63 protein-coding genes (1 of these 63 running past the window's edge) are annotated in these 57,671 nt (G+C 39.6%); 44 read left to right on the forward strand and 19 right to left on the reverse strand.

Translation table 11 applies throughout. From position 1 onward, the window contains the following. Positions 1 to 13: 13 nt before the first annotated feature. The 15 genes from ACVBDU_RS01480 to ACVBDU_RS01550 all read left to right on the forward strand — a co-directional run bounded on the left by ACVBDU_RS01480 (position 14) and on the right by ACVBDU_RS01550 (position 11,055). A complete protein-coding gene (locus ACVBDU_RS01480) occupies positions 14 to 847 on the forward strand; it encodes an IS5 family transposase (RefSeq protein ID WP_447177729.1) in 834 nt (277 codons plus the stop codon). A 9-nt stretch (positions 848 to 856) separates the two neighbouring features. Then, positions 857 to 1,705, forward strand: a complete 849-nt coding sequence (locus ACVBDU_RS01485) for a hypothetical protein (RefSeq protein ID WP_447178009.1) — start codon at positions 857 to 859, stop codon at positions 1,703 to 1,705. Between the two features lie 81 nt (positions 1,706 to 1,786). Beyond that, positions 1,787 to 2,185: a hypothetical protein gene (locus ACVBDU_RS01490; protein ID WP_447178010.1), complete on the forward strand. Its 399-nt coding sequence runs from the start codon at positions 1,787 to 1,789 to the stop codon at positions 2,183 to 2,185. A gap of 36 nt (positions 2,186 to 2,221) precedes the next feature. Next, entirely contained in the window at positions 2,222 to 3,160 is a 939-nt protein-coding gene (locus ACVBDU_RS01495) for a hypothetical protein (protein WP_447178011.1), read from the forward strand. A gap of 1 nt (position 3,161) precedes the next feature. After that, a complete protein-coding gene (locus ACVBDU_RS01500; RefSeq protein ID WP_447178012.1) occupies positions 3,162 to 3,722 on the forward strand; it encodes a hypothetical protein in 561 nt (186 codons plus the stop codon). 10 nt (positions 3,723 to 3,732) lie between these two features. Next, complete coding sequence (locus ACVBDU_RS01505) at positions 3,733 to 4,575, forward strand: hypothetical protein (protein WP_447178013.1); 843 nt, start codon at positions 3,733 to 3,735, stop codon at positions 4,573 to 4,575. Between the two features lie 106 nt (positions 4,576 to 4,681). After that, positions 4,682 to 4,915, forward strand: a complete 234-nt coding sequence (locus ACVBDU_RS01510; RefSeq protein ID WP_447178014.1) for a hypothetical protein — start codon at positions 4,682 to 4,684, stop codon at positions 4,913 to 4,915. A gap of 4 nt (positions 4,916 to 4,919) precedes the next feature. After that, the gene (locus ACVBDU_RS01515) at positions 4,920 to 5,990 is read left to right on the forward strand and encodes a hypothetical protein (protein WP_447178015.1); all 1,071 of its coding nucleotides are present in this window, start codon (positions 4,920 to 4,922) and stop codon (positions 5,988 to 5,990) included. A 92-nt stretch (positions 5,991 to 6,082) separates the two neighbouring features. Further along, positions 6,083 to 6,967 (forward strand): hypothetical protein, encoded by an 885-nt coding sequence (locus ACVBDU_RS01520; protein WP_447178016.1) that lies wholly within the window; start codon positions 6,083 to 6,085, stop codon positions 6,965 to 6,967. A gap of 12 nt (positions 6,968 to 6,979) precedes the next feature. Beyond that, entirely contained in the window at positions 6,980 to 7,687 is a 708-nt protein-coding gene (locus ACVBDU_RS01525) for a hypothetical protein (RefSeq protein WP_447178017.1), read from the forward strand. Between the two features lie 192 nt (positions 7,688 to 7,879). Further along, positions 7,880 to 8,503, forward strand: a complete 624-nt coding sequence (locus ACVBDU_RS01530) for a hypothetical protein (RefSeq protein ID WP_447178018.1) — start codon at positions 7,880 to 7,882, stop codon at positions 8,501 to 8,503. A 134-nt stretch (positions 8,504 to 8,637) separates the two neighbouring features. Further along, positions 8,638 to 9,477, forward strand: coding sequence for a SecDF P1 head subdomain-containing protein (locus tag ACVBDU_RS01535; protein WP_447178019.1), 840 nt, complete (start codon positions 8,638 to 8,640; stop codon positions 9,475 to 9,477). Between the two features lie 81 nt (positions 9,478 to 9,558). Further along, positions 9,559 to 10,452 (forward strand): DUF6892 domain-containing protein, encoded by an 894-nt coding sequence (locus ACVBDU_RS01540; RefSeq protein ID WP_447178020.1) that lies wholly within the window; start codon positions 9,559 to 9,561, stop codon positions 10,450 to 10,452. Positions 10,453 to 10,471: 19 nt separating this feature from the next. After that, positions 10,472 to 10,645, forward strand: coding sequence for a DUF7738 domain-containing protein (locus ACVBDU_RS01545; protein ID WP_447178021.1), 174 nt, complete (start codon positions 10,472 to 10,474; stop codon positions 10,643 to 10,645). Positions 10,646 to 10,887: 242 nt separating this feature from the next. Further along, positions 10,888 to 11,055 (forward strand): hypothetical protein, encoded by a 168-nt coding sequence (locus tag ACVBDU_RS01550; RefSeq protein ID WP_447178022.1) that lies wholly within the window; start codon positions 10,888 to 10,890, stop codon positions 11,053 to 11,055. A 13-nt stretch (positions 11,056 to 11,068) separates the two neighbouring features. Here the strand turns inward: ACVBDU_RS01550 and ACVBDU_RS01555 are convergent, their stop codons facing one another. After that, a complete protein-coding gene (locus ACVBDU_RS01555; RefSeq protein ID WP_447178023.1) occupies positions 11,069 to 11,827 on the reverse strand; it encodes a phospholipase D family protein in 759 nt (252 codons plus the stop codon). A gap of 91 nt (positions 11,828 to 11,918) precedes the next feature. On the opposite strand from ACVBDU_RS01555, the gene ACVBDU_RS01560 reads away from it, so the two are divergent. Further along, positions 11,919 to 12,095 carry a hypothetical protein gene (locus tag ACVBDU_RS01560; protein WP_447178024.1) on the forward strand — a complete coding sequence of 59 codons (177 nt, stop codon included), beginning with the start codon at positions 11,919 to 11,921 and terminating at the stop codon, positions 12,093 to 12,095. Positions 12,096 to 12,469: 374 nt separating this feature from the next. Beyond that, positions 12,470 to 13,678, forward strand: coding sequence for a tyrosine-type recombinase/integrase (locus ACVBDU_RS01565; protein ID WP_447178025.1), 1,209 nt, complete (start codon positions 12,470 to 12,472; stop codon positions 13,676 to 13,678). 210 nt (positions 13,679 to 13,888) lie between these two features. Here ACVBDU_RS01565 and ACVBDU_RS01570 read toward each other — a convergent pair whose 3' ends face one another. The 3 genes from ACVBDU_RS01570 to ACVBDU_RS01580 all read right to left on the reverse strand — a co-directional run bounded on the left by ACVBDU_RS01570 (position 13,889) and on the right by ACVBDU_RS01580 (position 18,045). Beyond that, positions 13,889 to 16,081, reverse strand: a complete 2,193-nt coding sequence (locus ACVBDU_RS01570; RefSeq protein ID WP_447178026.1) for a prolyl oligopeptidase family serine peptidase — start codon at positions 16,079 to 16,081, stop codon at positions 13,889 to 13,891. 108 nt (positions 16,082 to 16,189) lie between these two features. Continuing rightward, on the reverse strand, positions 16,190 to 16,324 hold the full coding sequence (locus ACVBDU_RS01575) for a hypothetical protein (protein WP_447178027.1): 135 nt from the start codon (positions 16,322 to 16,324) through the stop codon (positions 16,190 to 16,192). A gap of 206 nt (positions 16,325 to 16,530) precedes the next feature. Next, positions 16,531 to 18,045: a helix-turn-helix domain-containing protein gene (locus ACVBDU_RS01580; protein WP_447178028.1), complete on the reverse strand. Its 1,515-nt coding sequence runs from the start codon at positions 18,043 to 18,045 to the stop codon at positions 16,531 to 16,533. Positions 18,046 to 18,563: 518 nt separating this feature from the next. Here ACVBDU_RS01580 and ACVBDU_RS01585 point away from each other — a divergent pair. The 15 genes from ACVBDU_RS01585 (at position 18,564) to ACVBDU_RS01655 (ending at position 34,463) form a co-directional block, all read left to right on the forward strand. After that, positions 18,564 to 18,770 (forward strand): hypothetical protein, encoded by a 207-nt coding sequence (locus ACVBDU_RS01585; protein ID WP_447178029.1) that lies wholly within the window; start codon positions 18,564 to 18,566, stop codon positions 18,768 to 18,770. A gap of 120 nt (positions 18,771 to 18,890) precedes the next feature. After that, complete coding sequence (locus tag ACVBDU_RS01590; RefSeq protein WP_447178030.1) at positions 18,891 to 19,742, forward strand: GLPGLI family protein; 852 nt, start codon at positions 18,891 to 18,893, stop codon at positions 19,740 to 19,742. 77 nt (positions 19,743 to 19,819) lie between these two features. After that, on the forward strand, positions 19,820 to 22,438 hold the full coding sequence (locus ACVBDU_RS01595) for a carboxypeptidase-like regulatory domain-containing protein (RefSeq protein ID WP_447178031.1): 2,619 nt from the start codon (positions 19,820 to 19,822) through the stop codon (positions 22,436 to 22,438). Positions 22,439 to 23,273: 835 nt separating this feature from the next. Further along, positions 23,274 to 23,660: a type VI secretion system tube protein TssD gene (gene tssD, locus ACVBDU_RS01600; RefSeq protein ID WP_447178032.1), complete on the forward strand. Its 387-nt coding sequence runs from the start codon at positions 23,274 to 23,276 to the stop codon at positions 23,658 to 23,660. A 199-nt stretch (positions 23,661 to 23,859) separates the two neighbouring features. Beyond that, entirely contained in the window at positions 23,860 to 24,453 is a 594-nt protein-coding gene (locus tag ACVBDU_RS01605; protein ID WP_447178033.1) for a hypothetical protein, read from the forward strand. A 103-nt stretch (positions 24,454 to 24,556) separates the two neighbouring features. Next, the gene (gene tssD / locus ACVBDU_RS01610) at positions 24,557 to 24,952 is read left to right on the forward strand and encodes a type VI secretion system tube protein TssD (RefSeq protein ID WP_447178034.1); all 396 of its coding nucleotides are present in this window, start codon (positions 24,557 to 24,559) and stop codon (positions 24,950 to 24,952) included. A 6-nt stretch (positions 24,953 to 24,958) separates the two neighbouring features. Then, complete coding sequence (locus tag ACVBDU_RS01615; RefSeq protein ID WP_447178035.1) at positions 24,959 to 25,795, forward strand: hypothetical protein; 837 nt, start codon at positions 24,959 to 24,961, stop codon at positions 25,793 to 25,795. 135 nt (positions 25,796 to 25,930) lie between these two features. Beyond that, positions 25,931 to 26,284, forward strand: a complete 354-nt coding sequence (locus ACVBDU_RS01620) for a hypothetical protein (RefSeq protein WP_447178036.1) — start codon at positions 25,931 to 25,933, stop codon at positions 26,282 to 26,284. Between the two features lie 63 nt (positions 26,285 to 26,347). Continuing rightward, the gene (locus ACVBDU_RS01625; RefSeq protein ID WP_447178037.1) at positions 26,348 to 28,144 is read left to right on the forward strand and encodes a type VI secretion system Vgr family protein; all 1,797 of its coding nucleotides are present in this window, start codon (positions 26,348 to 26,350) and stop codon (positions 28,142 to 28,144) included. A gap of 9 nt (positions 28,145 to 28,153) precedes the next feature. Continuing rightward, positions 28,154 to 29,599, forward strand: coding sequence for a T6SS phospholipase effector Tle1-like catalytic domain-containing protein (locus tag ACVBDU_RS01630; protein ID WP_447178038.1), 1,446 nt, complete (start codon positions 28,154 to 28,156; stop codon positions 29,597 to 29,599). A gap of 62 nt (positions 29,600 to 29,661) precedes the next feature. Continuing rightward, entirely contained in the window at positions 29,662 to 30,612 is a 951-nt protein-coding gene (locus ACVBDU_RS01635; protein ID WP_447178039.1) for a DUF2931 family protein, read from the forward strand. Positions 30,613 to 30,621: 9 nt separating this feature from the next. Continuing rightward, entirely contained in the window at positions 30,622 to 31,518 is an 897-nt protein-coding gene (locus ACVBDU_RS01640; RefSeq protein ID WP_447178040.1) for a hypothetical protein, read from the forward strand. Then, complete coding sequence (locus ACVBDU_RS01645; RefSeq protein ID WP_447178041.1) at positions 31,511 to 32,197, forward strand: DUF4280 domain-containing protein; 687 nt, start codon at positions 31,511 to 31,513, stop codon at positions 32,195 to 32,197. The genes ACVBDU_RS01640 and ACVBDU_RS01645 overlap by 8 nt, the downstream gene beginning before the upstream one ends. A 2-nt stretch (positions 32,198 to 32,199) precedes the next feature. After that, a complete protein-coding gene (locus ACVBDU_RS01650; protein WP_447178042.1) occupies positions 32,200 to 33,780 on the forward strand; it encodes a hypothetical protein in 1,581 nt (526 codons plus the stop codon). Next, complete coding sequence (locus ACVBDU_RS01655; protein ID WP_447178043.1) at positions 33,732 to 34,463, forward strand: toxin-antitoxin system YwqK family antitoxin; 732 nt, start codon at positions 33,732 to 33,734, stop codon at positions 34,461 to 34,463. Before ACVBDU_RS01650 ends, ACVBDU_RS01655 begins: the two co-directional genes overlap by 49 nt. 28 nt (positions 34,464 to 34,491) lie before the next feature. Here ACVBDU_RS01655 and ACVBDU_RS01660 read toward each other — a convergent pair whose 3' ends face one another. From ACVBDU_RS01660 to ACVBDU_RS01670, 3 genes are read right to left on the reverse strand one after another with little or no spacing between them, the layout of a single operon-like run. Beyond that, complete coding sequence (locus tag ACVBDU_RS01660; protein WP_447178044.1) at positions 34,492 to 35,172, reverse strand: response regulator; 681 nt, start codon at positions 35,170 to 35,172, stop codon at positions 34,492 to 34,494. 11 nt (positions 35,173 to 35,183) lie between these two features. After that, positions 35,184 to 36,689 carry a sensor histidine kinase gene (locus ACVBDU_RS01665; protein ID WP_447178045.1) on the reverse strand — a complete coding sequence of 502 codons (1,506 nt, stop codon included), beginning with the start codon at positions 36,687 to 36,689 and terminating at the stop codon, positions 35,184 to 35,186. Positions 36,690 to 36,702: 13 nt separating this feature from the next. Beyond that, the gene (locus ACVBDU_RS01670; protein ID WP_447178046.1) at positions 36,703 to 36,897 is read right to left on the reverse strand and encodes a hypothetical protein; all 195 of its coding nucleotides are present in this window, start codon (positions 36,895 to 36,897) and stop codon (positions 36,703 to 36,705) included. 940 nt (positions 36,898 to 37,837) lie between these two features. On the opposite strand from ACVBDU_RS01670, the gene ACVBDU_RS01675 reads away from it, so the two are divergent. Then, the gene (locus tag ACVBDU_RS01675) at positions 37,838 to 38,152 is read left to right on the forward strand and encodes a hypothetical protein (RefSeq protein WP_447178047.1); all 315 of its coding nucleotides are present in this window, start codon (positions 37,838 to 37,840) and stop codon (positions 38,150 to 38,152) included. Then, on the forward strand, positions 38,139 to 38,555 hold the full coding sequence (locus ACVBDU_RS01680; RefSeq protein ID WP_447178048.1) for a hypothetical protein: 417 nt from the start codon (positions 38,139 to 38,141) through the stop codon (positions 38,553 to 38,555). Before ACVBDU_RS01675 ends, ACVBDU_RS01680 begins: the two co-directional genes overlap by 14 nt. Here ACVBDU_RS01680 and ACVBDU_RS01685 read toward each other — a convergent pair. After that, positions 38,547 to 39,167, reverse strand: coding sequence for a response regulator (locus tag ACVBDU_RS01685; RefSeq protein WP_447178049.1), 621 nt, complete (start codon positions 39,165 to 39,167; stop codon positions 38,547 to 38,549). The genes ACVBDU_RS01680 and ACVBDU_RS01685 overlap by 9 nt on opposite strands. 186 nt (positions 39,168 to 39,353) lie before the next feature. On the opposite strand from ACVBDU_RS01685, the gene ACVBDU_RS01690 reads away from it, so the two are divergent. Next, on the forward strand, positions 39,354 to 41,201 hold the full coding sequence (locus tag ACVBDU_RS01690; RefSeq protein WP_447178050.1) for a tetratricopeptide repeat-containing sensor histidine kinase: 1,848 nt from the start codon (positions 39,354 to 39,356) through the stop codon (positions 41,199 to 41,201). A gap of 606 nt (positions 41,202 to 41,807) precedes the next feature. Here ACVBDU_RS01690 and ACVBDU_RS01695 read toward each other — a convergent pair. The 4 genes from ACVBDU_RS01695 to ACVBDU_RS01710 all read right to left on the reverse strand — a co-directional run bounded on the left by ACVBDU_RS01695 (position 41,808) and on the right by ACVBDU_RS01710 (position 45,337). Continuing rightward, complete coding sequence (locus tag ACVBDU_RS01695; protein ID WP_447178051.1) at positions 41,808 to 42,911, reverse strand: SH3 domain-containing protein; 1,104 nt, start codon at positions 42,909 to 42,911, stop codon at positions 41,808 to 41,810. 210 nt (positions 42,912 to 43,121) lie between these two features. After that, a complete protein-coding gene (locus ACVBDU_RS01700) occupies positions 43,122 to 43,646 on the reverse strand; it encodes a hypothetical protein (RefSeq protein ID WP_447178052.1) in 525 nt (174 codons plus the stop codon). Then, a complete protein-coding gene (locus ACVBDU_RS01705; RefSeq protein ID WP_447178053.1) occupies positions 43,636 to 44,100 on the reverse strand; it encodes a hypothetical protein in 465 nt (154 codons plus the stop codon). Before ACVBDU_RS01705 ends, ACVBDU_RS01700 begins: the two co-directional genes overlap by 11 nt. Before the next feature lie 316 nt (positions 44,101 to 44,416). Further along, on the reverse strand, positions 44,417 to 45,337 hold the full coding sequence (locus ACVBDU_RS01710; RefSeq protein WP_447178054.1) for a hypothetical protein: 921 nt from the start codon (positions 45,335 to 45,337) through the stop codon (positions 44,417 to 44,419). Positions 45,338 to 45,401: 64 nt separating this feature from the next. On the opposite strand from ACVBDU_RS01710, the gene ACVBDU_RS01715 reads away from it, so the two are divergent. Further along, the gene (locus ACVBDU_RS01715) at positions 45,402 to 45,872 is read left to right on the forward strand and encodes a hypothetical protein (protein WP_447178055.1); all 471 of its coding nucleotides are present in this window, start codon (positions 45,402 to 45,404) and stop codon (positions 45,870 to 45,872) included. A gap of 177 nt (positions 45,873 to 46,049) precedes the next feature. Continuing rightward, positions 46,050 to 46,697, forward strand: a complete 648-nt coding sequence (locus ACVBDU_RS01720; protein WP_447178056.1) for a hypothetical protein — start codon at positions 46,050 to 46,052, stop codon at positions 46,695 to 46,697. 36 nt (positions 46,698 to 46,733) lie between these two features. Here ACVBDU_RS01720 and ACVBDU_RS01725 read toward each other — a convergent pair whose 3' ends face one another. From ACVBDU_RS01725 to ACVBDU_RS01735, 3 genes are all read right to left on the reverse strand, one after another. Further along, on the reverse strand, positions 46,734 to 47,387 hold the full coding sequence (locus tag ACVBDU_RS01725; RefSeq protein WP_447178057.1) for a hypothetical protein: 654 nt from the start codon (positions 47,385 to 47,387) through the stop codon (positions 46,734 to 46,736). A gap of 132 nt (positions 47,388 to 47,519) precedes the next feature. Beyond that, complete coding sequence (locus ACVBDU_RS01730) at positions 47,520 to 48,095, reverse strand: hypothetical protein (protein WP_447178058.1); 576 nt, start codon at positions 48,093 to 48,095, stop codon at positions 47,520 to 47,522. Between the two features lie 66 nt (positions 48,096 to 48,161). After that, positions 48,162 to 48,701 (reverse strand): hypothetical protein, encoded by a 540-nt coding sequence (locus ACVBDU_RS01735; RefSeq protein WP_447178059.1) that lies wholly within the window; start codon positions 48,699 to 48,701, stop codon positions 48,162 to 48,164. A gap of 140 nt (positions 48,702 to 48,841) precedes the next feature. Here ACVBDU_RS01735 and ACVBDU_RS01740 point away from each other — a divergent pair, with 140 nt between their 5' ends. The 3 genes from ACVBDU_RS01740 to ACVBDU_RS01750 all read left to right on the forward strand — a co-directional run bounded on the left by ACVBDU_RS01740 (position 48,842) and on the right by ACVBDU_RS01750 (position 50,556). Continuing rightward, positions 48,842 to 49,072: a hypothetical protein gene (locus ACVBDU_RS01740; RefSeq protein WP_447178060.1), complete on the forward strand. Its 231-nt coding sequence runs from the start codon at positions 48,842 to 48,844 to the stop codon at positions 49,070 to 49,072. 251 nt (positions 49,073 to 49,323) lie between these two features. Next, a complete protein-coding gene (locus ACVBDU_RS01745) occupies positions 49,324 to 49,881 on the forward strand; it encodes a hypothetical protein (protein ID WP_447178061.1) in 558 nt (185 codons plus the stop codon). A 249-nt stretch (positions 49,882 to 50,130) separates the two neighbouring features. Then, positions 50,131 to 50,556, forward strand: coding sequence for a DUF4348 domain-containing protein (locus tag ACVBDU_RS01750; RefSeq protein ID WP_447178062.1), 426 nt, complete (start codon positions 50,131 to 50,133; stop codon positions 50,554 to 50,556). A gap of 231 nt (positions 50,557 to 50,787) precedes the next feature. Here the strand turns inward: ACVBDU_RS01750 and ACVBDU_RS01755 are convergent, their stop codons facing one another. The 4 genes from ACVBDU_RS01755 to ACVBDU_RS01770 form a co-directional block, all read right to left on the reverse strand. Then, positions 50,788 to 51,765 carry a hypothetical protein gene (locus ACVBDU_RS01755; RefSeq protein ID WP_447178063.1) on the reverse strand — a complete coding sequence of 326 codons (978 nt, stop codon included), beginning with the start codon at positions 51,763 to 51,765 and terminating at the stop codon, positions 50,788 to 50,790. Positions 51,766 to 51,911: 146 nt separating this feature from the next. Then, complete coding sequence (locus tag ACVBDU_RS01760; protein ID WP_447178064.1) at positions 51,912 to 52,727, reverse strand: hypothetical protein; 816 nt, start codon at positions 52,725 to 52,727, stop codon at positions 51,912 to 51,914. A 33-nt stretch (positions 52,728 to 52,760) separates the two neighbouring features. After that, on the reverse strand, positions 52,761 to 53,141 hold the full coding sequence (locus ACVBDU_RS01765) for a hypothetical protein (RefSeq protein ID WP_447178065.1): 381 nt from the start codon (positions 53,139 to 53,141) through the stop codon (positions 52,761 to 52,763). After that, positions 53,134 to 53,793, reverse strand: coding sequence for a M949_RS01915 family surface polysaccharide biosynthesis protein (locus ACVBDU_RS01770; RefSeq protein WP_447178066.1), 660 nt, complete (start codon positions 53,791 to 53,793; stop codon positions 53,134 to 53,136). Before ACVBDU_RS01770 ends, ACVBDU_RS01765 begins: the two co-directional genes overlap by 8 nt. A gap of 164 nt (positions 53,794 to 53,957) precedes the next feature. Here ACVBDU_RS01770 and ACVBDU_RS01775 point away from each other — a divergent pair, with 164 nt between their 5' ends. The 4 genes in view from ACVBDU_RS01775 to ACVBDU_RS01790 are tightly spaced (at most 21 nt apart) and all read left to right on the forward strand, a layout consistent with a single transcriptional unit that may run on beyond the window. Then, positions 53,958 to 55,904 carry a tetratricopeptide repeat-containing sensor histidine kinase gene (locus tag ACVBDU_RS01775; protein ID WP_447178067.1) on the forward strand — a complete coding sequence of 649 codons (1,947 nt, stop codon included), beginning with the start codon at positions 53,958 to 53,960 and terminating at the stop codon, positions 55,902 to 55,904. Between the two features lie 20 nt (positions 55,905 to 55,924). After that, entirely contained in the window at positions 55,925 to 56,548 is a 624-nt protein-coding gene (locus tag ACVBDU_RS01780; RefSeq protein ID WP_447178068.1) for a response regulator, read from the forward strand. 5 nt (positions 56,549 to 56,553) lie between these two features. After that, a complete protein-coding gene (locus ACVBDU_RS01785) occupies positions 56,554 to 57,552 on the forward strand; it encodes a hypothetical protein (RefSeq protein ID WP_447178069.1) in 999 nt (332 codons plus the stop codon). 21 nt (positions 57,553 to 57,573) lie between these two features. Beyond that, a protein-coding gene (locus ACVBDU_RS01790) for a hypothetical protein (RefSeq protein ID WP_447178070.1) crosses the window boundary here: on the forward strand, positions 57,574 to 57,671 show its 5' end (the start). 238 nt of this gene lie beyond the right edge of the window; only the first 98 of its 336 coding nucleotides appear in the window; its start codon is at positions 57,574 to 57,576; its stop codon lies off the right edge, out of view.

Here is a 57,671-nt window from a genome sequence, read left to right on the forward strand (position 1 = left end):
AAACCAACCCTTTATGTACTCTGTACTTGACAAAGATACGATAGAATTGGAAATAGTTCCTTACATACCTAAAACTCATCGAGGATTTGCCCCGACCGTTCCATTGGTTGAGATTGTTAACGCCATCCTCTACAAGCTCAAGACCGGTGTGCAGTGGCATCAAGTGCCTGTAAAAGCCCTTTTTGACAGTAAAGTGCTAAGTTGGCAATCGGTTTACTACCATTACCGGAAATGGTGCTTGTGCGGTTTTTGGAAAGACTGTTGGGTGAGCTTCCTCAACCGCCATAAATCAAAACTTGACCTTTCCAGTGTGGACCTGGATGGCAGTCACACCTCGGCCATCAGGGGCGGGGAACAAGTGGAATACCAAGGCCGTAAGAAGCGCAAAACCACCAATGCCCTATACCTTAGCGAAAGGCAGGGACTACCTTTAGCTATGTCTGAACCTGTTGCCGGCAATCATAACGACCTGTATAACATTGAGGTGCAGTTCGAAGTAGTCACTGGTACTCTGGAAGATGCTGACCTCCGTGTGGATGGGTTGTTCCTCAATGCTGATGCGGGCTTTGATTCCAAGGATTTCCGACAGGCTTGTGCCCAAAAGGAAATCAATGCCAATATCTGTTTCAACAGGCGTAACAGTGACAAGGACAGAGATGACTATTTTGACAAAGAACTTTATGACCAGCGATATGCCATCGAGCGAACCAATGCCTGGATGGACAGTTTCCGGTCATTACTAAACAGGTTTGACACCACCGTGGCAAGCTGGACAGGGTTTAACTATCTTGCTTTTATTGTGTTAGCTTTGAAAAAGTTCAAACCCATCAAAAAGAAAAAAGTTTAAACGAATTCAATGGGAATTTTATCTTTTTTGGAAGCAAATAGTCAGAATAATAATGAAAAACTGACCGCTGAATTAAAAGCTACATTTCGGGAAGAACTCAAAAGCGATTCTGAAAAAGAGTTTAATTCAGAATTTATCCGAACGACAAACTTGGAAAATAAAATTATAAATAAATACGGCTTTGAAGGCGTGAAACTTGTTTTTGAATCCAGAAATAGTTCAAACTTTTATCAACTTGGAGCATTCCCAAAAGACTGCCCTTGGTTCAATCGAAACAATAAAACAATAGCGGAATTTATAACGGAAAACTTTCAGCCAATTTCTAAAAAAAATCCAAATTTAATGTCAGCATTAAAAAACAGATGCAAGTTTATTTATGCCGAAAAGCGGGAAAACGATTGGTATTTACACTATTTACTGGAGATGAAACTTTATGATGGTAGAGATTATTTTACAGTATTTACCGGTGGCGCTCCGCTATTAAACCCAGTGCCTAACAGAAACCTGAAAACATATTACTGGGGTGTTCCCAAAGACTTAAAAGCACTCTATGCCATACATAACGGATTTGGCGCAAGCCATTACGGTAACTATTATGTTATGGAAAATCAGCACCTAAAAGTGATGGCAGAACTAATGGACCCGATATGCGAGGGAGAAAATATTGCACCGCCGCAAGGCTACACCTTCAGCGATTTACTTGAATTTTGCCCCGATGGTGCCGGCAATGCCCAATGTTTCTATAAAAACAATAGCAATGTAACTGTTGATTGGGACCACGAAACTTGGGAAATTTTAGGAGAAATCGGTTTTTTCGAATTTATAGACGAAATACTAAGCGAAATTGATGAACAGTAAAAATAGAACAAACGCAGTTGTGAGTCATAAGTTTTAAGTCACTTAAAACTAAAAACAGCGTTCCAACAAAAACAGACAAAAATGAATCAACCGCAAATCACAGACCTACAATTTATTCCGAAAGTAAATAAAGAAGACTTTGAAGTTTTTCTTAAAGAATATGAACACTATTTAAAAGGACATTGGTGGGTACGCATTCCTGTTATTTTAATGATTATCGTTATTGCAGGCTATAACTTTTTTGTTGCAGGAAAAAGCTATACCATCGCCGAATCCAATAACATAAAAAATACGATGGTTGTTATACTCAGCTTTATTGTACTCGGCTTGCTTATCGCCGGAGTGATGATGTTTAAACGTCAGCGTGCTCTCAGGAAAAAGGTGAAGGAAATGGCACAAAGCCACAATTTTTCGTACAAAGAATTCAAAAAAGAGGTCAACCTCGTACTAAAATCATTTTACGGCGGACGCGGAATTTAAAGATGATACAATGATGAATGCAAAAACAATTGATCTATGGAACAACAAAGCAACTTAACATTCTTATCAAAAATCAACAAAGAGAAAATGAAAACAACAACATTTATTTCAGGGCTTTTTACGGCTTCTATCTTATTTGTTTCTTGTGAATTCAACAAGTCGTCAAGCAAAGATTTTATCACCGGAGCTGTTTCTAAAGGCGATGGTATCAACTGTGATAAAGTAACGATAGAAACTGGCGGGCAGCCAACCAAAAACAACCAATTCGTGTATGGCGAGAAAGTAAATTTTGTATTTGAGAATCTTACCGGTTTCACTAAAATAAATGACAAAACCTATCCCGCATTATCATTAGACATTGTAAAAAACGAAAAAGACACGGTACTTTCTTATGCCAATCTACTTGCCGATATATATGAAGGAACAAGCTTATCACCACTACAATTACAGGCCAATTTTACCGCTGCTCTACCTTATAAAAACAACGAAAAATATAAAGCACACATCCATATATGGGATGCAAAAGGCAAAGGAAATTTCACCTATAAAATGCCTTTTACCGTAAAAGATGCCGGATTGCTCACTATTGAATCCACCGGCATTGCGTATTCCACTATTTATCTGTGGAATGAAAGCCAAAAACGACCGGTGGTAACTTCTGAAATAAACCAAAACGAAAAATTTATGTTGCTGTTAGAAGGCATAAAAGGATTAACGACTGAAAATGATATGGTATTTCCCACGCTTTCGCTGGAATTAAAGGACCGAGAAGGCACTAAAATCCTTGACAACCCGAATCTGTTCAGCACCTTTACAGAGACAGGAATTAACGTCGACAATGTTGCCAAACAATTGAGTGCCGTCATCACTTTTACACAGGGCGAAGTGAAAAATCCTTGCCAATTGATCGCAATTTTAAATGACCAAAAATCAGATAAACGATTGAAAATAACCACTGAACTGAAAATTAAATAAAATGTCAGAGCCTAGTTCACTATACGTTAGCATAGAAATAAAAAAAGAAAAGCTGGAAGCGTTTTTAAAAGCGCAATCAAAACCATTGGCGGTCAATATTGACGTACTCGCCTGGTGGAAAAGCAGGGAGATGCACTCCCCGACAGATATTGCCACCGTTCCGCAAAATCATTTGCATTATCCTTATGCTACCAATGGGACGCTGATAAAGAATTTTGTGACCGACCAACGTTTTGGAGCTTCACAGCAATATCATGATGCAGCGCAAATATGGACTTTTATCCTATTGCAGTTCAGTGAAAACTTTTTGGAAATCCTCCCGATGATTTCGTTCTTTAAGCAACTCGCTACCTATCAAAGTCAAGCAGAAAAAGGCACCGCAATAATCTATGACTTTCTTTGGGGCGACGGTACGGTGATGGCGCATCTCGATTTTTCAGGTCGGCAGGCAACATTGACCAAGGTTTCAAAAACAGCAGCTATAGATTCTGAAATTGCAGAAAAAGCAAATAAAAGCTTGCAACACGTGTTAGATAAATTGAACGAACAATATGAAGGTTAATAACAACCCAATGAAAACAACATTTCTAATAGCTATTGTATACTGCTTTATTCCGCAAGTATTACTTGCCCAACAAGAAGAATTGGTCTTGAGAGGCACCGAAGAAAAAAGAAACATCGGTTTTTGGCCCAGCAAACTGGAATTGACCACCGAGCTTACCGGCATTGAAGTAGATGAAAAACATCAAGTTAGTGTTTCAAAAATCAATGCAGTAGATAATTTAGGGAACACTTTAAAACCGATTGCCGGATATCCTTACCCCACAAACTATTTCACAAAAGACAACGAAATAGTAATCGGCATTGAGCCGCCGATAAGGAAAGCAAAAAGCGTTTCCATAGAAGGAACGATAGAATATTTTACCATTTCAGAAGCGCTTAAATCGAAGCTGAATATTACCAGTTTACAACAGCATTACCATAAAAACCTGCTGACAGGAATAAGTGGTTGTAAATTGGTATTGATAGATATAAAAGGCTTGAGCAAGCTAAAAGAAGACGAAGCCGCATATATTAAAAAAGTAAAAGAAATTCATAAAAATGCTGGTGTAGGTTATGATGTTGATGTCGCAAAACGTTACCTGGATAAGGCAGTGAATGATTATAGTTACTGGGACGGCGACTTTTCAAAACTATTGCATTTTTACAGAGAAGACCCAAACGATGCGATTGTTGAAATAAAAGTATATAAAAACGGAGAAAATTTATTTAACGGAACGTCAACTTATAGTGATACGTATACTTACAGCCTAAAAGAAAGTCTTGTTCCTGAAACAGAATTAAGGATTAAAGTGAAAAGTGAAAATGCCGTAAAAGAAATTCCGTTTCAATTGAAAAACATCACTTTACCTTAAAAAAACAGGGCATAAATAGAACATTGATGACGCACATAATCACAGATAAAAACAGAGCAAATCAGCACAATCAACGTTATCAGCATTCCAAAAAAGCAATTAAAAGATGAAATTAAACGGAAACACTTCTTTTTATGGCGGAATATTGCTTCTTCTGGTAGGTGGAATAGAAATATTCACCACCTATTTAAAATCAGAAGTAGTAGGCTGGATGGTTATTGTAATCGGGCTAATCTTGATTTTGTCTTCCCCAAAAAGCCGGAAGCAGAAGGTAACGGTAATCGGGCTATTTATGGCTACATTAATTATTCTAGTATTTATCACCTTGCCCAAAAAGTAAAAAGATGAAAATTCACATTCAAATAATAGTTATGCTAGTGGTTTCTTTTTCTCTTTTTACTGCTTGTAATTCTAACCAATCAATAGATGCATTGTTAGAAGACGTAGACTTTTCAAATGGGAAGTATGCGCTTTACATCAAACATAAAGAATTGGGCGAGTTTATGGTACTTGATGAAAAAGCGCTAAAGGATAATCGGGATAAATTAAAAATAAAAGTAAGTATGGCTAACTATTTACCCGGAGAGGGCGATAGAAGCTTTGGGGTAAAGCTTTTTAAGAATAACACATTGGTCAACCAAAAATTAGGGGGCGTATTTACACGTTTTGAAACAGGTGATTTAATTGACTATGCAGTTCCTGTAAAGTCTAAAAGAATAGACGGTGTTAAAAAAAGAATTCAGGAAAAGCGAGATTCCATATCCAGCTACGACAATATTTTTATCACCCATCAATCAACTTTTGTACCCGACAACAGAGCCTTTCGTTTTCGGGTTTATTTTTCCAGTATTGCCTTATCGGTTACCCGGGAAAAAGACAGTTCCGGATATGAACGTATAACGACGGTAAATGGAATAGACCACAATACGTGGATAATGAAAAACGAGTCGCTTTTTGAAAAACAATGGGTAGAAAAAATAAAACGTTGTATTCGAAACAAGGCAAAGCAAATAACCGATTTTGAAGTTTCCGTATCTAAAGGCAGCTCGTCGGGTGCTTATTTATTGGATAAAGCCGGGAATGACCTTAGAACACCAACTAATAAAATAATGTACATAGAAGATTATATGTACTACAACTTTACGGCATATATTATGGCCAACAAAAGCAATGCAGAAAAATTGTTAGCATTAAATTATGCCGATTGTATGAGTGAAGAAGAAAGAAATCGCTCGCAATTGATTGCCAAAATGAAAGCGAAGGTAAAGCAAAGTTCACAGCCCAATTTAAATGTAGATGAAGGTGAAGTAGGGCTTGAAGGCTACAAAGACAATGTACATACATATGAAACAGTTTATGAGCAAGAATACACTTTAACTTGGTTAGAAACTGAAAAACAGAGTGTAGTAAAGTAGAACACAGAATACGCAGATTATTAGGCAAGATGTTCGCAGATAAAAAATAGCTTAATCAATACAATCAGCATTCCATAAAAAACAAAACAATAATGAAACCAAAACTAATTTTAATCTTCGTCTTTTGTATATCAAGTATTACTTCTTATTCGCAGGAGTTAAACTTGTTTTTGCAGGATATTAAAGAAGAAAGACTTAACGGACAAACACAACGCAGCACATCAGATTCCATTAACAACATTACATTCACTACTGCAGTAAATGGTATTGCGTTAGATGATTACCATTTTGTAAAGTTGGGCAAGTTGAAAGTGGTAGATGAAACCGGCAAATCGCTAAAAGAAATTAAGGGGCCCTTTTACAAAAACGATACGTACAAAAATAATAAACGAATGGAATTTACCGTAGAAGCACCCATTCGCCAAGTCACCAAAATAAAAACCTTTGAAGGCAGCCTACTTTATTTTACCCCAACCGAAGCCAATGGAGGAAAAATAATTATCCGCGATTTTTTACAGCGTAAAGACGAAAATCTGTTAGCCGATAGTTATCCTGAAATAGATTTACAATTAATGGACACCGATAAGCTTCTCGATGTGCAAGAGGAAATGCAAAAAATGATTGATGCCAGAGTAGAAAAACGAAAAAAAGAAAGCCCAATAAGCGATAAAGAACAAGAAGAAATAAACCAGGCGCGCCAATTACTCGATAGAATTATGGGGCTAACCAACAGAAGCTCGGTATATAAGACGCTAACGTTTCAACTCAATCAAAAATTAAACGAAGCATTTTACCGAATGGACATCTACAATGAAAACGATAAGAAAGTAAGCAGTGGGTATTCTTCAGTAGACAACATCTACCAATTTCACTTAACCGAACAACCAACAAAAGGTTGCTATATCGAGATTCTTATTGAAAATAAGAATGCCGTAAAAGAGCTTCCGTTTCAGTTTAACAATACCGTTTTACCATAAAAGCAACAAATTATGTGGATTAGAATATCAAACATCAGCATTAAAGAAGTAGATGCGGCACATCTTAAAAATCCGAAAAATCCGGGTAAACCAATGGTGCTCAATTTATTTCAACGAGAGGGAAGAACAATCCTTTATGTGTTAAAAAACAAAAAAGTTCTCCTAGAATATAGAGATAACACGTTTACTACGTTTACAGGAACACGCATTCCAAAACGAAAATGGACGGAGGAGATGAAAGCATTTGCCCAGCAGGAAGTTGAGAAAGTTCCTCCACAAAAAGGAGGTTTTAAAGTAACCGTTTTAGGCTGGCTCTTTCTTTTGGCAGTTGTTGGTATGCTGGGCTATATTGCCTATGACGGATTGATTGGCCAACCGCAACGGATGGAAAATTTTGAGCAAAGAGAGGCGGAAATGGCCAGTGTAAATAGAGGTGATGTTTTCTTGGGCCGTATCGAAGTGTATAAAGAAAAGGGAAGTCCTTTAGGTATGAATCTGGAATTTGGCTGCTTTAAGGTAGTTAAAATAGAAGGAGACGTTTACCATATTGCCAAAAGTATTGAAATGAGTAAAACTGCTAAACCTCTCGACCAAATGAACAGTACTGATTTTGAACAGGAAGCCCTTGTGGTAAAGGCAGAGGAACTGGGAGCACACCATAAAACATTTGCCTCGGATGATGACTTAATTGAGATTTCTTTTCGGGAAAGAAAAGAGTGATTAGTAAAAAATAGAATACAGATGACGCAGATTAGGTAGATAATTGCAGATGAAACCAGTGTAAATCATCCCAATAGCTTGTAATCAGCTTTATCCCTACCTTACGGCAGGCAAGAGCAGTTCAAAAATGAATAATTAATATATTATAATTAGCATTAATGATTGACCAACCGAAATCAGACAAAAGATAAGATGAAAAAGGGAATTTTAGAAAAAATAAAAAAACTTGGAGGAAACATAGACAATGTTAAAGGTAATTCATTGGCAGACGATATACTCTCTATTACTTTTAACAAAGTTCTTTACCCAAAAACAATCGAAGACACACCTTGGCAAACAGCAGATAATGTAGAACCAATTTATGGAATTGGAGAATTTATTAACGAAGAACGCTTCAAAACCAACAAACAAATGCTTTATGACAAAATAATTGACAAATATTTTCGCATAACTGACGAAGGTTATGGACAAGTATTTTGGCAACCAAGGCTTTTCACACCTTTCAAAGAAGGAACAGAAGATTTTGAAGAATGGAACTCATATTTTACAGACGAAGGCACAGATTTGAGTGAGGTAATAAAAGTAACTAACGATAAAATGCCTGACTTTGTTGAAGTATTTTATAGTTATGGTTATCCTGATAGCTATTATATCTGTTTGACTGACCCAAACCCAGAGAATCCAACTTTATTTGGAACCGACCACGAAGTATATTTTAGAGAAGTTACTAATGAGGGGAATCTTGAAGATTTTTTAAAAACGTTTATGACAAAAGACGAGCTTATAGAAATTGTAAAAAAACGAATTGAAAAATAGTACAACAGCTAATAAAGGTAACCGTTACATAAGCACTTTATTTTCAGAGGAGAAGCAGCTTAAAAAAACGCAAATGACACTGGTTAAGCAGCTAATCGCAGTTAGCCATAATTTTAATAAACACAACACTACAAATGACAAATAATAGAATGAATACTAAGGAAATGAGAACTCTTACAATTGGATTGATTCTCATCACAACCTCACTCGTAAGTTTCGGGCAATCGAGACAGGAAAAGACCGAAGCAATTATTAAAAAATTGAACCTCTTTGAGAATAAGAAAACAAAATATGAATTTCAGATAGAATCTCTAAAGTATCAAGCAACAGGAAACGATAGCATTAAGGTTGTTGAGCTAGAAAAGAAATTAACAGACGATGAAATTGTTAAACGGATAAGTTTAGCTTTCAATGAGGTGTTTAACGATGAAGAAATTAAAGATATTTACGATTTTATTCAGACAAGTGCTTTTGAAAAGTTTTTCAATTCAGGAGAAACCTATCAAGTTATTGCTTCTCAATTTAATGAGATAGACGAAGAAATTGAGGGAATAATTAAAAATTTCAGCGAGACTATTGAAAAACCAATGCAAAAATTCAAACCAATTCCTGTTGACAAGGATGATGGTTTTTATGCAACAGTTGATTACACTTACTCAACAGAAGACAAAGACATAAAGTTGGAAGATAACCCATCGCTCACCCCAAAAGACATTTTAGAAATCAAAAAGGAATACAATAAATACAATGATAATAAACCAGAAATTATTATTGTGCTAAAAAAAGATGGAGCCCGAAGGCTTTATTTACTTACAAAAGAGAATATTGGAAAACCCATAGCGATTGTAATTAATAATAAAATTGTTTCTATGCCTATAATTCAATCTGAAATTATGGGAGGAAAAGTAAGTATAAGTGGAGATTTTTCTGAAAAAGAGATTGATGGTATGATTGAAAGACTAAAAGGAGAATAAAAACTATGGCTACGGAAACGATGAGTGGCGAAAATCAATACAATCCGTGTTATCAGCGTTGCAAAAAGAAACAGAAAGAAAATGATAAAATTATTCAACAAAAAAGCCGAACCTATAAATATTCACTATAAAGAGGATGCGTTTTATATCAACGGAGTGCAGGTTGTTTTTCCCACTTCCTCTACGGTACTGTACAAAGCCTTGGGAAAACCCTCCCGAAAAGGAAGAACCGAAGTCACCAAAACGACCATCGACTGTTGGGACAATCAAGGAGTTTATGCCAATTATGCGAATTCGTCCCATATCTTGTCACTTTTGTTGATTACAAACAAGCACGACGGTATAAAAATGCAACCAAAACACTTCTTCAATGGAGAAATTCTCGTTGAAGGAAAGCCGTTTGCACAATTTGATAAGCGTACGGTAGCACTGGGCCCCCACAAAATTGGCCAACTTATAAAAGACGGGAACACATTGGGGTATAGCATCGGTTGGAATTCGAATTATAAAAAAGAAATCCCTGCCGATAAATACAGCATTCCATCGTTAGAAGAGGAAATCATTGAGTTTAAAGACTTTGGTTTCAAAGTGGCTATTATTCACGAACTAATGTACAGAAAGAAGCTGCTCCAACCCCAATTTGATGTGTATGAATTTGTAGAATGGTACGACAAACGAACTATCGACATTGAAGAGGAATGCTTAGAGCCTATCCCTGAAGTTACCCAATATTTTAAGGATTTGCCCATCCCGAAACGCCTTGCCAGAGAAGTGACGGAAATATACCAAGATGGCGGCAACCAGATTTACCTGCAATTGCTTATTGACGGTGGAGGCTGGGAAGACTATTGGGACATTGAAAGTACCGAGGATGCAAAATATTTTCCCAACTTAAAGAAAGCCACTTTGTGCTATGCAAAGGAACATATTATTGAAGAATTTAAAGGCAAAGGTATAAACGCGAAGTGGTTGTAATAAACGAAAAGCAGAAAAGATGATAAAACTATTTAAAAGCAAGAAAGAGCATATTCCCGAAATCCGAATTGATTGTTCTGATAATGCTATCCACATAAATAATGTAGAGATTCAACTTCCGGTACATCTAAATATATTAAAAGAAGTTTTTGGCGAACCGTCAAAACAGGACCATAATTTGCTTTGGCCATAATTTAAATTATTTACCCAAAAAGTTTTTTAAAGGTCGAATCATTGTAGACCAAAAGGAAATTCAAAATGAGAATTTAGACGAATTTGATTTGAAGAAAAATAAGGTAAAACAACTCATTTATAAAGGCAAGAAAAAAACCTATGCCATTAACAATCATGAGAAGTTACCCACATCTTTAACCTTTGGGAGATAGAGGATATACTTCCGAACATTTCCGGCGGGATTTGAATGCTCTTGTTGCTATGAAAGGTAGATTTTTATTGAGTTTTTCCCCAAATAATATACTTGAAGAATACATAGACAAATACGGATGGCACACCAAATCATTCGATAAACCTTTGACTGCTGCCAATGGGGCTAAAACCTCAAAAGAGGAAGCGGAAGACGAAGGTGTTAACGGCAAATTATGAGATATGGAAAAAATCAATTTATAGGTTCCCGATATAATGTCTTTCCCCAGGACAGAACAGATCGTTCGGGAAGATTTTCCTCATAAAATAACCTGTCAAATTCCTTCCTGATTTCATAAACAGGATCCGAATCTGTGATCCGTATTCGGGTTTCATAATTATTACGAGTTCCTCCCCCGGTGAAATTCAAGGAACCCAGGTAAACAATACAGTCATCAATAATGTATATTTTGCCGTGCAGCAACGTGCTGTGCCCATCGGTTTTATAGGATTTATACACTTTAAAAGGGAAAAGCTGGCGATAGGAGTAATGATATACTCTTTTCTTCCTGAATTTTGAACGATATGCATATGCAATCCAAAGCAATAGGGCCATGGGGATTAAAATAAACCGGAGCCTTATATCCTGTAGTTTGAATGCGAGTACAATAAGTGAAATCCCCAATCCAATGTTGATATAGTTGAGTATCTTGTATATGGTTCTCCATTTCTTTCTTAAAGCCTGTGCTTCTTTATCCACATATATTTCTTGCAGAATGAGTTTATGGATGTTTCTTTCCCAGGAGCCATAAAAGTCTTCAATATCATCAGTAGTAATGAGTTGTACATTAATTCCTTTATGATGCAAGCGAATGAGCTTTTCAATTAGAAAAGGGGAGAGATAAGGAGATAGTATTTTTATGGAATGCCCGGCATTGTCAATATCGCGCATCAACTTTTTCCCGGCACCTGTACCGATGTAAATATCACAATTGGTGTTATTGAAGAACATCTTGAAATCAAATAGGTAAATTATTGATTTTTAAAGATATGAAAAAACGAAAGAATTCAAGAAAATATCTTGAAGTTATGTCGATTCATCCATGTGGGCACTGGATAGGGCTCATTACAGAGGATATACATCCGTGCATTTCTGGCGTGATCCGGATACCATTGCCTGCTATACCTACCAACATCCGGAGGCGGTCCAAAAAGATCAGCAAAAAGGTTTTATACTGGTCTTTCCTAAATTCATCCTGGGTAAGCAGGAAAAATTGTAGTTGGAATTGGAAAAACGATATGGAAGATGTGTTTTGTATTCTGATTAAACTAATGGAAATTAATAATTCTTACTTGTAAGAAGGATGTTTTGAAAAACAAAAGGCTCCCGATTTCTCGGAAGCCTTGTCATTACCGGTAGCGAAGACGGGATTTGAACCCGTGACCTCAGGGTTATGAATTGTAATCTGTTTACTACAAACAAAACTTAAAAGTCTTAAAAACAAGATTTTAAGTTGTATTTTGAAATTGTTTATAATCATCTGGTATCATTTAAAATCACTCTATGTTGTACCTATGTTGTACCTGGGAAATTGATTTTGTGTATGAGATTTTGTAAATTTAATACCATCAAAATGAGAACACGAGATAGAATATGGCAACGATACAGGCAGTTTTACGAAAAAAACAAAATAAGGCAGGATTATTTCCTATAGCATTAAGGATAACAAAAGACCGGAGAAGTATATATAAGTACACTGGACAGTATATTGACAAAAAGTATTGGGATAAAAAGCATAGTAAAGTTAAAAAATCACATCCCAATGCTAAAATGCTCAATAATTTTATTATCCAAAAAATAGCAAAAGCAAATTCTAAATTAATTGCTACCAGTACACTAGATAACTATATCACTTTGGAAGAAGTGAAAAAAGAAATTGTGCAAAAAAGAGAAATTGATTTTTTTGAAACTGGAGAATTGTTTTTAGAACGTTTACTTTTAAGAAAGAAATTCGAACGTCATGGAGCAGATAAAAGTAGATTAAAGAAAATAAAGGAATTTTGCGGAAAATCAGTTCTGTATTTTAGAGAGATAACACCCTTATTTTTGCGAAAACTTGAGACTCATATTTTGGAGGATGGAAAACATTCTCCAAGAACCGTTAATAATTATTTCATATTAATTAGAACTATATTTAATATAGCAATTTCAGAACGTATTGTTGATCGCAACATATATCCCTTTGGAAAGGGAAAAATACAAATTAAAGCATTTGAATCCGAAAAAATAGGTTTGAGTAGGGAAGAAGTTCAATTGTTAGAAAGTGCAGAAAGCCTCACGGATGCTCAACGTTTGGCCGTGCATGTATGGTTGATTAGTTTTTACTTTGCTGGAATACGAGTAAGTGATGTACTTAAATTAAAATGGTCAGATTTTAAAGATGATAGATTGAGTTACCGTATGGGGAAGAATAAAAAAATGGTTTCCTTAAAGATTCCTGAAAAGGCAAATAATCTTTTAGAAGTATATAGAAAGTTCAAAACTGGAAAAGATGATTTTGTATTTCCATATTTTAATGAAGTTGACATGACAGATTTAGAGTATGTAAGTCGTCGGATACACACGATTACGAGGAATTTAAACCGGAGATTGCAGCAGGTTACTAAAACTTTAAATATAGACAAGCGGTTGACGATGCACATAGCCAGACATACTTTTGGGCATTTATCCGGAGATAAGATTCCGATTCAGACATTGCAAAAATTATATAGGCATTCTTCAATTACGACTACTATTGGGTATCAGGCTAACTTTATGCAAAAGGAAACTGATGAGGCTTTGGATAAAGTACTTGCATTTTAACTAATTTTTCCAAAAACCTAAAGAAGTAAAAAAGGGAGCAATCCCCTTTTCTTAATTATACCTGGAATTTTATGGAATATTCGAGGATTTCAGCTTCCACTACATACTTTCCGCAGGAGATCAGTTCCAGGTAGGAGGATAAGCATGGACTTAGTAATTACGGAATTTAATTTTAAGTCTTAATTTGATGGTATAGAAGACCGGGATAATTTAATTTTTTCTATATTCATAATCCTTATGCCCGGTTCGCCAAAGTGCAAAAGCCACAATATCCGCTAAAGATTCAAATTGCTTAGCCTTGGTGTCTCCTGCACCGTGACCGGATTCAAAGTCAACACTGAAGAAAATAGGGTTATTTGAAGCATTGGCGGTTTGTAGCCTGGCAGCAAATTTTGCCGGATCCCATACCGATACTCTTGGATCGTTCATCCCTGCGGTAATGTAAGTGGCAGGATAATGCACTCCATCTTTAATATGATGATAGGCGTCCATTTCCAAAAGGGCCTTAAATTCTTCAGGGTCTTTTACAGTACCATATTCTTTCACATTATTTGGGCCATTAGGCTGGGTTTCCTGTCGGATTAAATTCATTACCCCAACCTGAATTATGGCAGCAGCAAATAAGTCAGGCCGTTCTGTCATTGCCCTTCCGATAAGGATTCCACCGGCACTGGCACTCCAGATGGCCGTATGCTTGTTAGATGTATATCCTTCGTCTATCATATATTCCGTACAGGCAATCAGATCTTTCCATGTATTGGGTTTAGTGGTTTTAAAGCCTGCTTTATACCAGGCATCTCCCTTCTCACCTCCACCCCGAACATGAGGGATTGCAAATATCCCCCCTTCAGCAACCCAGAGATACAAATTGGTATACATACTAGGTTTCAGGGAATATCCATAAGATCCATATCCATAGAACAATACTCTGTTTTTCCCATGTTTCTTCATTCCTTTTTTATAGATCAATGATAGAGGTACTTCCTCCCCATCATGGGATTTTACTGTAAGTTCTTCGATAACGAAGTCTTCGAGTCCCGGTAGGGAAGATCTTTCCACAAGATCAGCTTTGATAAATGTTTTAAGGGCACTATCATATTTATATCGGTTGCCTTTACTGGTCCAACCTTTAGTGGTGACCCACAGATTAGGGTAATTTACTCCTTTGGATTTAATGGACAAATTTCCAGATACTTCGGGTAGTTCCACAAGTGTTTCCTTCCCGTTTTTGAATTCATAGAGGGCAGCTTCTATACCATTCTTGTTGGTTGTATAAAAGAGACCTTCGGAAGTCACTTCAAAATCGGTAATTACAGCATCTTTTCTTTGCTTGACCAGAATCTTTGGATTATCAAAGTCTGGGTTCTGAATGGATGTTTTACAAATCTGAAAGTTAGGCGTATTTTTTGCTGTTTTGTAAATCAGTGAATCTCCGACAACAACAACATTCCTTATCCGATCTCCTGCTTTGAATAATAAAGTCCATTTTAAGTTAGACAGATCTCCGTTTTTTGGGAGTGGAGCGTAATACGTACTTTGATAAGCTGAAACCCCTGCCAACCTTCCGATTAGGTATTTATCATCTCGATTTCTCAAGGACAGAGCAGGGAAGTCTTCTGGCTTTACCTCCTCAGGAGAAACCGATTTAGCCGAAAATACCTCACGAAGCTCTTTGGGATTATCACCAATTTTATATAGTACCGATGTGGTTTTCTTCAAAAAATCATCTGATTTGGCATCAATAACCGGGAGGTGTATATAAACAAATCCAGAATTATCAGGTAGCCAGTTTACCCCACCTAGGTCAGACGGCCAGCAGTGATCTATAGTATGATGTCCTCTTTTTTTAGTATCTACATTGAGAACTATTATTTCTGATACCTCTTGTCCTTTTTTTGTTAGACTAATCGCAATTTGATTTCCTTCCCAATCCGGTTGAATGTAATTGATAACATATTCTATTCCCGAATCCGGTTTGAATTCACCGGGGCTGAATAGTAGTACTTCTTCGCCTTCGAAATTTTTCCTGTAGTACAACTTCGCTGTATTGTCATCAGGTGTTCTTTTCAAGTAAAAGTGCTTGTCATTATCTGTAATCTTGAGTTGGGTGATTTTGGCGGTCTGCATATTGTCTACCACCTTCTGTAAAGCTATAAGTTTATCTTTTCCTTTGAGTTTTCCGAATTCGGCATTGGTATACATCGTTTGCTTTTTGAACCATTCCAGCACTTCGGGATTTTTAAGGTCCTCCATATACCGATATGGATCTTCTATTTCCACACCGTGATAGGTATCCGTAACGGTTTTTACGGGTGCTTGTGGTGGAGCACTTTGCTGGGCAACAACTAGAAGGGGACAATAAACTAAAATCATACCAATAACTAGGGAGAAAGGCCTATTCATAACAAATATGGATGCTTTTATGACTTACTTTTTTTATATAGATAAAGCCCGTTTAAATCCTGTAAAAGGAAATTAAACCGGCTTATGAATCAAATTTGCCTGTCGGAATTAATCTTCGTCTTCCTCTTCTTCACCTGGAGGAAAAAAGGTTTGACCAGTAATAATAGTAGTATCTTCTTCATTTCCCCCTTTAACCTGCTCCATATGAAGAGGAGAAAGCGAAGCAATTCGGGTTTTAATCAAAGACAATCATTTTTGGTTTTCTTTGCTGTTCATTTTCATAAGTAAATATGTATTAAATTCGAGGATAAATTTAGCAATTTAAGTCGCAAATTAAGCTTATGAGGTTTAAGTTATGGTACAAATTTCGGAATTTTAAACGCTATTTCCGGAATTTGTACTATTGAGAAATAGTCTATATGGTTTATTTCGTGTTATTTGCTTTCGCTTTACCTATTCAATTCCTCTTTTTCCAATTCCTGAATATAATAGCTTGGATAAATTCCGGTTTCTTTATGAAAAGCCTTTGAAAAGGACTGCGTGTTGTTAAAACCGACTTCATATGCAATGGCCTTAACGGAATATTTTCTTAATGAAGGATTGTTTTTTAATTCTTCAATGATATAGTTGACCCGTAAGTCATTGATATAGGTTGAAAAGTTTTTTTGTTCGTAGAATTTGATGATACTGGTCAGGTATTTAGGATTGGTATTCATAGCCTTGGCCAGGTTAGTCACAGAAATGTCATTTTTGAGGAATTGTTTTTCCTCTACGAATTGCTCCAGCTTTTGTGAAATATGATGCACTGTAGTTTCTGAAATATTTAACCCTTCTATTTTTTGGGTTTTAATTTTCTTCGGTTTTAATTTTCTGCCGGATGATTTTTCATTAAACAACATCTGATATTTTTTCCGATAGACACGTTGTTTTCTGTAATAATTGTAGGTAAGCCCACTGGTAATTACCACAAGCCCCAATAATAGGATAAGCCCTATTCTGAAGGTTTTTTTTTCATCGTGTAGGATCTGTATCAACTGATTCTTTTCCGATATGAGTTCGGAGGTGTCATACTTTTGTACGATATTTTTAGTCAAATATTTATAATTATTCTGTAGTGTGGTGTCTATACGCATTAATCGATCTACATGTTCGAGTTGTTTCCTGGAATTACCATTTTCTTTATAAAAATCTATCAAAAATTCATAAGCTTCTCTTATTTCCGGGAAGTTAACATTATGGTTCTGTACCATGGAATCTACTTTTGTAAAATATCGGGCAGCTTCTGCTTGTTGATCATTGTCCTTATATATTTTACCCAGGAACAAATAGCCTACTGTGCCATTATTGACATCTCCAAGTTTAAGAATAGTGTCTGTTCCTCTTTGGACACTATCAATAGCAGCCTTATAATTTTTTTGATAATAAGTACTAACCCCACCCAATTGTGTAAAGTATGCCGAATTGATTGTATTTTTATTGTTCAAGGCCAATAACCTTCCTTTTTTCAAAACTGTTATGGCAGAGTCATACTTTTTGTTTCGATTATATGAATCGCCGAGAGCCATCAAGCCTATGGAATAGATTCTTGAATTTTTCTTATCTTTTTTATACAAGGCTTCCGTATAAGAAACGTATTCTTTGAAAGTTTTTAGGGCATCATCGAATTCTCCAATATCATTTTTCAGAATACCAATGGTATATTTTACATTCAGTTGCTGGTGAAAGTCATTGTTTTCTATGGCGAGTTGATTTATCTTCAAGAGTTCGTCAAGTGCCCTTTTACGTCGGCCCATATCCCTTAATACCCTTGCTTTCTTAAAATGTCCGTTAATAAGTTGCTCATAGTCACTTATGGATGCAGCCATAGCTATGGCACTATCTGCATACTTTTCAGAAATTTGGAGTTCTGATATTGAAGAGAGGAAACCATAAGCTCTGGACTGTTTAGATCGATCTTTGTCCAAAATTGACTTCCTTAGATAAGCATTTGCGTAAATTTTGGATTTGAGGGCATCATTAAGGGAATAATTAAAGTAATTTTCTAATTCCTCATAACTTTTTTGAAGTAAGGAATCCTGAATATTTCGTTTGCCCCCCTCCTGGCTATAGGAAATCGTGGAAAATTGGAGACATAAAAGAAAAAAATACCACTTTAGGTTGTTCATTATAGTATCTATTGGGACAGAATTATACTATTTTTGTTAAGATGGGGGAGTGTAAAATTATGATTTTATTTTAATATAGTTTTTTCTAAACCAATTTTTGTACCTGACTTCTCTTGAAATGATGCTCCAATTTGAGGAAAAATGCACTAAATTCTGGAATTTATACTACAAATTCAGGAATCTGTACTACTACTATTTGTTTTTGAGATTTATATCCGGATACCTTTATAACCTTCAATTATTAGCGCTAATAGATGTGAAACCTTAACGCATCTAAAAAGTTTAAGGTTATTTATTAAATTTATACCGAAATAATTATGAAAAAATTGATTGGCCTTTTTGCAGTAGCCTTTTTATTTACGGCTAATTATGGAAATGCTTTTACATTCAATAGTGAAATCGAAGCAGTTATGGAATGTGTTGATTTTACTTCTTCATGTGGAGAAACCGGAGTGCTATGCATTGACGATATCCAATATTTAGAAGAGGACGCTGAGGCTTTCGACGAGTATATTTGTGGATAAGCCTGATATTAATAGAAAAGGTGCGAGTGGCCAGATGCCGCTTGTATCCTTTTCTTTCTTATGTTAATTATCTAAAAGTTTATTTAATTTTTCAAAAAAGATAACAACATGATTTATTATATGAAGAAGCATCATGTAATATTGTTTGGAAGTATATTGTTTTTTATGGGGTCTTTAGATGCTCAAAATAAAAATATTTCCATTGATACCTTGAATTTAAAGTGTACATACGTGATGACTTTTCAGGTGGACTCAACAGATACCGGAAGTAAGGAGGAAGAATTTATGATATTGGAAATAGGTAAAAACAGGACCTCAAAATTTTTAAGTTATAAAAGTCTTTATGCAGACTCTATGAAAGTAATTATCAGGAGGGATAGAGAAGAAGGAAAGATCAACATACAGCAATCAGTTCAGAAGGTTGTTAATTTGCCAAGGTCAAAATTTGACTCCCGGGTATTTAAAAATTATCCGAAGCAACAAATTACTTATTTTGATAAAATAGCTCGTCACACCTATACTTATGAAGAGCCTTTAAAATCAATGCAATGGAACATATCTGAGGAGAAAATGGAAATTGCCGGATATGCATGCCAAAAAGCAACCACAACGTATGAGGGGAGAGACTATATTGCTTGGTTCACTACCGAGATTCCCATTAGCGAGGGCCCCTATAAATTTATTGGACTGCCGGGTTTGATAGTTAAAATAGAAGATACGAAACAACAATATAGTTTTGAGTTGACAAAACTTGAAAAGATAAAAGATAATAAGACAATAACTTTTCCTGAAAAGAACCACAGGATTATTAAAATCACTAAAAATGAATACAAAAAAACTTTAAAACGCTTAATGCATAATACGGTAGAATTTTATGAACAGGAAGGATTTTCCCCAATGGATGATGAACATGAGAAAAGGGTAAAAGATCGATTCAAACGTAGGAATAACACGATAGAAGTGCTTAAGTAATAATGCCGACCAGTTTTCATCCCCACCTATCAGCTTTATCTCCTCAGTATAAATTTTCAAATATTGTTACTGTACTTTTGTTGTTGTTTTTCTGCCAATTGGGGCTGGCACAGATCATTATTTCTGGAAGTGTTCTTGATGAAGACAACAAAGGGCTTCCGGGAGCAAATATTATTATTTCGGAGGAAGGAAAAATAACAATTGCTGCCTTTGCATTTGCAGATGAAGTAGGGAATTACAGCCTGACAGTGAATGCCGAAACTGATACAATAAACATTAAGGTTACCCATTTAGGATATGCGGAGACTTCACATTCAGTGATTAACAAGTCGCAAACCGTAAACTTCTCGTTGAGGCCTACTGTACAAGAATTGAAGGAAGTTTTTGTAAAGGCACCTCCTCCAATCAAGCAACGAGGAGATACCTTGGATTACACTGTTTCGCAATTTAAAGGGAAAGGTGATAGGGTGATAGCTGATGTACTCAGGAAAATGCCTGGCATAGAGGTCGAGGCGGATGGTAGAATTCTGTATCAGGGTAACCCGATACAAAAATATTATATCGAAGGGCTTGATTTGCTGGAAGGTAAATATAACTTAGCCAATAATAACCTGCCCGCTGATGCAGTAAGTAAGGTTCAAATATTGGAAAACCACCAACCCATCAAGTTATTGGATAGCTTAGTTTTCAGTGATAAGGCATCGCTTAACATTAAACTAAAAAACAATATTACCGCTACCGGAGCGGCTAAGATCGGTGCAGGATTTTCACCATTTTTGTGGGACGTGAATGTTACACCCATGCTCTTTTCAAAAAAACACCAATTCATAGCATCTTACCAAGCAAACAACGCCGGTATTGACGTATCCCGTGAGATCAAAACACTTACCATTGATAATGCGGAAGAATTTCTTGAAGAAAAGTCTCGGGATTGGGTAGGTATTCAGCAATTAAGTTTCCCGCCATTCTCCGAACGGTTGTGGCTGGATAATAATGCCCATCTAATTACCGCCAATTACCTTGTACAATTGAAGAAAGACCACCAGCTAAAGGTGAACGTTTCCTATCTCAACGATGGGCAATTCCAGGAAGGGAGAACTGCTACACAGATTTTCACACCCGGCGATACCGTGGCGATTACCGAGGATAAACAGAATAAACTTCACTTCAATAGTCTGGAAGGCAAACTGGTATGGTTTAAAAATACCAAAGACAGTTATTTGAAAAACACCCTGGATTTTCGCGGGTCGTGGAATACGCAGCATGGTTTTATACGTAATACAATTTCAGATGATATTATTCAACAGGCTGATATTCCCGATTATTCTTTCAGCAATACCTTGGAAGGAATTATACCTTTAGGTAAAGAACTTCTCCATATCTATTCGAAAATAGCCTATGACAATGTTCCCCAATCCCTACAGGTTTGGCCGGGACAATTTGCGGATGCTCTGAATGATGGGGATCCATACGATAAGATTATACAAGACCTCAATCTCAATAAGTTTAATATTGATAATTCCATTCATTTGATTAAATCGTTGGGAGCGTTTACTATAATGCCAAAGGTCGGATTTATTACTGGACGTGACCACCTGACAAGTAGAATGTATACGGAAGAAGGGGACGAGCGACGTATGGCTGAGAGTGAATTTCGGAATAATTTTTACATGAAACGTAGCCTTTTGTACGCGGAAGCCAGCGCACAGTATAAGAGTGAACAATGGCGGTTAACGCTACGGGTTCCTTTTAAATTTTACAAATTTGATCTTGAAAATAGAAACCTCGGAAATAACGAGAGTTATAACCGCTTTATCCCGGAACCCACCATAAACATCAGCAATGATTTGAATGCGTTCTGGAGGGCAAATCTTTCTATAGGAGTAGGGAAGGATTTTGGAGTAATAGATCAATTGTACAGTGGTTTTATCATGAGGGATTATCGTAGTCTAAATGCTTTTAATAGTGTACTTCCGGAAAGGGTTGCCCAGAATTATCGCTTACAGTTTCGTTACAGAAACCCGGTAAAATCAAATTTTTTCAGCGCCTCCTACCGATTCAGAAGGTCTAAAAATAATCTGATATACGAGAATTTATTCCTGCCTGACGGTAGGGCTGTTTCCCAAACTTCCGAGCTGGATAACTATGCCAATTCACACTTGATTTACGCTAAAGTAAGTAAGTTTATTTATCCGATAAAGGGGTTGTTCAGTATCGGTACGTCTTTGGATTTGACAAATACCGAACAACTGATCGACACGGAACTGGCAAAAGTTAGAAACCGCGGGCTTGGATTTAACGCTAAATTGAATTCCAATATCACGGGTTGGATGGAAGCGGAACTTTATGCTAATTTAAGGTTCATTCATACACAGACTAAGGACAATGACAATGACGCGAAAAACCAAAGCTACACTGGAATGCTTAATTTCCACCCTTTGGAAAAGCACCAGCTCATTGCCACTGGTGAAGCGTATCGAAATACGTTTCCGGGCTTTGCCTCTAAAACCGAGTATTTTCTGAGGTTTAAGTACCGTTATACGGTATCGAAAAGAGTGGAACTGGAAGCCTTATGGAATAATGTGCTTAATACCGAACAGTTTACAAATGTTTATAATGAGGATTATATCTACCGCCATAGTGAATATATTTTAAGGCCATCCCAATTTTTAGTTAATATGCGGTTCAGCTTTTAGATTGAATATTCATTTTCAGTTATTCGATACTCATCTTACCCTCTTCTTCGATAAGGCTGACCATTTTTCATGAGAATTTTCAGAATAATTGGAAAGGATGTCATTGACCACCTTTTTGCAAAATACTTCTTTTGGAATAACGGGGGAATATTGGTGGGTCTTACCATGGCTATATGGTTAACATACCTTTTTTCTTCCAATTTTTTAATTTCACACCATGGCAACAATTAAGTTTAATCATTGACATATCCTTTGTTCTTTATAGCTTAGTTATCAAATAAATATGATTTGCTTTCTTAGCAAAGAAATGGGCTTAATGCTATATATTATGGAAAACAACAATAGTTTCGGGAATTTATAGTACAAATTCCTAAATGTGGACTACTATGGTTTGTATATTTTACGTTTTCTCCTCTACCTTTGGTTATGTTAAATCCATAGAAGATCCGGATCAATGGGGATGATGTCGTGAGAAGTTTTGCTATTCGTTTTTATCTTCCATCTTCTTTTTCTCAATTGTAGATAGTGAAGAATCCACTTTTACACATAACCATATATGACAAATTAAACATATGCTTTTTTTGTATCGGGATGTTTTCTTTGTTCACCTGTTCCAAAGAACCCCGGTGTTTATTGAAAACAACAACAATAAATCATGGAGATATTGGAGTTCTTTCAAATGATGATTCTGCTGTACAAAAAAATACAGGCAATATTTTCCTAACAACTGGTTTTGGATAATACGTTCATATGTAATATCTTGCACTCTGTATATATTCAATATTTGATTTGGTATTTTTTATTTGTTAACCTTAATTTTTAAATTTTACGTATTATGTCATTTAAAGCAACATTATCTGTTGGTGGCAAGAAAGTAAATATCCTGAACGTCAACTACGATCTGGCACAGGAAGTAGATGCCACAGGACGTCCTTCATCGGTAACCCGGGGAGGACGAATTTATTTTACAGTAGAATCTACGGCCGATTCCTTCTTTTTTGAGTGGATGACCAATAACTTCGAACGTAAAAACGGAACTATTACGTACCTGAAACGTGATACCGATGCCAAGCTGAAAGAAGTAAATTTCACCGAAGGTTATTTGGTAAAGTACAGGGAGAATTTTGATGCTACCGGCAATAATCCCTTGACAGAGACCATTACGGTTTCCTGCCGAATGCTAAATTGCGGTGGCGGAGAGCATTTAAACGAATGGGTATAAAACCATTCCCCTGTTATATTAACAACCAGGATAAATCCATATTATCATGAGGGAGAAGACAAAGCCGTTTCCCTTCTATTACCTACCCCCTAAACCCTAAGCCAATCCAGATTTGTCCGTATGCATACATATGGATGAAATTGTTTTTTGTGTGTGGAATGAAGAACAAACGATATACAATTTTAAAATTAGTTTATAATTGGCGAAATTCACTGAAGAGAACCTGGTAAGGGCAGAAAAAAACTATGGACAGCAAGCTTCCTTTCTGAGGTTAAAAGGACTTTGGAAGCGAAAGAATATGATCCCGGACAAATACCTGGAAATGCAGGGATGGGATTATGTTGACGAAGAGAAGGTAGAGGGCTTGCGCCGTATACTTTGTTTTCCCGAAATCAATTACTGTAAACTGGTAAACGAACAATATATATTTACCTCGGTAATGGCAGACATAAAATTGGGTAAAAGAGGGGTTTACCAGTGGGAGTACAAACTAATAAAAGAAGAATTGTCCGCATTTGGGAGTAAAATAAGGCGTTTTACAAGGAAAAAGGTCGAGCCTTCCGTGGCTTATTTTGAATCCTTAAACCAATTACTGGATGATAAGCGTTTGGTAAAACGAACACTACATCAGGCAGTGACCGTTGAAGTTAAACCGATGATCTTTAAGTTTTTTCCGTATCACCGCAAAAAGTACGGAGCTTATGCTCCTAAGCTTATTCAAAATTACCGGCCTTTTTTCGAAGGGCTTCGCAAAGAACTCCGAGTATTATCGGAAAGGTTAACATTGGAATAGAAAGGATATAATAAATGAAAAATACTGGTTTCCGGGGATGTATAATACAAAAGGAAAGGTATAATTTAGTAAGATGTAAGAATACTATAACAGAGATAAGGATATGAGTTTCCTAGCCAAATTAACTATAGACAATGAAGAAATGGTCGTACTGCAGTATAGAATGTCCATGTTGCAGGACACGGATCATAGCGATCGCCCGGCTGCCGACCCCAGGGGTGGGCGTATCCGGGTACTGGTAGAACTGACTAAAAGTACTTCTCTTTTTGACTGGATGCGTAACCCGAGCCAGGTTAGGGATGGGGAATTTCTATTTTACCGGAGAGACGGCCTGTCCAAAATGCGGGGATTGAAATTTAAGAAGGCCTATTGTGTGTCTTATGAAGAAGCCTTTGATTCGGACGATTCCCTTCCCATGCGTGCGGAGATCACCATAGTTGCCCAGGAGATCGAAATCAACGGGTCCAGGTTTGACAAAAACTGGCCTCTGGCTTTATAGTGAAGAATGGATGTAAAAGTAGGTTCCATAAAGGAGATCCTGGACAAGATAGATGATCTGGTCCGTATTGGTGTGGATGTCGCAGAAGTAAACTTTGTACTTCGGCTAAATCCGGGCAATGGCCCGGAATCCCTTTTGGAATCCGGAGGAAGGCGTTATCTGAACGAATACGGGGAGAGAAGTTTTATCCAACCTATAGGTGCAGAAGCCTCGTTGATAGCTCCGATGGGCCTGAAAGGCACAACTAAGTACACCATAAAAGCCGAGCCTAAAGATGTCATCGTTGTTTTTAATAAATCTACCGGCAGGTTGGCCCTTGTCGATCTGGACCATTTTGAAAAAGACTTGCCCAGCAGAAGGGTTAGTGCCTCCGACTACAAAATAGGGGGGATCAGGGACAGCAATGGCAAATTAACGCATAACCAGGTATTGGTCGTGGAGCATGTTTTTACCGGAGGACAGGCCGATCACGGGATAGTTACGAGAAATCCGGAAAGGCCCATGCAAAGGCCTATACCCGACGGAAGATATGATATTCTGGACAATGATGCCGATACCCGCCACTCCGGATGGTTCAGGCTGGATTCTCAAGATGAGTCCCGCTATAATGACAGGGACGAGACTACGGGAAGAGATGGTTTCAGGTGGCATATGGGAATAGAGAGTTGGGGCTGTGTTACCCATGATATATCCACGGGAGACAGGCAGGAGGAATGGGATGTAATCATGGAAATTCTCAATACCACAAGTAAAACAAGAGTTCCCGAAAGAAGGGGAAACCAGGGCTGGAATCCATTTAGTCATCTGACCAGATACGGGGTAATGATCATTAAAAAAGAATAATAGCATACCTATAAAACAAGAATTAGATCAGATATGGCAAAAAAAATACGCAAACATAAAAGAAGCTGTTTTTACCTGGTGATTTTTTTGCAGTTTTTCTCTTGTAATTCTCCTTGTAATGTAAACGATATAGAGGTGAGTGAACTTTTACTTATAAAATCTAAGGAGAATGCCTATCCCTATTGCTCCTTGTTAGAAAATTCCATTGAAGGGGATGAAAATGCCATCCGGGAGCTGTCCGTATTAGATTTTTTCGATTCGGCCGGGTATGACCACGGTGCCGTACTGGTAGACTTAATAGACATCCTAGGGGAGAAAGAATTTATCAATGCCATAACTGCAGTGGATAAAAAAGAAAGAAATAAAATAGAAGCTTACCTCGACGTAGGTCTGATGTATGGGGGCAACCCCGATCTTGAAGGTAAATCTGGCGAGGAAGTCTTCCCAGAACTTTATGCCTTTTTAAAGAACGGATCCGTACCGGAGTAGAAACAAAACTCCATAGGAGTCCGCAATAAAAACCAGATAAATTAAAGATTTAAAAAAAATATCATGCCAATTCAAACAGATATCAGGATCAGGATAGATGGAGAGCCGATGATGAAGTTTTCCAGTATCGGAATCTCGCAAAGCGTACTTGGCCATCACACATTTTTTATAAAGCAATCTCTCCCCAAAGCCTTTGTATCGGAAGCCATAGATAGGGCCCAAGGGTACGTAGGACAATCTGTCTATATGGAGATACAACCTAAAAATATAAGGGACAATAACACCCCCCTGGTTTTTCATGGTATGGTTACGGAGGTCTATGTAAACAGGAAAGGCGGGGCAGCAGGAGAGATTGTTATTTCCGGTACCAGTCCTACCATATTACTGGACGGGGTCGCCGATACCCGGTCTTATATCGGCGAAGATCTGTCTGCTGTGGTCTGGAACACGATAGGCTCACATAAGGAACGCCTGAAACTGAATATGGAAATAGACAGGGATACCGCCCTGGACTATACTGTGCAGTACAAAGAAAGTGATTTTGCCTTTTTGTGCCGTTTGGCCAGGAAAAAGGGAAAATGGTTTTACTACAACGGTACGGAACTGGTTTTTGGAAAACCCAAATCCCAATATTTTTCCCTGGTTTACGGACAGAATGTATCCGAATTTAGCCGGCAGATGGGCATAAAGCCCCTGGGCTTTCAATATTTAGGTTATGACCCGGAATATGCCGAAACTCAAAAGATGGGAGCCATGGAAATAAGTTATGAATCCCGGGGACTTACCCAGGCCATGCTTCAGGCCTCCAAAAAGATATTCCCGGACAACGGGGCTGGGTTGTATTACCATCACTCTATAACCGCCGGTAATGCCCAAAGCCATCTGCACGACAGGGTTAGGACCCAGTTACAAGGCAAGGCAGCCGGGTTGGTCAATGCTAAAGGTATATCTACCGAGACCGGCCTTCGGATCGGAGATATTGTACATGTGAAAGAACCAAGATATTCGTTGACAGGAGACCCTGCCGATGAGGTAAAAGAAGATTCTTTCGGGAGTTATTACATTACCTCTATACGTCATTTATGTGATGAGACAGGTAATTACAGTAATGATTTTACCGCAGTTCCCGATACGGTAGAGGCTCCACCCTATACCAATGTGCTCACCCCACCCGTTGCGGAAACCCAGCCCGCCGTGGTTATTGACAACAACGACCCTAAAGGTCTGGGCCGGGTAAAGGTAAAATTTCATTGGAATTATGAAAGCCCCTGGATACGGATGGTACAGCCTCACGGTGGCGGAGACAAAGGATTTTATTTTATCCCGGAGAAGGGAGAAGAAGTGTTGGTAGCCTTTGAAGGTGGTAATGCTGAAAAGCCGTATATTACCGGGACCATGTACAATGGTAGTCAGAAAAGCGGGTACGCTACGGCAAATAACGACTTGAAGGTTATCCACACCCGCAGCGGGCATATCATCAAACTGGATGACACCAAAGGAGAAGAAAGTATAACGATTACTGACAAAAATAAAAATATTGTTTTTATAGATACCGCAAATAACAACATAGACGTCACCGCTAATGAAACCATGACCCTCACTGCCAAAAATATGCAGATTAATGTAGAGGAAAACATGGATATTCAGGTAGGAAATAATAAATCCGAAATTGTGGGCAATGACCATATGTTCAAGGCGAATAACAATGATGTACAGGTAAACGAAGAGATTAAGGTGATCAGTGCCACCTATAAACAACAGGCACAGGAAATGACCACCGATACCAGCGGGGAAATAAAGACAAATGCAGGAGGGCTTATCACCATTGCAAGCGCGGAAGGCGTAGATTATGGCGAATAATTCGATCTTATGGTAAATTCAAATTCCGGAATAATAGTAACGGCGCAGCAAACAGGTGCACAAAACCAGGAATCCATACAGGTTCTGAGCGGGGTTGATGTGCAAACCTCAACAGTATATGTGGGTAAAGCGGATTATGAAGAGCATTTACCGGAGGATGTTGTAAATGTAACCATCGGTGTTTTTTTTGATGGGACAATGAACAATAGAAAAAATGTAAATTCCCGGTTAGAACACGAAAAGGCAGAACGAAACGAATCACATAGGGCAGATATAGCCGGGATGTACAGAGAAGAGGAGGGCAGCTATGAAAATGACCATTCCAATGTTTCCCGTATGGAACCGTTTTATGAAAGTATCGATGATGAAAATCTAAAACAATACGCTCTCTATATAGAGGGGATCGGGACAGAAGATTATGAAGGCGACAGTACAAAGATCGGAGGAGGATTAGGACAAGGTCCAACCGGAGTAAAGGCCAAAGTGGCTAAAGGTTGTGAAAAAGTTGCCGAAGTGATTGTTCAGGGAGGAATAAACAAAATTAACATACTGACCGTTGATGTTTTTGGTTTTAGCAGAGGCGCGGCGGCGGCAAGGCATTTTATCCATGAGATTCATCACAGAAAAGGGGACTTGAAGTCAGTATCGCCTCCCGTGGGGCCTGGAGGAATGCCTCACTATGTATATTATGAAGTGGATAAGGGAATTTTGGGAGAACATTTTCAAAGAAATGAAATAAAAGTGAAAATACTCCAAGTTCGTTTTGCCGGGTTATACGATACTGTGGCTTCCCATGGGATTATTCATCATGACGATACACAGGAGTTGGGGTTAGATGCTGTACGAAGAGTAAGGTATACCTTGCAACTGGCCGCGGCAGACGAGCACCGTAATAATTTCAGACTGACAAATATAAATAGTACTGGGGGTAAAGGGTTGGAAAAATTTTTACCGGGCGTGCATGCCGATGTTGGAGGCTGTTATACCGATAATTTTGATGAGGATATCCGTCTGAATTATACCTTTACCTCGATTCCGGAATTAAGGGAAGAGAGGCAACATTTAATAGATGAAGGATGGTTTCTACCCCATGAAATAACGGTTAACGAATTTTGGGGTACATTACGAGGATTGAGAAAGAGATTGAGTAACAAATATAGTTTTATACCATTGCATATCATGATAGAATATGCAATGGAAAAACGATTGAATTTCGATTTTAATGCAATGGATGAAGAATATCCCATAATCAGCCAGCTTATCCATGTTAAGGAACGTCTGGATAATTATGTAAAAGGAGAAGCTCCCGAAATGATTTACGAAAATCCCGGGGACCACGAAGTTTTAAAAGTACTTCGGAACAGGTATCTTCACTTCTCTGCACATTACAGTGGCATAGGAATGGGGCCTAACCGTGAAAATGGAGTACGTAAACGAGTAATTCAGAACGGCTAATGCGACGAATAATCATAATATTTATAATGTCAGGTTTTATTTCCTGCACGAGTCAAAATCAAATGGAGAAATACGAGTGGTTACCATCAGTCTGTGCCCCTAAGGACTATCCGGCAGAAATTGTTAACGGATATTTTAATTTTAGTGATGGTACTTCACTGTATATACCCGATGGCAGGCTGTTACATAACGGTTGGGGGAATCCGGGAGCAATGCATGTGACCGGTGAGGATTTAAAGCCGGTTCCTGAATCTATGGATATCGTTTGGGTTTCCTACCCGGAAAAGCAATTTTACACCGGGCACTTTGCCCTTCCCAGGAAAGAAATGGAAGCCCTTTTTAAAGAAGGATTTACGGATCACTTAAAAAAACAGCGTACATACGGCCGTATTTCGGTGGGGGTGGCCCCCGGAGGAATGGTTGTGGTGTGGTTGCTGGGTGGTGGTAAAACCGTTGAAGTAGGGCATTTTAAGGCAGAAAAGACACAGGTATCCAAGGAAGCATGGATGCCCAATGCAGAGCTTTCTGTAGATGAGTTGCTGGAAAACAGATATATAAGAAATGTTAGTGACGAAATAAAAAACCAGCCGCTCCCTTTCGATCTTTGGGGAACCTACCGGGAGCAATATACCTGGTACCCGCAAATGGAGTTTCAGAATGAAGAAACTCTTGAAAATATGCTGGTGAGATATTATAACGGTGAAGGTTTTTATACACATGGCAGTAACCCGGAGATCGCAACCGATGAAAAAAGAGCTTTGCCCAAAGATATCCAGTTGGAATGGATAGGTAAAAATGAGCAAAAATACGGGGCCAAGGTGTCTTTTGAAGAAGAAGAGATCTTCACAAGATACAAGAAAGTCTTTAAAGAAAATAAAGAAGACAAGGCAACACTGGTGATCCATGTAAAAGAAGACAACACAAAAATACAACTGTCACTTAAAGGGCGGCAGGAAGAAATTCCCATTACAAAAGCCGAAATAAAAGTTTACCCGGTTTCAGAAGACTGGTAATCTGTAAAAATGATGAATACAACTGCAGCTAAAGATATTACCTACATTTTGCACTTCAATAAAGTGCAAAGCATATATCATTATGAAGCAGCGATTTCTACCCAGGTAAAAAAAGGTAAAACAGCTTTTTTTTCTAAAATAAAGATACCGTTTTCCCTGCAATGCGAGGGACCGATAAGTACAAAAGCCATACGGTTCAGGTTAAAACACGTACCACGTATAGTGGTTGACAGGAATGGATTTCCCGTAAAAAAATTATCAAAAGCCCGGCAAATAGCTTTGGAAGTGGCATCGATCAACGATGAGTTGGTTTTTGATATCGATCACTCCTTTAAGATATCGCGTGTGGTAAACACAGAGCAGGTAAGGGAAAAATGGCTGGGAATAAAGCCCCGGTTGGTGGAAATATACCCCGATATCAAAAAGGAGTGGATACCGGACTTTGAATGGCAGTTACAAAAGGAGAATATACAGGACCTATATAAAAAAGATACTTTTTATTCATTTGTGTTTTCCGGTATATTTAATACCGAATTGTCGCCGTATAGTGCAGTCGAAGAACCCGGATGGCTGAACAATGCTGTGGGTGCTATCTCTTTTCCCCTTATAGTGGACAAACAATTGAAGGATTTTTATCGTATTTTAGATACAGGGAGATTAGAATTTTCCGGCAAACCAGACAGTGGCCATCCCGAATTCCCGCTGCAAAAGCTGAATGTTTTTATCGGGAATCTCACTCCAGAGGCTGGGAGTGAACATGAATTGAGATTTAAATATGATGGTCATTACCATTTAAAACCAAAATCCGGATGGATAGACAGCGGGGCTTTAGAGATCGATATTGGCATAGGTGATCTGTACAGTAAGAAAACCAATATCCATTTAAAAATGCTAAACCATGAGTGATAAAATTTACGTGTGCAACGGAGCCATTGTAGAATGCGATCAGGGTTTTACCCCAGCCGAATTAAAGGTTACTGAAAACACAAAAATAAAGGTACAGGGAAAGTTGAAAGCTACGGATATGGACAGGCAGGTGCCCAAGACTTTCGGCAAATGTAAACTCAAGCCCACCAGTAGCGACTACCTGCCCTGTGTGCCTGCTTTACAGAAATGGACAAAGACCAGTGAAAAAACCACCCTGGGAGGGAGCAAGAAATTTCTCTTCCAGGACTCGGAATGCATGTGCAGTACCGGAGGAAAAATTACGATTACCGACCCCTTACAGGTAGATAGTGCCGGCAGTGTGGCAGAAGAATTTATGGAAATGGCCCGGATGATACCCGGCGCCGTATTGGGAGCAGATCATGCCCCTAAAGTGATAGAGAGCTACTGGATGGATGAGGAAGGGAAAGAACAGATAAATGATTCCGATTACGGAAAAAGAGCAAGGTTTTATGTATTGACGGAAAATTTCGAACCCGGAGAGCAGTTGGAAATTGAAATGAGCGATAAGGAAGGACAGGATATAGGGGAAGGACAAAAGAGGATAACCTATTCCGGCACCGTGCAACCCGATGGCACTGCTGAACTAAAACCTATAGAGATAGAGAAGAACTGGGCAAAAACCGAAAATGACATATAGCTATGGCAAGGACATTGGTGATAGATACTATAAGAGGAGCCGGGAGGACATTTAAAGTAAATAAAGAGTTGCAAATTGCCCCCACCCTTAAAAAATTTCTGGTTCATTTTAGGAGGCCAATTGGTTATCGGGGAGAATATGGTTTTGACTGGTTACGGGATGAATATATTTATCCCATTGAAACGGTGGCCAATGATCATGATGGAAACCCTCGTAATGCTCCTTTGGAATTATGTGATGATGTACCTGCATTAAAAACAGAATACAAAACAACGGATGTTTTAAATTCTATTTCACCCTATGGTTATGATTATTATCCAGCCTGGCTAACGATGTTCCCCAATACTTCGGAAGCACAAGGTACCCATGTTGACCAAATACAGGCCAATGGCATAGATTTGGACTTAAAAATTGAAGAATTAGAAGTCTTATCCAGTGATACTACCGAAATTGTTTTTGAATCGAGTAATAACAATTTGATTATTACTCCTACAAAAATTCCATTAAGTGAATTGCTCACAGAAAAAGGTCAAGATAATTTAGGGAGAGGTAATACGAGAGATTATTATTTGGCAAACAATAAGGTAAATATAAAATGTGAAGGAAATTTGCCCCAGCATGAACAGATTAAGGTATTTGCACAGTTAAATGATCAACGGGAGGAAGTAGGGAAGTTGATGGTTTGTAAGAATAGTGATTATAAAAACTATACTATTGACATTTATCTTATCAAATCCTTTTTAAACGATGATCCTTCATTTGGTGGTTCAATGGTCGATACAGAATTAGCCAAATTAGGAGGGGTTCAAGGAATTGAGAATTATTTAAATAAACGAAGTTTAAATCAGTCTTTGATTAAGGTTAATTTAATTTATGACAGTTCAAGAGATTGGGTTTTTAGAAAGCAATCTTTAATTAATGCTTCTAATGGTGGAAAGTATAATGGGATGATACAAAATCAATCAACAATGTTGATGGATACCAAAAAGTATATGGATTATATTAATGACCGGTTTCGTCTACAATATCCCAATTTGGTTAGTCGGAAAGCAATATTTCTTTATATTACACCATTTCTTTCGCCTACTTCAGGTGGAGCCAGTTATAATAGTCCGCTAAACAGTAAACATATAATTCTATTTAAAAAGAATATTGATCATTTACCCTCTTACGCTCATGAGATAGGGCATACTCTTGGGTTAGAACATTCCTTTAAAAACGATCCTGCACTATCAAAAGCTGATTTAATAGCGCAACAGGAAGCCAAGAGAACAGAATATAGAAGAAAAATAGCGGAACAAAGAGTTGCGAAAACCCAACATCTAAATGAATATAGTGCTTATTATAATTCTCACCCTGAGGAAAAAAGAGAAGCTATAAGAAAATTAGATGCAAATATAAAAGTATATGAAGATGCATTATCAAATGTTGAGGATAAAATTGAGGTAATCAATAAAAATCCATTTCAGTTTATTGCCAAAAAGACTGAAAATATTATGGACTATGATCTGGCCAATCAAAAGGTATTTTTTAAATGGCAATCGAAAGTTATGAGAGAAGAAACGAAACAATATTATCATTGAATTGTATGAAGAAATCCGTCTGTATAGTACTTATCGCCATTACTTTTGTTTTCAGTTGTAAAACTAAACAGAAACCCACTATTCCCGAACCCATAAAAACCGAAAGAGTTGAAGGTATTAGTTCCCAAGATTCGCTTGTTTTTTGGAAACTCGACAGTTTAGATTCCGAAGATTATAGTGATATGATGCCCTTGAGTGAAGTATTAAAAAAGTATAGCTTAAAAAACGGGCGATTATATGATAAGATCAATGAAGTAAGTGTTAGTGGAATACATTTACAATTAAGAAGAAGTGCATCATATGGGGAAGATGTATTTATTGCGAAGGGATTGCCTGTAGGTTACTATTACAATTTTAAAGGTCGACAAAAAGATTGGCATTTTTTAAAGTATGATACAAATGGGAACCTGGACAGTACACTTACCATTGCAAATTATACCACACAGTTTAACAGAGGGGAGGGCTACTGGAAGGATTTTTACTTTGAAGATTTAGATACATACAAAAATACCAGTCTTAAAATTAAAGAAGAAGGCCAGGTAAAAAACAATTTTAAGTACGGAGAGTGGAAGTACTATAGCGAAAGCGGAACATTGGACAGTATTAAAAACTATACCTTAAAAGATTCCGTGGATGTGCGTTTTCCACATTGTATTTTTAATAAAAAAGAACCGTGTTATTGATTGGCATGAATTGAATTGTCATCCTTACTCAAATAAACCCCTTTTCCCGGGCTTTTAAGATCAATTCCCGGTCTTCCCCACCTCGTATCTCAAAGAGATCTTTCAGATGGCGTTTTCTTTTTTCAATAGCAGCCCTGGACAAGGGAAGGATGGCTGACATTGTTTTCATCTTTGTTCCCAGGGAAAGTTGGTAGAGCAGCTGCCGGTCTATCTTGTCCAGCAACAAATCGTTGGTGACATACTTGCGCAGCGATTGCACTACTGTTTTACTGTAATAGGGAGGGTCCTGCATAAGCTGACGGATCGCCATGACGAGTTCTTCAGGTGTAATGTCGTTTTTAATAAGAAACCCATCAGGGTTAAGACTTTTGAAAATGCTGTGTATACGGTAGTTATCGTTAAAAGTGGTAGCAATGACGATCTTTGTTTCGGGAGATACTTCCCTCATTTTCAGTCCCAGGTCTTCCCCTGAAATAATATCTCCGGTTTCCGTGGACGGCGGCAGTTGGATATCCAGGAACAGGATGTCTATGGTGTTGAGGGATGAAATGTTGTCAAGGATCCGCAGTGCTGCATCGCATGAATGAACGGTGACAATATCAAAAACCGTATTGTCCTCTTTGCGGATATCACCGAAGGCGCTTTTGTAAGCATCAGTGATCAAGGGATGGTCGTCTACCAATACGATGCTGTACTGTTCCTTTTTCATGGTGTTTTGTTTTATACGGGGACATCAATTGTAAGTGTAGTTCCCTGGTCTCTTTCCGATTCTATATGAAATATTCCCTTGATCTTTTGCACGCGGGATTGCATGTTTCGTATCCCGATACCTTTATAGCTTTTACGCAGATTGAATCCCACACCGTTGTCCCATATAATAAGCCTGAGGTAGTTATTTTCACTGAGTTCGAACCGTACCTCAACCAGTTCGGCCTTGGCGTGTTTTATACAGTTTTGAAGCGCCTCCTCGATCACGCGGTACAGGTTAACCTTAACCTTCTCATCGATATCCTCCCAGGGGATGGTGTCGTCGTGGATGAGCTTGTATTTGAAATTCCCCGTTTTTCCCCGGTTCTGAACCAGTTTTTCCACGATATGGATAAAATTGATCGGATAGGAGATCAGCTTGTCCTTTAATTCATGCGAAGCGTCCCGGATATCCTTTTCTATCCGTTGCAGTTCTTCCAGGTAATGATGGTGTTTTTGAAGGTCATCGGAATCGGCCTGTAGCTTTAAGAATCCCCAGTCCATGCGGATGGCAAACAGGTCGCCCAGGATTCCGTCGTGCAACTCCTCGGAGATCCGTATCCTTTCCTGGTTTCGGGCTTCCTGGAGTTTGGCCTGTTGTTTTAAGGTAAGAAGGTAGATCTGTTCATTGGCTTTTTGCTGTTGATTCTCCATATGCAGCAGTTTGTTCCTGGCATATTGTCGATTCAAGAAATGCAACAGGGAGAGTATGAGGAGTAGTACGATACCAAGGGTGAGTATCCATACCTTTTGAGAGGATAGCTGCCTTGTCTTCTCGATGTATCGGTCGGTTTCGTATTGTATCCGGGTGAATTTGTCCCGGGTTTTACGATCCTGATTATAATCAAATAAGGCAACCGATTTAAACCTGGGATTGGCCACTACATAGACCTTTTGATCTTCCTGGCCCTCGCGGACTAGGGTAGCGGAGGCCGGATTTCCTTTTTTAAGGGATTCCACCAGGTTCGCCTTGTAATCTTCCCTTTCCAGTTCCCGGATGGGGTATTTCTGCAAGGCAGCATCCAGGTCAAACCCGTATTTTTCATTATAGTATTTAAGCTGGTAATTACCCTTGTCATTGGCCTGGTTAAAATCCATCTGCACCCAAGTGTTATAGGCTTCACCTTCTTTATTTCTGAGGTTTTTATTCACCGACCTTCCACACATCAGGTTATAGGCCTCCTTAAGGGTAATATTATTCCCCGGATTGATGTAGAATTGCTGCTTCATATCCTCTTTGCCTTCACTCTTCAGGTTCACCATATATGAATTAAAAAAGTACATATCGCTGTCTTCCCTCTTAGATTGGCTAAAGTTCAGCTGCGCTTCTACTATATCTTTCCCATAAGTGGTTTGATAGTCCAGGGAAAAGGTCTCAGGTTGTTGCGCAATCTTATCGTGTAAAGCTTTGTCCAACGTATCCCCAAACCCGGCATACATTACTTGTTCCTGTAGGAAACTTAAATTTTCTTGATTCATCACACTTCATTTTTCAGTTAAACATTATTTGAACTATAATTGGATAATTTGATGGGAAAGTTGTCTCTACAATAATAATAAGATTGCCTTGTGTATTACTAAAGGCTATTATATCTTTCGCCAAGGATTTACTTGTGATATGGTCTTTAAACAAACAACGGCGGTCTTCTCCTTTTTCAGGGATAGTTATGAGTTCAAGGGCATCCATAAATTTTTTGGTAGTTTAGGTGGGGATCTGAAGAAGTTTTATTTAAAGGAAAAATATACTTTACCGCTTTTCTCTCCCCAGTCCCAATAAGTAGATTTTTATCAACCCAGTTGTTAGTGTAATTCTGCAAACAAGTGCAGACTTAATAATGAGAATGTTAATTTTAATTTCTGCTTTATAAGTCTAACAAATAATGCATATTTGACTTAAAGCATACAGGAACCAGATAAGGCCTGACAGATATAAAATTGAAAGGACCAAAGCAATTATCCCGGGGACAGATCTGTTTAATTTAAGGCTCCAGATAGAAAGTCCCCAAAGTAAAAGAAGTAAAGGAATCACCGAATAAGAAACTACAATAGCCAAGGTTGGAAATGAATCTCCTGAACCTTTTCTGTCCATGAAATCTATCAATAAAACTATTGTAGTGAGGATCAAAAGGTAGCCAATCCCCAATCCAATAGCCCAATAGGCTAATTTTTTGGCTTTGCCTATTTTCTTATTGACCGGTATTTCAGAATCCAAAAACATAAAGTAAAAGTAAAAATCTCTTACTTCTATTAAAATCCCTGAAATCAGGGGTTTTTAAAAAACGTAATCTTCGACTATTTTTACCGGAAATAATGTTGTGTAATACCTGCTGGCCTTGCTTGTGACTGGTTCAAATAATTTTTTTGCAGTTAGTAGAGGTGTATTAATGAAGATGGAATCTATTTTCAATAGGAAGGAGTTATGCAAGTGAATATTAGAAAGAGAGGGAGGTCATTGAACCTTTCTCGCTCCATAGCTAAGGTTATGTGGCTCACAAAAATCTTCGTATGGAGCAAAAGCTATCATTTCGCTTTAATCAGAAAAGTTTAAATGAACTCATTTATAAAACCCCTGATTTCAGGGATTTTTTCAGTCCTGTTAGAATCATAATTTTGATGCAATAGTGAAGATGATGAATATAGATTACAGAATTTGGGTTGGGCTAATAATTCACGCCGTGATTTGTTTGTTGCAGTTGACGGATCCTGCTCCTGCTCCTCTTTTGTTTTACATTACCTTTCCTTTTGTTTTGTTAAATGTAATAGGATTGATTTTTATCGCTTCCCACAAAGTAAAGACGGGGTGTATTTTATTTATGATAGGAAGTGCCGCGTTTGTTCCGATTGGCCTGATCGGCTTCTTTGGAGCGAGGAGTATGCTGAATAAATTGAAAGAAAATTTTTTCTACCATGAACTAAATTCAACAGAGAATGAAACCCATTAAGTCATATAAAATAAAAACATCGGCCGCAAACCTGGGTATATACGGTGGCGGTATTTTAGCATTAATTTCACTTGTGAGTTTTATGCTCACCGCTCAGATTATGTTTCTGCCACCACTGGTTATATCCATTGGTTTTATGGTCATCGGTTTTCTGAATAAATCCCTTGAAAGTATCAAAATATACGAAAACCATATGCAGATTAAACTTGCGCCTGCGGCCCCATTTCATTTGATCAAATATGAAAATATCTTCCGTATAGAGGATAAGAGCAAGAGAATTAAAAAGATATATTTTAACCGGGATGGAAAGGAGAGAAAAATTGTATTTCCGCTGAATCAGTACAATAAAGAAGATATGGATGAATTTTTTGAGTTTTTGAAGGATAAAACAGCGCTAAATTAACCCCAAACTTTTTACTGTACTGATAACCGAAGTCATACTTTTTCTTTCAAATTTTTCCATCAGGTTTTTGCGGTGGCTTTCTACCGTATGCGGGCTGATGAACAGTTTATCGGCGACTTCGAGAGTAGTGAGGCCTTTCGCGATCAAAACCAGTACCTCTTTTTCACGTCGTGTGATTTTGGGGATTTCGGGAGGGTGATTTTCCAGTTTTTGTAATGATGTTTTTGTTCTTGTACACAGGTATTTTTCACCTCGGAATACGGCCCGAATAGCTTCGGTGATTTCTTCACTTTCGGCATTTTTAAGTACATATCCCAAAGCACCGTTCTGTAACATTTGAGAAACTACGATGCCTTCATCCTGACCACTGATGGCTATAATTCTGGTTTCAGGGTAAAGCGAAGATATTTTATGGCAAAGATCTAACCCGTTACCGTCTGGAAGATAGATATCGAGGAGGATGACATCAACAGATTTTTCAGATAACCAGTCCAAAAGCTGAGTGCCACTCGAAAAAGAAGCGATCACTTGTAAGTCATTTTCTGTAGACAACAAGTGATAAAGCCCTTGTGTGATCATGGGATGGTCGTCTGTAATGGCGATTTTAATCATTAATCCAAATATAGTGAATAAGGCTTATAAAAGATATTGTAAATTTATAGAATGAAGATATGTAAATTGATTTTGGTGGGAATGGTTCTTACATTTAATACGGTTTCTGGGCAACAACAATCAATTGTAGATAGCATAAAAAATAAATTGTCGTTAGAAACTGATGTTGTCAAAAAAGCCAATATCATGATGGATTTGGCCGGAGCTTTGAACCCCTCTCAAGATAGCATACAGGTTATTAATTATTTTAACCGGGCATTGACCATTGCAAAAGAAAAAAAAGACTCCATATTGGAGGCAAAGCTATATGCCAATATTTCACGGTTTTATTATTACAGTTATGATCTGATCCGTGCAGACATTTTTATTGATCAATCCGAAAAGATTTTATTAGGTTTAGATAATAAGAAATCAAAATCATTACTCCCTGTAGTTATGAACATGAAATCTGCTTACCTGGGAGCTCAAGGAAAGACACAGGAGCAGCAGGATTATTATTTTAAGATTATTCCCACTTTTGAAAGTTTGAGCGATTCAAGAAATTTAAGTGCAGTTTATAGTGGTCTTGGGGTGATTTATTTTAACAAAGGGGAGAATAATAATGCTAAAAAATACTTTGAAAAAAGTATAAACACCTATTTGAACACCGATCCTACTTCCGCCACCTATGCTGCGCAATACTTAGATTTGACCACAGTGAACATTGAGCTAAATAATATTCCGGAAGCCAAAGATTATCTTCAAAAAGCCAAGAAACTTCTTTTTTCCATTTCAGACGATATATTACAAAAGGGTGAATATTATACTTTAAAGGGTCGTATTGAAATGAATGAGAAAAAATATAAAAAGGGCATAGTGTCTTTAAAAAAAGGAATGGAAATAAGCAGAAAATTCGGGAACATACACGGTATATCCAATAATCTGCAAAGCTTGTCAGATATTTATATAGAGCACAAGGATTTCCGGGCAGCTTATGCCGTGCTGAAAGAATATGATGAAATCACAAAAGAACTGGACGACAAATCCTTGAACTATAATGCGCTCAAGGATTTGGCAGATGTTGAATTTAAATTAGGTAAAACTTCGGAAGCCTATAAGCACTTAAGACAGGCTTTACAATTGTCCGATAGTCTGAACGATACTGCTGTTAAGGAAAAATTATTTGAACTGGAAAAGCAATTCGAATCCGAAAAAAAAGAAAAAGAGATCGCCCAACTCCAATACCAAAATGAAAAAAAGGAATGGAAACTCCAGCAAAACAAAATCTGGCTTTTTGGTTCGACCGCTGCCATTTTGGTTTTATTCGTTTTAGCATTTTTATTGTATCGGAACAGTAAAAACCAAAAGAGGATCAACCGGCAGGAAAAAGACTTGCATTATTATGAATTATCGCAATTGGAGCAAAAACACCAGATCGAAATATTATCTTCTCTGATGCAGGGTGCCGAAACCGAACGGCAGCGTTTGGGGCGGGACCTGCATGACGGCCTGGGCGGTCTGTTTTCAGGAATCAAATTGAAATTGAATGCCTATTTTCAAAGCCCATCCCATAAAAACAAAGAATTGCAATCGGAATTAAGATCAGACCTGGACCATGCCATAACCGAAATGCGTGTTATTTCGCAAAGCCTCTTACCCGACCTGCTTCATAAATTTGGTCTCTTGGAAGCAATAAAACAATATTGTTCAAGGCTTTCCTGCACAGACGTAACCATTGGGTTCCGGACAGTGAATTTTCAGGAACGGTCCGGTATGGAAAAACAATTAATGGTTTACCGTATTGTACAGGAATTGATAAATAATGCTGTGAAGCATGCGGATGCCAAAGAAATTTTCGTTCAGTTGCAGCAACGTGAAAACCAACTTTTTTTGACAGTTGAAGACGACGGGGTAGGATTCGATGAAAAGGAGGGACTGCAAAAAGGTTCGGGTCTGACAAATCTGAAAAATCGGGTGGATTATTTAAAGGGAACTATCGAAATTTCCTCTACCAAAGGAAAAGGGAGCTCTTTTTACATTACTTGCCCGATTTAAATATCCCTGATTTCAAGAATGAGGCATAAAGCTTTCTCGATCTGTAACTTTTATGACTTTTTTAGCCGAACACCATCCAATCATAAGTTCCAAGATTGGGTTTTGGATAGTTCTTTGTCAATTAACAGTTCCTGTTAAGGTACAATAATCTTAGAAGAATGGGATGTGTTCTGAAAGCTTTCGGGTTAAGAAAAAATCTTGTATCAGTTAGTCCTTTTCAGATTCTACAGCGGGGAACAACCCATTTACGCCAGTGTGGAATTGACATAAAGATCTTACTTTCACAGCACATCCGCATGTCTAGTTTATCTTTATTCTTCTTACCGCTTTGCGTTTTATCCTTTTGATATGGGAAACAGACAACCCACTTATTGTTATACTTACGATATAACACATTACAGAAAACAGGATACCTAACTCTCCTTAGGATCGTCTTTCAGTATAAAACAAAACCGGGGGGGCATAAAAGAAAAGTAACGGGTAAGAGTATGGACAATAAAAAAATCACCCGCAGTAGCTAAATTAGGTGCTTATTGGATCCATTTGAGGAAAGGGGTCTTTAGAAAGACGAGAATTCATCTAAAACACATCTTATAAACAAGATCTTTATTTCCGCATATTATCCGGTAAATATATCCATTCGGAAAAAGTCTTGTTTTGTTCGTTTTTGTATGCAATTTCCAGCCAGTCTGTTTCTATTTTGCCTTCCGTTTCTTCATAATTGACAGGTGTAGCCAGGCTGAATGTGTTTCCATGGGTCAATATTATCAACGTTTCGGAATCTTTATCGGCCTGGGTATACAGAGTAAGTTCCGGGACCATAACCTGTCCCGTAAGGTAGGGCTTTCCGCTGGCACCCAGCGTGATCCCTTTACTCAGCTCCTGCCCGTTCCAACGATAGGAAATGAGCGAGTAGCTTTCGTAAGTGTACCAGTTATCATAGTTGTCTGCAACCGAACCACCAAAATGAACGGCTTTTTTGACAAGTTGTCCAGGCTGTCCATTCGGGTCATCGGGGAAGATCCATTCCTCCCATGTCGAATAATCTCCATCGGGTATACTTATCAGTGCCGGAAGCGGAGTAAAATGGTAGCCGTTCCAGGTAAAAAAATAGTCGTAATGAGTAATTCCGCAAGCTTCTCCTCCATAGCTTATCCGGAGGATATCTGTCACATTGTCCAAACCTTTTCCTCCACTAATTTCAGCATAAAGCCTGGAAGCATGGTGGTCTTTCCATTCTTCAATGGCTATCATCTGTGTATTACGCACTGCTTTCAGCTGTAAGGTCCACTTCCAAACGTTTGTGCTTTTGTCCATACGCTGTATACCATAGACAAAACGGGTATCCCCTTTCAAAAACGAAGCGGGAGCCAACAAGCCCTGCCACAGATATCCCTCTTTCTGTACACCATCTTTTTTGTATCTCACTTTCAACCAATAAGCCGCCATCCCTTTACGGGTATGAATATTGTCGGTTTTCTCCAATACAGTGACCGCATCCCCGGCATAGAGGATGTCCTGTGCTCTGCCATCCGTACTGGCCGTGGGACGTACCTTGGCATCATTGGTAAAGATATAATATACATTCCCGGGACGGTGAAATTCTCGGAAAATGGCATCTAAACGATCTTGAGCCAAAGCCATACACGGAAGAAGGACAAGGACGCATATCCAGGTAATTTTCCTTATACTATGATTGGTTGTTGTCATCTTGCAAGTGTTTTTTAATAGGTTCTGTTTCCGTATCTCGGATGTAAATTTCTTCCAGTGGGCTGTTCAGGGTTTCTTTTAGAATGGACATAAATGGTGTCAGTAAGTTATTTTCAGAGAGTTCCGGACGTTCACATTGTCTACAATCATTCATTTCGCAAAAAAAATCAATCGTTCTTTATATACCTTGTACTCAATCTGTATCGGTGCTCACATGTGGGCTAAAAAATCCCGGTCTCCGGTAGAAAGATCATTCTGGACCTTGTTCAGTTCGCCCGGCAAGAGATAAAGCTCAACCGGTTGATCGGCTATGGTGATTACATCAACGACCCAGGTGTTCTGGAAGGCGGTAAATCCCGGAAAAACCAGTGTTCCATTAATGTAGTGGCCATCAATCGTATACCGCACACGTTTCCCTCCCAAGCGCCGGGTGCCATCCAAGGTGCCGCTGACTACCGAAACCCTACCCAGTTTAATGCGATCATCCAGCAGGCGTCTCCGTTTTCGGTGATAGAAAATGAAGTACCCGGGTATGGCTAAGAAAATGAACCAGATCATTACAAGGAAAAACTGTATGCCAACCGCCTCATTCCGCAGGGACCGGATGACGAGGACCAGGCCCAGAAAAAGCGCATCTGCTGCGATGATACATGTGAGCATGAAGCGTTTGTGATAAGCGATGCGTTCTTCCAGTGTTGTGCGGATCAGTGGAGGTAGTTTTTGTTTATAACTCATGTTTCATTTTTGATTGAAATAATGGCCTTTCCATGTTGCTTATTGGATTGCTGAACTGTTCCATCAGGTCCATGATTTCATCCATAAGTGTTCCATCCGGTTTCAAGGGTTCCACACTCTCCCATTCGCTGATTAATTTAGTCAACCGCTCAACCATTTCAACCAGTTTAGCGGTCTTGGGTTGACTATCGGGATCTGGTGACCATATGGTGCCCATCTGGAGGGAAGTTCTACAGCAACTACCAGCGCTATCTTTAGCAACGGGGTTCCTGCCATTGGTATAGAAATAGAAATTTTCTCCATCCAAACCAATGATTTCTTCTGTCGGGTAGCGGGTGGCCAATATCGCCGCATCGAAAAGCGCTTTGCTGGGCTGTATGGCTTCCGATGCAAACATCTTGCGTATTGTTGCGGTAATGGGAAGAAAATACGAGTAGAAATCTTGTCGGAACACAATCCCATACCTTGGAAGATTTTCATGGTTTTAGCGAAACCTTTGGCCTTTTTTATCTACATAGTAGATGTCGGGCAAGCGGCCATTGAGCCATCCGTCTTCAGCCATCCAACGAACAATAGGGTCGTCTGGCAATTTGTAGCAAAGCCTATTGATTGTGCGGCTTAATTTGCTGCCATAACCCTCCGAATCGGAGTGAGGCCAAAAGTTTAGCAATATCGACACCAAATGATCCTGTCCAAGCGCTTTGTAGGACATGAATAGCAGAATTGCCAGAATCGTTATGCGATATTTATGGGTTGTCATCCCGACCTGTTTAGTCGTGTTGGCATTCATACGGATCAGGGACCCACCAGTAGTCGGTAATCACCCCAGAAAGCCGTGGAGCCACCAACGTATGGAAAATATATGGCGGTGCACTGCGCAACTTGTCAATGCTCGAAGTAATCATCGTATCTTGGTCGGTATACCTTGAAAATTCCCTATAGGGAAATTCAACATAGGCCCAATTTAGCGAGAGCTGTATGCTATCGATATGCAAACGGTGATTCACGCGTAAACTATCCCAGAGGGGGGTGATGATGGTGTCTTCACTGTTTATCGTAAACGAAGATGAAATCGGGCCGACGGCACCTAACAACGATGAAACCATCTCAGCAGCTTCACTTCGCTCACCGGACGGATTGTCCAGGCCCAACGTATAGGAAGAAGAAGGAAGTGGCTGCTTCAACCGGTAGTCCAGGTACGAAACCGCCGCGCCGCTAGCAAGTAGACCTGTCATATAGGTCGGCTTTTCTTCATAAGTCCATTGGGCGGAGGCATGGTCTATTTCCAATGGATAACCGTTTACGGTGTCCAATTGGAGCAACTCGACGGTTTCCGGATGATTATCAGTATAATGGAGCGTTAATACGGCAGGGAACCAAGGGGATGGCTGGCTGATGATCGTATCGAGCAGCTTACCTAGGGTTGTTATGTGAACAGCGCGTAACTTCGGCTCGATAGTGAGCCGTAGGGTATCCTCGCTTTCGGCGGCCGTGATCGTAAACGATCGGTTCGGCGCACCGGGCCCGGTGCTGAGCGAGAGCAGCCCTTGTAGTTCATCGATGATACCGACGGTGTCTACAGGCTTCCCATTGGTGGTAAGCGACAACATTGTTTTCGATGGCTCAGGAGTATTACAGGATGACGCGGCGAGAATAGTCACTGCCGAAGCCAAAATAGTGGTTAATCTCATCACACAAAAGTACCGCACGTCCGACTAACACAAAATCCCTGTTTTCAGGGATTTTCTTGAACATATGTTCAATTGGTTCTATCAAAAAATAACCGTTCAAAAACCCCTATTTTCAGGGATTTTCTGCATGAGCAATAATGTGTATTTTCGTAGTGATATGAATGTAGATTATTTACATGACCGAAAACCTATTAGGTTACGTGGTATTGCTTGTGGTTATTTTCTGGTTGCTCAACCGGTATCAAAAAAGACGCCACCCGATAAAGTTTATAACCGTTGTGTGGGCATTTTATTAATTTGCAATACGATACTGTCCTTGCTGCTGTATGAGCTGGTTTTGGAACGCTTTGACATTGATACAAGCGGTTTTATCAATCTAAACGGGGTATTTACTACTGGTGCCATTTGGTCAATCATGTGTTTAATCTCGTTGATGTTGGTTGGGAAAATCAAAGCACGCTTGGGCAGCTACCACAAAACCCTACATGTTACGCTGATTATTTTTGTGTTACTGTTCTTAGCGGGACTCAAATAGCTTCCGATGCCCAAAAATGTGCTTTATCGATGGAAATGACTATTTTTTGTGTATAAAAAAGTTTAGGAAAAAGTGGTAATATTAGAGGAATTGATCCAATAAATTATGCAAGTGCTGTTATCTATATTTATCCTGTTTTGTTGTGATACATCGGATGCTGCAAAACCTGTAGAATTAATGCAACACACTACAACCCGTGTATGGAACAAAGCCGGGATCCTTGTGTATAATGCCATCGGTCCGGATCGCCGTATCATCGATACGGTACCTTACGGGATGGGGCCTGTGACGATATTGGAAGATTTGGCAGCCGGAGAAGAAAGGACGTTGTTGAGATTTGAATCGGAAAGCGGACTAAAATCATATACACATTGGGCAAACTGGGTCAAAATTTCGTACGGCAGCAAAGTAGGCTATGTTCAGGATTCCTACTTGGTGGATTTACCTGAAATACTGGACGACCGGTACCTGCTACACAACTATTTTGCACGGATTTCCGACATCCGCAATCATACCTACACCGGGAAAACGGACGACTTTTGTAGCGCTGAATTATATGAATACCAAAACGGGATCCGCTATTCATTCACGGATTACGGGCCTTGTGAGCAATGCGGGCATAGTGTCAAGGAGATCTTTATCCCGGAACTTAACGTGCACCAGGGTTTTATTTTTATGCTGGATTATTATGATCGCAACAGTCCGCCGGAAATACATCTTGAAAAGGCAGACGACAGTGAAATCCACCTTTTCTGGGAGTATTCCGAGATAAGGATCATTCCCCAGGGCAACGGAATACTGATTGTTGAAGATCTAATGCTGTAGCTCAGGATTGTAAGCGATAGACGACCCTCCTCCAATCTATTCGGTATTAAACCGTTTCCGTTGAAACTGTTCGGTATTAATATGATATTCATTTAAATCTGCGATCACTACAGCTTCAATCTGTTTAAATCGTTCGGGTGAAATGCCTTCATCTTCCCTTACCGCCATATAAAAATAAGTACCTTCATATTGGTGGAGAATGGAACGGATGGATGCATAATCCATATTTTTAAAATACGCTTTTGTAATTTTTCCCGTCCTAGGGATGGAAATCGATGTACTGTAGCTGATGGGATGAAATGCCGTGTCGGATTTGCTACGGAATTTGGAAGGAAGTGACTTTTCCGGATTGTACACGCCGAAGTATATGGTTGCCGCTGTACTGTCCGCTTCATTAAAGATACCCCTGTCCAAGCCAATTGCAAAATCCCGTTCTTTATTGAATACAACGAGGCAATATTGAAAACTATCGGGATGGTTAATGACTTTCTCGAGTATTTCATTATCCTCGATCCGTCTCAACCCGATGATGTCGATCTTCGGAAGGTAATTGTTTTTTTGGATGTCAGGTAGAAACTTAACGTCTGCTTGAGCATCGTTGGTTAACAGGGACACAGTTCCAAATTTCTTCGTATAGGCCTCGATTACATTCCTTGATTCCACTATGTTGTCCTCTTGGTCTGTTTCCAAACAAAGAATGCTATTCCTTACAGTACTAAACTCTTTCTCTTTATGTGTGCGAATTAAATCTTCACCACAGGTTCGGAAAAAAAATAGAAGACCAAGTACAAGAGAAAACGGTATTGTAATGTACTCATAATCCTACTTTTTGGTTTTCTCCAGCTGTTCGATAATCTCCGAGTAGGCATTATCTTCTTCTTTTGGGGTTTCCCTTTCCTTATCCACGGAAACGTTCGTATCGGATATGTTGGGAGGGGTCAGTTTTATGGTTTGCTGTTTAAGCCGGAGCAACAATTCCTCCCTGAAAGCTATAAACATGGTCACATCTTCTTTTGCTTTTATATTATTGGCATCTAAGTACCATACCAACTTTTTGCCATTATGTAGTTTGATGCGCATCGACGGCAGAGGTGCTTGTAGTGGCCTGTAGGGTGGAATGCTGTGTATATCGCTGAACAAAACACGGCCATAGTTTTCAGAAGTGAAGCCGCTGTCATCGATTCGAATGGTATCCGTGGCTTTGGATTTTTTAGCAAACAATACGATGAAATAAACCATACCTGCCACCGCAAACGGCCCGGTAACCCAAAAAATCCAAGCGATATGATCGATCAGGAAAAGACTGGTAAAGATGGCGGTGAAAGGCGCACCGAACATGCCGAGTAAAAAGTACACCCCTCCTTTCGGACTTTGGTATTTAAATGTAAACATTTTCATAGTAAGACTACTATTTTCCCTCAATCCCGTTTGGTGGGGTTCTATCGTGTGTTTTTGAAGACATCGTTACCCGCTCCTGTACTCCAGCCGATAATAATAGTATGCAGCGGGAAGTTCGGTCGCACCGAATGGTGGTACATACTTTACTTTCAGCAATATGCCGTCCTTTATCTCCTCTACTACGCCCCGGTTAATGAAGAAACTAATAGGGCAGCGCTTTTCCTCCCCGTCTGTTTCAACATGGAACCGATAAAAAAAATAAGTGTTGCCGTATCGAATCCCGGTTTTTTCATCGAAACTCGTGCTATGCATCGTGGTGAGGTGAACATGGGTAAGCCGCTTTCCCCGCGTGTCAGGGAGCGGAACATGACACGCCATTAACAGTGAAACGCTGGTTAGCGTAATGTCGGTAGACAGCGCTATGCCGGTATCGGGACCTGCTTCATAAGCTGTCCGCGAAATGGCACGAACACGGATACCGGCCCCGGTGCTATCGGACAAAAACGGATAGGTTCCTTCATTGCGCGTCCAAGTCCTACCGTCTTGGGCATTACCCTCCGGCAACAACATACCAAACAGTATAAGGGTGTTTATCAACTTCATCATCGTTAGTTATGTTTCATAGAAGATTCCGGTCGGAGGCGTCCCGGTGCATCTAATACAATATTAACGTTTTATAATTGAAGGAAAAATAGCTGTTTTCAGGGATTTTTGGAAGGGTTAACTATGGGTATTTTTGTAATGATATGAAACTCTGCATACTTTTCCCTGTCCTAACGTTTTGCCTTATAACAGCGATTCCTGCCTGGGCACAGACTGTCTTGGGCTTTTGGACGGTGAACCGTATTGGGGTTTCTTACCAAAGAGCCTGGGGGCTGGATGTGGGTGTGGTGTCTTACAACAGCCTGTACGGAAGGAAGCAGCACAATTTTTGGGACGTATCCCTGGGAGTGGAATTCTTTTTTGTAAAGCCCTAAGTGCTTTCGCCCAAAATCAGCCTGAACTGGGGCACCGATTGACGGTGGGTTGGAGGTAGCCAGGCCCACGGATTTTTCCCAATCCACCTGGATGGTCACACCCAAGGCAGGCATTACCCTTGGATCATTAATACGGCTGTACTATGGCTATCACTGGATGGAAAATGCTGCCCGTTTTCCTGGAGTCGGAGACCATCGTTTTTCCCTTGAGCTAAATATGGCCGCTTTCCACGATTTTAAATTGGGTTGTAATGATGAAACTGGCACTTATACTATTGTCTTTGTTGACGGCTGTCGGGTGTACCAATAACAGGCGAGAAACACCCACTCAAAACTTTCGGATCGAACTTGTTCCGGAGCCCGACAAACATTTGAGAGAAGAATATGAAAGACTTGCCCCAATCCGGGAATATGTGGATAGGATCAGGCAAATCGAAGCGTGGACATCTATAGTCCGGCGGGATTTGGGTGAGCCAGCGGAAGGTGCTATTGCAATCTATTATTTCCTTAATGACAGCCTGTTAAAAATTGTAGTTACCCGACCGGGAGAAACAAGCCGTGTGCTTCAGGAATTCTATACCAAAGACAGAGAACTTTCATTCGTATTGGAGCAGACAGCCATAGGCGATACAGGCCATACGGGAACAATGGAAGACCAGCATTTTTTTGAAGAGGGAGTTTTGGTCCGGCAAATCGAAAATCAGGATTGTGGTGCTCCCTTTACTACTGAATATTTGAAAATGGAGCAGGACCGGTTAAAAAGTGAGTTTGGAAAACTACTTCATCTATGGAAGGGGTCAAAGAAGTAAACGAATTGAAAGAGAAAGCATTTTATATTGGCGCGACATTGATTGCCATTAGCTTTATTTTCTGTGTAATAAGCTTCTATCTTTTAGTATTTGGAATACCGGTTTTTTCGGTTGGAGCAATATTTGTGCTTCTATCAAACCGGACAATAGAAACAAAAATGCTTGTGATCATTACTCCACTTATTTTATACCACCCATTCACATTTTTATTCTTGCATCTTTGGAACTCGTTCTAAACCCTGATGACACATGAAAAAACTATTTACCATCGTATTCTCTTTAAACATATTCGTATGCACCACGGCGCTATCACAGGAAAATAATACCGGTGGCTTTATGGATTTTATGGAACAATTTGCCTGGGATAACATTTTTCAAAGGCAACACACCGTATTCCCTTTGGAATACCGGATCTGGGACCCAGGTATGGAAAGCGAAAATCCAAAGGTGAATTATATCAAAGAAACAGATTGGAAACCAATGACCTTTGACCCGAAGCCAGGCATAAAAGAAACATCTTCGGGTTTGGGCAACTATAACCAACGGTTTGTAGTGGAAGAGACCCGTGCCGTCATCAAACTCCGGGGAGTGGACAATGGTATCTACACAGACTTTATCTTTGAGCGCCGGGACAGTAGCTGGTATCTGGTAATTGTAGAGGATTATTCTACCTGAAAGAAGCTAAAACGGATTCCGCCAGGGTAAAGGTCACGTTGCTCATCGGAGAAAAGTTATCAACGGTCGACAACATGCAAGCTATGGAATACTATCATAAAACTAATGAACTGGCCCAGGAAAGCTTGCCGATTTTCATTAGTATTTGTGGTCCGGAGAGTCATGATGGTTTATGCGTTAATTTTTTTATGCGCCATAAGACAACAATTTGTCTGGGCTAATATATTTATCTCATTCGTCTTGCATATGATCCGCCTGCAGGCTTCTGGCAAAACGGGCAAACAACAGACAAAAGCCCAGAAAAAGACTACTGAATACCAGAAGCAGGATCGAGCCGATTCCCAGGTAACTATCGATATCCATCAATCTTACCAGGGACCGGACGATAACAAACGTTAAAAAAGGCAATCCCGCTCCGGCCAGTATTCCTGCTGATATAGACAAACTGTCTCCCGGCAGGGCTACCGTTTTCCGGAAAACCAGGATTGTTATAAAGCCCGGTAGAAGAAAAAACAGTATCCAAAAGCCGAGCTCCATTATTTGGCTTCCTATGATCCAGTTCACCGGCATATCCGCCTGGGAATAGGGCGTTTCCATGAAGAATCGAAGAACAAACAGGATAATCACCGAAAAAGACAAGGTCATTAGGGAAGTGGATACCCAGACATTCCTCCGGTAAACAACTTTTCCACACCAGCCCTTCCGGACCCGGGGGAAAATCAGGATACTTAACCGTAGCGAAACTAGGCCGAGGATGAATGGTACAGAGGAACCAGCGAAAAATATCCAGATCACTTTTTTGCTTATTGGTATAGATACCGAATCGTATATATAGTTTGCCAGAGAAGCACCCGCCACAGCCTGAAACATGCTTGTCAGAAAATAGGTCAGGATTGACCAGGCAAGGCAAAACCCAAATAAATATTTCCAGGAGTGGAAATAGATACGCCCCCGGAGGATACACTTCTGCAGGATCAGAAAACCAATTAAGGCAAAAAACTGATCGACAAGTACTTGACCTATACCACTTTCCACGGTCACGGTTATTCCTAATTTAGGTATATCTTCCAGCCTCGAGGCATAAACGGTCAACATCCGGATAACAAAGGTCGCCCTTCCGAGTATAAAATATATGACAAATGCTAACATAACGGTACCGGGAATCCCCAATCTTTGCTGCAGGTCAAGTCTGTTTGTAGTCGGTTCCATAATTCACGTAATCATTGGTCAATTTACAAAAGTATTCGCCCAGGCATTCCTTCACAATCCCTGAAATCAGGGGTTTTCGAGACGCTGTTCAATATTATCGCTCAGCAGCAGCCATGGGTGAAGGTGTGAATGCCCTGAATGCAGGGTTACAAAAATTCAACGATAGTATGCCCCTGACCAACGATCAATTCCTGGGTTACCTCGTGCAAGGTTTTATTTCCTAATCGGATACTTTGTTTTTTGTATATGAAAGGAGGAATGATGAAATATATATTAAAAAGGAAGACAGAAAAAGCAAGGGTTATTTGTTCCGTGACAATACCTTCATGAATAAGCTGTAGGGTAGGTCTATCCTTTTTCGGGAGGGTGGAGAAAGCCTGATCCTGTTTTTCGTTTAAAGGCAAACGTTCACTCACTGTCGCAGGTTCAATACCTTTGTACACAACCTTTAATAGTAATCGGCTTACTGGAAGAAAGTGCAAAGCAATAGAAGTCTTTTCCAAAGCTGTAAAGTTTTCGATCTTCCATTCCAATAAGGTATATCGGTTAAAAACTGGTATTTTCTGTCTGTTTATATGATACACCAATGCATTGTCCTCGACCTCATGAGCGGAACAATATCCGGAGAAAACATGTTTCATATTGTCACAGATGTCTTTGAGAAGGGCTGTTCTGCCGGTATAATATAGAATCGTATAGTGATGTACCATCCAGATTAACAGTATAAGAAAAATGGCAATAAAGATGATAGTGACCGGAATAATTGCTTCCGTCCGGTAAATACGGATCCCTAACCCTGTATTGCCGCCGAAAGCTATAAGCAGAAAGACATAGAGACCACTATATCGTAGAAAGTTCCGATGCACAGAACGGAATATGCTTTTTAATACGTCTGTATCTTCCGGTGTCAGCGGTAATAAGTCCGGTGATGACGTTTGATTTATATGACTGGTTGTTCTCATTTTAAGAATTTATTCCCGGTGATGGTCTGTTATTTATAATAATCGGATTTCCGTCCCAAATACACTCAGGAGGTTTTGCAGGGTCATGAGGAAAGCTGCAGCAAGCCAAATCCAAACAAACCATTTGGTCCTTTTAAAGCAAAGGCCTGTCAGGAAATGGAGTCCATAGGCCAGTATTCCGAAAACAGCAATACGTCCGCTGTACTCATCTAATCCGGTAGAACGGTAAAAGCTGGACCTGTGATGTAATTCCATGGAGAAAAAGCTCTCCTTCACCATATGATCCAGGATGGGGTTGATAAGAGAGAGACCCTTACCCAGAGCATAGAAAGCCATTCCAAGGCACAATATGGAAACATAGATACCCCACATTGCGTATTTTCCCTGTTTTTCTGTAAACTCTATTTTATTCATACCGTCTTGTACCGTATTGTTCCCAAAGCTGACAAGCGAAATCCTGTATGATATCAGGTGCTTGTTCAAAGGCTTTATCAAAGTTATAATAGCCTTGAAGTATTTCGCTATTACCACCACTTGAAAGCGTCATCACCGTTTCTTCTCCCCGCATGGCATGTTTTTTATCCCCTTCATACATAATAACCTTTAGGCGATCTCCACTAATGTCTCCCCGGCATCCGGTTTTATATACCAGCCAGACCTCGGTTTGGCCGTTGCCGTTCAGATCGGTGATCCGGAAAGGACATTCCATGAATCCGGCAGTAATATCCACCGGACATTCTTTTACGTAGTCATATACTTTCCATTGCAGTGCCCTTTCATTTTCTTTTTCCAGATAGTGGTAGGCATATAGTTCAGCCCTGTGATACCCTCCCGCTTCAAGTGTGCTGTCTGGCTCGGCAAGTATACCCGTTTCGCATAGCACAAGCAGATGTCTACCTTCAGTATCGTGCCAAGTGATGGCCAATCTTATGGTTCCGCTATACCTCATTTGTTCCTTTAAAGCGATGGTACCAACCGGTTCCCATGCAAGCATTTCCTGGGAAAGCACGGGTGTGGAAAAAAATGTCCATAGAATGAAAACCGTATGGGAAAGCAGGTATTTCATAATCACAAAGATGCGGGATACATAAGTACGGAAAAACCCCTGTTTTCAGGGATTTTTGAATATTTTTGATTGAGGTATTTTCGTAATAGATCACATTTATGGTAAATAGTATAACATCTATAGAGGGCCGGTATTATATCCAAACCATCTGCATGGTGGTATGAATGGGGCTGTTCCATTTCTTAATGGCCCGGGCACAACAAAACCCGGTAGAACAGCGTACTGACAGCCTGCTCAAATTGGTCAGGCAGGCATCCAGTGACAGCATACGCTTTGGACGGCTGTTGGAAATCAGCTACTTATGGAGCGATTGGGATACTGTCAGGGCTTTTTCCTACTTGAAGGATGCCAATAAACTATACCCCAAGCCTTCCATTTTTCAAAAAGGGCAATTGCTGTTTAATGAAGCGGGTATTATTTTTGAACATGATATTTCCAAAGCAAAACAGCTGTATAAAGAGGCCGATAGTCATTTTAACCAATTGAAATCGCCCCGGGCCTTTCTCTATCGCGGCAAGCTGTGGGCCAATTACGGAGCGTTGTTGCAAAGGCAAGACAGTGTAGCGAAATTTCTCGAAATCACTATAGAAAAATCACTACCCTATGTGCGGCAATCGGGTGATCAAGCCCATATTTCGCACAATATTATCAACATAGGGTTAGTATTTATGAATATGGGAGATTACGCCAGAGCCCGTGGGTATTTTGAGGAAGCAATGGATATATTATCCCGATTGCCCGAGGCAAATGAAGAACGCATTACAGCCTTTGTCTCCGCAGCCAAAAATGAAATGTTTCTTCGCGAATTTCCCGATGCGAGAAGATTTTTGGATAGTGCTAAAGCTGAAGCGATGCGAATACCTCACTCCACCTTTATTCCGGAATACTACGGAGCAGAAGGACGCTATTATCGGCAGATAAAAGAAGGAGAAAGGGCTATACAATTTTATGAAAAAGGTATAGAGACGGCCCGAAAGCTCAACGACACACACAGTATGGGTTCACTAGATTTTCAGCTTTACGCCCTTTATCGCGACCGAGGCGATTATGAGGCTGCAAAGAAAGTCTTGTCCACCTATCAAAGTTACGGGGGTGTCTCGAATCAAGACCGTTTGCTTGTCCTGAACGAATGGGCATACCTGGGATATCAGACAGGTGATTATCGTACGGCCTATGATTCGTTAAGGGTATTTTCCAATTTGCAGGACTCCCTGCACAGGCAAGACCTGAACCTGAAGCTTATGGACCTGGAAAAAAAGTACCAAACCGTGGAAAAGGAAAATGAATTGCTAAAACTCCGGGAGACAAGTCTCAGGCAGGAACATATCATTACCCGAAACCGTCGGTGGGTTTATGGTCTGTCGGGAGTGCTCGCTACGATGTGCATGGCCGCTTACTTTATCTGGAGGATGAACATCCAAAAAAAGAAACAACAGCAATACCTGCACCAAATGGAGCTGGACAGAATCAAACAGGAACACAAGATTTCCATGCTTTCGGCCATGATTGACGGACAGGAAAACGAGCGTGCGCGAATTGCGCGGGACCTGCATGACGGTCTGGGTGGTTTGCTTTCGGGAGTAAAAATCGAACTTTCGGGGGGCCTGGACAGTTCACCGCCCGAAAAGCCCGGTATAATTATCAACAACACACTGGGGCGAATTGACCAAGCGATGGATGAACTGCGGCGCATTGCTCGCAACATGATGCCCGAAATGCTCCTGAGATATGGATTGGATGAAGCTTTGAAAGAATACTGTCTTTCATTAAAACGGACGGGGGTAAACATTACCTGTCAGATCTTTAATTACCAAAACACTCTAACAGAAAGTAAACAGGTGGTGGTCTATCGTATTGCCCAGGAACTGGTGAACAATGCGATAAAATATGCACAGTCCAACCATATACTGGTGGAGCTCCGGCAACAGGATAAAGGTTTGTCACTTACTGTGGAAGACAATGGTCGGGGCTTTGACCTGGAGGAAGCCCGGCAACGTAACGGTTCCGGCCTGGCCAATGTGGAGGCCCGGGCGGCTTTCCTCAATGGCAGGCTGCAAATAGACAGTGCACCGGATACAGGTACGTCCGTAGTACTGGATTGCCCCGTTTAATAAAGTTCAATTATAGAAACATGATATGGATTAGCATTACAGACGACCACCCTATTGTACTGGACGGGCTGAAAAATCTCATCGAATCCAAAGAGGACCTGCAATTGAAAGGGCTGTATAACAACGGGACTGATACCCTCAAGGCTGTGCGGCAGGACCCGCCCGATGTACTGTTATTGGATATCAATCTCCCCGACATAAGTGGCATTGAACTGAGCAAGAAATTGCGGGAAGACTGTCCTGATCTGTGTATCATCATATTGAGCGTACACAACGAAAAAGCGGTTATCGGGAGTGTATTGGGAAATAAGGTGGATGGCTATGTGCTCAAAAATTCCGTAGGTACCGAAATCATAGAAGCCATCCACCGGGTCATGGACGAGGAGACCTACCTGTGCAGGCAAACAAGGGAAATATATAACAATCCCGACGATGGGGGGCTGGCATCCATTCCGGTTATTACACGAAGGGAACAGGAAGTCCTTTCCCTGATAGCCCAAGGGCTTACCTCTTTACAGATAGCCGATAAACTCTTTATCAGTAACTATACGGTAGAATCGCACCGGAAAAACCTGATGGAAAAATTCAGTACCAACAGTATGCCGGCGGTCATTAAGATGGCTACGGAATATAAAATTATATAGAAACAATGAAAACCGAAGGCTATATTATATCCCTTTTCCTGGCAGGTATCATTCTTGCCGGTTGTCACAATAATGATGTGCGCCCGGTACAGTTTTACCATTGTAGAAGCAATGCAGACATAGGCCCGGCAGAAAAGGAAATTTTCGAGGCTCTTGGATCCGAAAAACTAAACCTGCGCCTGTTTGACGTAGATAAAGAAGAGGGACAGACCCAACCAAAAACAATTGTCCGTTCTTTTGATGCTTCCGTTCTGGATGCGGAATACATCCCGACGGTATTTATGACCAATCGGGTTTTTGTAGGCATCACCACCGTGAGAATCCATCAGTTGGCCGGCGATGTACTGGGGATGATCAATAGTCTTTCGGAAGAAAACGGTTTGGGGAATTTTAATGAAATACAGATCGATTGCGACTGGACAACAGGTACCAAAGACACATTTTTCACCTTTCTGGACCACATGAAAGAACTATCGGGGAAACAGATAAGCTGTACGCTCCGCCTGCACCAGGTAAAATACCGGGAACAGACCGGTGTGCCGCCGGCAGATAAGGTTTACTTGATGGCTTATGCCACATCTGACCCCACAGAAGTTTCGGGGTGGAATTCCATTCTGGACATGGGCTTGCTCAGGGACTATCTGAGTACCCTGAACGACTATCCGCTGGATTTTGACATTGCCCTTCCACTATACTCCTGGGCAGTGATGACCAATCACCTTGGCAAAAAGAAACTCATCAACGGAGTGACGGAAGGTGAGCTGATGCATCCGGATTATAAACCGGTGGGTCGGGGGGGCGTTTATGAGGTGCAGGAAGACGTGTTCCTGCATGGGATATGGCTCAACAAGGACTTCTTGGTAAAGGTGGAGTCCATCTCGCCTGAGCTGTTGTTGGGAGCCAAATCCTTCCTCGGTAAAAAAATAAACCGACCGTATGGACTGGTATACTACCATCTAGACAGCCTTTTTGTAAACCGGTTTCCCATAGATGTGCTGAGATAAATAGACCATAAGAAGTAAATCATGACGAAAACAGACCTGAAAAAACAGCAAAAAGCGAACAAATTATCTCAGCTATCCGTCATCCTTGCAGTGGTATGGATTGCCATGTTTTTATTAAT

It is taken from the genome of Sinomicrobium endophyticum (assembly GCF_052983315.1).

Coding starts and splice junctions, on each gene's coding strand:
- ACVBDU_RS01735 (WP_447178059.1), bottom strand. CDS start 48,701: ATGATGAAGTTGATAAACACCCTTATACTGTTTGGTATGTTGTTGCCG.
- ACVBDU_RS01510 (WP_447178014.1), top strand. CDS start 4,682: ATGAAATTAAACGGAAACACTTCTTTTTATGGCGGAATATTGCTTCTT.
- ACVBDU_RS01530 (WP_447178018.1), top strand. CDS start 7,880: ATGAAAAAGGGAATTTTAGAAAAAATAAAAAAACTTGGAGGAAACATA.
- ACVBDU_RS01655 (WP_447178043.1), top strand. CDS start 33,732: ATGGCAATCGAAAGTTATGAGAGAAGAAACGAAACAATATTATCATTG.
- ACVBDU_RS01505 (WP_447178013.1), top strand. CDS start 3,733: ATGAAAACAACATTTCTAATAGCTATTGTATACTGCTTTATTCCGCAA.
- ACVBDU_RS01715 (WP_447178055.1), top strand. CDS start 45,402: ATGTTCAATTGGTTCTATCAAAAAATAACCGTTCAAAAACCCCTATTT.
- ACVBDU_RS01550 (WP_447178022.1), top strand. CDS start 10,888: ATGAAAGGTAGATTTTTATTGAGTTTTTCCCCAAATAATATACTTGAA.
- ACVBDU_RS01590 (WP_447178030.1), top strand. CDS start 18,891: ATGAAGAAGCATCATGTAATATTGTTTGGAAGTATATTGTTTTTTATG.
- ACVBDU_RS01500 (WP_447178012.1), top strand. CDS start 3,162: ATGTCAGAGCCTAGTTCACTATACGTTAGCATAGAAATAAAAAAAGAA.
- ACVBDU_RS01485 (WP_447178009.1), top strand. CDS start 857: ATGGGAATTTTATCTTTTTTGGAAGCAAATAGTCAGAATAATAATGAA.
- ACVBDU_RS01650 (WP_447178042.1), top strand. CDS start 32,200: ATGGCAAGGACATTGGTGATAGATACTATAAGAGGAGCCGGGAGGACA.
- ACVBDU_RS01760 (WP_447178064.1), bottom strand. CDS start 52,727: ATGAGAACAACCAGTCATATAAATCAAACGTCATCACCGGACTTATTA.
- ACVBDU_RS01770 (WP_447178066.1), bottom strand. CDS start 53,793: ATGAAATACCTGCTTTCCCATACGGTTTTCATTCTATGGACATTTTTT.
- ACVBDU_RS01755 (WP_447178063.1), bottom strand. CDS start 51,765: ATGGAACCGACTACAAACAGACTTGACCTGCAGCAAAGATTGGGGATT.
- ACVBDU_RS01700 (WP_447178052.1), bottom strand. CDS start 43,646: ATGAGTTATAAACAAAAACTACCTCCACTGATCCGCACAACACTGGAA.
- ACVBDU_RS01535 (WP_447178019.1), top strand. CDS start 8,638: ATGACAAATAATAGAATGAATACTAAGGAAATGAGAACTCTTACAATT.
- ACVBDU_RS01720 (WP_447178056.1), top strand. CDS start 46,050: ATGCAACACACTACAACCCGTGTATGGAACAAAGCCGGGATCCTTGTG.
- ACVBDU_RS01495 (WP_447178011.1), top strand. CDS start 2,222: ATGGAACAACAAAGCAACTTAACATTCTTATCAAAAATCAACAAAGAG.
- ACVBDU_RS01520 (WP_447178016.1), top strand. CDS start 6,083: ATGAAACCAAAACTAATTTTAATCTTCGTCTTTTGTATATCAAGTATT.
- ACVBDU_RS01615 (WP_447178035.1), top strand. CDS start 24,959: ATGGATGTAAAAGTAGGTTCCATAAAGGAGATCCTGGACAAGATAGAT.
- ACVBDU_RS01685 (WP_447178049.1), bottom strand. CDS start 39,167: ATGATTAAAATCGCCATTACAGACGACCATCCCATGATCACACAAGGG.
- tssD (WP_447178034.1), top strand. CDS start 24,557: ATGAGTTTCCTAGCCAAATTAACTATAGACAATGAAGAAATGGTCGTA.
- ACVBDU_RS01540 (WP_447178020.1), top strand. CDS start 9,559: ATGATAAAATTATTCAACAAAAAAGCCGAACCTATAAATATTCACTAT.
- ACVBDU_RS01635 (WP_447178039.1), top strand. CDS start 29,662: ATGGAGAAATACGAGTGGTTACCATCAGTCTGTGCCCCTAAGGACTAT.
- ACVBDU_RS01695 (WP_447178051.1), bottom strand. CDS start 42,911: ATGACAACAACCAATCATAGTATAAGGAAAATTACCTGGATATGCGTC.
- ACVBDU_RS01525 (WP_447178017.1), top strand. CDS start 6,980: ATGTGGATTAGAATATCAAACATCAGCATTAAAGAAGTAGATGCGGCA.
- ACVBDU_RS01710 (WP_447178054.1), bottom strand. CDS start 45,337: ATGAGATTAACCACTATTTTGGCTTCGGCAGTGACTATTCTCGCCGCG.
- tssD (WP_447178032.1), top strand. CDS start 23,274: ATGTCATTTAAAGCAACATTATCTGTTGGTGGCAAGAAAGTAAATATC.
- ACVBDU_RS01490 (WP_447178010.1), top strand. CDS start 1,787: ATGAATCAACCGCAAATCACAGACCTACAATTTATTCCGAAAGTAAAT.
- ACVBDU_RS01680 (WP_447178048.1), top strand. CDS start 38,139: ATGAAACCCATTAAGTCATATAAAATAAAAACATCGGCCGCAAACCTG.
- ACVBDU_RS01730 (WP_447178058.1), bottom strand. CDS start 48,095: ATGAAAATGTTTACATTTAAATACCAAAGTCCGAAAGGAGGGGTGTAC.
- ACVBDU_RS01585 (WP_447178029.1), top strand. CDS start 18,564: ATGAAAAAATTGATTGGCCTTTTTGCAGTAGCCTTTTTATTTACGGCT.
- ACVBDU_RS01670 (WP_447178046.1), bottom strand. CDS start 36,897: ATGGATGCCCTTGAACTCATAACTATCCCTGAAAAAGGAGAAGACCGC.
- ACVBDU_RS01570 (WP_447178026.1), bottom strand. CDS start 16,081: ATGAATAGGCCTTTCTCCCTAGTTATTGGTATGATTTTAGTTTATTGT.
- ACVBDU_RS01675 (WP_447178047.1), top strand. CDS start 37,838: ATGATGAATATAGATTACAGAATTTGGGTTGGGCTAATAATTCACGCC.
- ACVBDU_RS01740 (WP_447178060.1), top strand. CDS start 48,842: ATGAAACTCTGCATACTTTTCCCTGTCCTAACGTTTTGCCTTATAACA.
- ACVBDU_RS01750 (WP_447178062.1), top strand. CDS start 50,131: ATGAAAAAACTATTTACCATCGTATTCTCTTTAAACATATTCGTATGC.
- ACVBDU_RS01630 (WP_447178038.1), top strand. CDS start 28,154: ATGGTAAATTCAAATTCCGGAATAATAGTAACGGCGCAGCAAACAGGT.
- ACVBDU_RS01765 (WP_447178065.1), bottom strand. CDS start 53,141: ATGAATAAAATAGAGTTTACAGAAAAACAGGGAAAATACGCAATGTGG.
- ACVBDU_RS01560 (WP_447178024.1), top strand. CDS start 11,919: ATGTGGGCACTGGATAGGGCTCATTACAGAGGATATACATCCGTGCAT.
- ACVBDU_RS01775 (WP_447178067.1), top strand. CDS start 53,958: ATGGGGCTGTTCCATTTCTTAATGGCCCGGGCACAACAAAACCCGGTA.
- ACVBDU_RS01640 (WP_447178040.1), top strand. CDS start 30,622: ATGATGAATACAACTGCAGCTAAAGATATTACCTACATTTTGCACTTC.
- ACVBDU_RS01665 (WP_447178045.1), bottom strand. CDS start 36,689: ATGAATCAAGAAAATTTAAGTTTCCTACAGGAACAAGTAATGTATGCC.
- ACVBDU_RS01780 (WP_447178068.1), top strand. CDS start 55,925: ATGATATGGATTAGCATTACAGACGACCACCCTATTGTACTGGACGGG.
- ACVBDU_RS01565 (WP_447178025.1), top strand. CDS start 12,470: ATGGCAACGATACAGGCAGTTTTACGAAAAAAACAAAATAAGGCAGGA.
- ACVBDU_RS01480 (WP_447177729.1), top strand. CDS start 14: ATGTACTCTGTACTTGACAAAGATACGATAGAATTGGAAATAGTTCCT.
- ACVBDU_RS01515 (WP_447178015.1), top strand. CDS start 4,920: ATGAAAATTCACATTCAAATAATAGTTATGCTAGTGGTTTCTTTTTCT.
- ACVBDU_RS01645 (WP_447178041.1), top strand. CDS start 31,511: ATGAGTGATAAAATTTACGTGTGCAACGGAGCCATTGTAGAATGCGAT.
- ACVBDU_RS01545 (WP_447178021.1), top strand. CDS start 10,472: ATGATAAAACTATTTAAAAGCAAGAAAGAGCATATTCCCGAAATCCGA.
- ACVBDU_RS01745 (WP_447178061.1), top strand. CDS start 49,324: ATGATGAAACTGGCACTTATACTATTGTCTTTGTTGACGGCTGTCGGG.
- ACVBDU_RS01690 (WP_447178050.1), top strand. CDS start 39,354: ATGATGGATTTGGCCGGAGCTTTGAACCCCTCTCAAGATAGCATACAG.
- ACVBDU_RS01625 (WP_447178037.1), top strand. CDS start 26,348: ATGCCAATTCAAACAGATATCAGGATCAGGATAGATGGAGAGCCGATG.
- ACVBDU_RS01555 (WP_447178023.1), bottom strand. CDS start 11,827: ATGTTCTTCAATAACACCAATTGTGATATTTACATCGGTACAGGTGCC.
- ACVBDU_RS01660 (WP_447178044.1), bottom strand. CDS start 35,172: ATGAAAAAGGAACAGTACAGCATCGTATTGGTAGACGACCATCCCTTG.
- ACVBDU_RS01785 (WP_447178069.1), top strand. CDS start 56,554: ATGAAAACCGAAGGCTATATTATATCCCTTTTCCTGGCAGGTATCATT.